The 56,747-nt window shown below is 71.5% G+C and carries 51 protein-coding genes (1 of these 51 running past the window's edge); 26 read left to right on the forward strand and 25 right to left on the reverse strand.

All coding sequences use genetic code 11. From position 1 onward, the window contains the following. The 5 genes from AB0I18_RS32175 to AB0I18_RS32195 form a co-directional block, all read right to left on the reverse strand. The coding region (locus tag AB0I18_RS32175) for a hypothetical protein (RefSeq protein WP_363109154.1) at positions 1–1,231 on the reverse strand (1,231 nt) is incomplete at its 3' end. A 228-nt stretch (positions 1,232–1,459) separates the two neighbouring features. Continuing rightward, positions 1,460–1,618 (reverse strand): DUF6760 family protein, encoded by a 159-nt coding sequence (locus AB0I18_RS32180; RefSeq protein WP_363109155.1) that lies wholly within the window; start codon positions 1,616–1,618, stop codon positions 1,460–1,462. Beyond that, entirely contained in the window at positions 1,615–2,142 is a 528-nt protein-coding gene (locus tag AB0I18_RS32185) for a hypothetical protein (RefSeq protein WP_363109156.1), read from the reverse strand. Before AB0I18_RS32185 ends, AB0I18_RS32180 begins: the two co-directional genes overlap by 4 nt. Beyond that, a complete protein-coding gene (locus tag AB0I18_RS32190; protein ID WP_363109157.1) occupies positions 2,142–2,585 on the reverse strand; it encodes a phage tail protein in 444 nt (147 codons plus the stop codon). The genes AB0I18_RS32185 and AB0I18_RS32190 overlap by 1 nt, the downstream gene beginning before the upstream one ends. A gap of 90 nt (positions 2,586–2,675) precedes the next feature. After that, positions 2,676–4,253: a phage tail sheath subtilisin-like domain-containing protein gene (locus AB0I18_RS32195; protein ID WP_363109158.1), complete on the reverse strand. Its 1,578-nt coding sequence runs from the start codon at positions 4,251–4,253 to the stop codon at positions 2,676–2,678. A 234-nt stretch (positions 4,254–4,487) separates the two neighbouring features. Between AB0I18_RS32195 and AB0I18_RS32200 the strand changes: the two genes are divergently transcribed. The 3 genes from AB0I18_RS32200 to AB0I18_RS32210 are packed head-to-tail and all read left to right on the forward strand — an operon-like array spanning position 4,488 to position 8,487. After that, positions 4,488–5,630, forward strand: a complete 1,143-nt coding sequence (locus AB0I18_RS32200) for a DUF4157 domain-containing protein (protein ID WP_363109159.1) — start codon at positions 4,488–4,490, stop codon at positions 5,628–5,630. Positions 5,631–5,638: 8 nt separating this feature from the next. Continuing rightward, entirely contained in the window at positions 5,639–7,048 is a 1,410-nt protein-coding gene (locus AB0I18_RS32205; protein ID WP_363109160.1) for an RICIN domain-containing protein, read from the forward strand. A 2-nt stretch (positions 7,049–7,050) separates the two neighbouring features. Beyond that, positions 7,051–8,487 carry a hydrolase gene (locus AB0I18_RS32210; RefSeq protein ID WP_363109161.1) on the forward strand — a complete coding sequence of 479 codons (1,437 nt, stop codon included), beginning with the start codon at positions 7,051–7,053 and terminating at the stop codon, positions 8,485–8,487. 161 nt (positions 8,488–8,648) lie between these two features. Here the strand turns inward: AB0I18_RS32210 and AB0I18_RS32215 are convergent, their stop codons facing one another. The 3 genes from AB0I18_RS32215 to AB0I18_RS32225 all read right to left on the reverse strand — a co-directional run bounded on the left by AB0I18_RS32215 (position 8,649) and on the right by AB0I18_RS32225 (position 12,231). Beyond that, positions 8,649–10,682 carry an ATP-binding protein gene (locus AB0I18_RS32215; RefSeq protein WP_363109162.1) on the reverse strand — a complete coding sequence of 678 codons (2,034 nt, stop codon included), beginning with the start codon at positions 10,680–10,682 and terminating at the stop codon, positions 8,649–8,651. Then, a complete protein-coding gene (locus AB0I18_RS32220; RefSeq protein ID WP_363109163.1) occupies positions 10,679–11,344 on the reverse strand; it encodes a DUF4255 domain-containing protein in 666 nt (221 codons plus the stop codon). Before AB0I18_RS32220 ends, AB0I18_RS32215 begins: the two co-directional genes overlap by 4 nt. Positions 11,345–11,562: 218 nt before the next feature. Then, the gene (locus AB0I18_RS32225; RefSeq protein WP_363109164.1) at positions 11,563–12,231 is read right to left on the reverse strand and encodes a response regulator transcription factor; all 669 of its coding nucleotides are present in this window, start codon (positions 12,229–12,231) and stop codon (positions 11,563–11,565) included. A gap of 227 nt (positions 12,232–12,458) precedes the next feature. On the opposite strand from AB0I18_RS32225, the gene AB0I18_RS32230 reads away from it, so the two are divergent. Then, entirely contained in the window at positions 12,459–15,479 is a 3,021-nt protein-coding gene (locus AB0I18_RS32230; protein ID WP_363109165.1) for an AAA family ATPase, read from the forward strand. 71 nt (positions 15,480–15,550) lie between these two features. Next, on the forward strand, positions 15,551–16,171 hold the full coding sequence (locus AB0I18_RS32235) for a DsbA family protein (RefSeq protein ID WP_363109166.1): 621 nt from the start codon (positions 15,551–15,553) through the stop codon (positions 16,169–16,171). Between the two features lie 177 nt (positions 16,172–16,348). Here the strand turns inward: AB0I18_RS32235 and AB0I18_RS32240 are convergent, their stop codons facing one another. Then, complete coding sequence (locus AB0I18_RS32240; protein ID WP_363109167.1) at positions 16,349–16,999, reverse strand: hypothetical protein; 651 nt, start codon at positions 16,997–16,999, stop codon at positions 16,349–16,351. Positions 17,000–17,244: 245 nt separating this feature from the next. Between AB0I18_RS32240 and AB0I18_RS32245 the strand changes: the two genes are divergently transcribed. Continuing rightward, complete coding sequence (locus AB0I18_RS32245) at positions 17,245–18,396, forward strand: sensor histidine kinase (protein WP_363109168.1); 1,152 nt, start codon at positions 17,245–17,247, stop codon at positions 18,394–18,396. A 2-nt stretch (positions 18,397–18,398) separates the two neighbouring features. Continuing rightward, positions 18,399–19,061 carry a response regulator transcription factor gene (locus AB0I18_RS32250; protein WP_363109169.1) on the forward strand — a complete coding sequence of 221 codons (663 nt, stop codon included), beginning with the start codon at positions 18,399–18,401 and terminating at the stop codon, positions 19,059–19,061. A gap of 34 nt (positions 19,062–19,095) precedes the next feature. Here AB0I18_RS32250 and AB0I18_RS32255 read toward each other — a convergent pair whose 3' ends face one another. Continuing rightward, the gene (locus AB0I18_RS32255; protein ID WP_363109204.1) at positions 19,096–19,539 is read right to left on the reverse strand and encodes a hypothetical protein; all 444 of its coding nucleotides are present in this window, start codon (positions 19,537–19,539) and stop codon (positions 19,096–19,098) included. 299 nt (positions 19,540–19,838) lie between these two features. On the opposite strand from AB0I18_RS32255, the gene AB0I18_RS32260 reads away from it, so the two are divergent. Next, entirely contained in the window at positions 19,839–20,759 is a 921-nt protein-coding gene (locus AB0I18_RS32260; RefSeq protein ID WP_363109170.1) for a hypothetical protein, read from the forward strand. A 6-nt stretch (positions 20,760–20,765) separates the two neighbouring features. Here the strand turns inward: AB0I18_RS32260 and AB0I18_RS32265 are convergent, their stop codons facing one another. Continuing rightward, on the reverse strand, positions 20,766–24,644 hold the full coding sequence (locus tag AB0I18_RS32265) for a WD40 repeat domain-containing protein (protein WP_363109171.1): 3,879 nt from the start codon (positions 24,642–24,644) through the stop codon (positions 20,766–20,768). A 368-nt stretch (positions 24,645–25,012) separates the two neighbouring features. Here AB0I18_RS32265 and AB0I18_RS32270 point away from each other — a divergent pair, with 368 nt between their 5' ends. The 6 genes from AB0I18_RS32270 to AB0I18_RS32295 all read left to right on the forward strand — a co-directional run bounded on the left by AB0I18_RS32270 (position 25,013) and on the right by AB0I18_RS32295 (position 31,194). After that, entirely contained in the window at positions 25,013–25,879 is an 867-nt protein-coding gene (locus tag AB0I18_RS32270) for a glycoside hydrolase family 16 protein (RefSeq protein ID WP_363109172.1), read from the forward strand. Positions 25,880–25,966: 87 nt separating this feature from the next. Then, on the forward strand, positions 25,967–26,395 hold the full coding sequence (locus AB0I18_RS32275) for a hypothetical protein (protein WP_363109173.1): 429 nt from the start codon (positions 25,967–25,969) through the stop codon (positions 26,393–26,395). A gap of 6 nt (positions 26,396–26,401) precedes the next feature. Continuing rightward, positions 26,402–27,835: a hypothetical protein gene (locus AB0I18_RS32280; protein WP_363109174.1), complete on the forward strand. Its 1,434-nt coding sequence runs from the start codon at positions 26,402–26,404 to the stop codon at positions 27,833–27,835. Positions 27,836–27,993: 158 nt separating this feature from the next. Next, positions 27,994–29,025, forward strand: a complete 1,032-nt coding sequence (locus AB0I18_RS32285) for an LLM class flavin-dependent oxidoreductase (RefSeq protein WP_363109175.1) — start codon at positions 27,994–27,996, stop codon at positions 29,023–29,025. Positions 29,026–29,050: 25 nt separating this feature from the next. Continuing rightward, the gene (locus AB0I18_RS32290) at positions 29,051–29,785 is read left to right on the forward strand and encodes an NAD(P)-binding domain-containing protein (protein WP_363109176.1); all 735 of its coding nucleotides are present in this window, start codon (positions 29,051–29,053) and stop codon (positions 29,783–29,785) included. 221 nt (positions 29,786–30,006) lie between these two features. Next, positions 30,007–31,194: an MFS transporter gene (locus AB0I18_RS32295; RefSeq protein WP_363109177.1), complete on the forward strand. Its 1,188-nt coding sequence runs from the start codon at positions 30,007–30,009 to the stop codon at positions 31,192–31,194. 75 nt (positions 31,195–31,269) lie between these two features. On the opposite strand, the gene AB0I18_RS32300 is transcribed toward AB0I18_RS32295, so the two are convergent. Beyond that, a complete protein-coding gene (locus AB0I18_RS32300) occupies positions 31,270–32,334 on the reverse strand; it encodes an aldo/keto reductase (protein WP_363109178.1) in 1,065 nt (354 codons plus the stop codon). 119 nt (positions 32,335–32,453) lie between these two features. On the opposite strand from AB0I18_RS32300, the gene AB0I18_RS32305 reads away from it, so the two are divergent. Continuing rightward, positions 32,454–33,287, forward strand: a complete 834-nt coding sequence (locus AB0I18_RS32305; RefSeq protein ID WP_363109179.1) for a helix-turn-helix transcriptional regulator — start codon at positions 32,454–32,456, stop codon at positions 33,285–33,287. Between the two features lie 161 nt (positions 33,288–33,448). Further along, positions 33,449–34,222: an SDR family oxidoreductase gene (locus AB0I18_RS32310; protein ID WP_363109180.1), complete on the forward strand. Its 774-nt coding sequence runs from the start codon at positions 33,449–33,451 to the stop codon at positions 34,220–34,222. A gap of 342 nt (positions 34,223–34,564) precedes the next feature. Here the strand turns inward: AB0I18_RS32310 and AB0I18_RS32315 are convergent, their stop codons facing one another. From AB0I18_RS32315 to AB0I18_RS32325, 3 genes are all read right to left on the reverse strand, one after another. After that, a complete protein-coding gene (locus tag AB0I18_RS32315; RefSeq protein WP_363109181.1) occupies positions 34,565–34,738 on the reverse strand; it encodes a hypothetical protein in 174 nt (57 codons plus the stop codon). Positions 34,739–35,079: 341 nt separating this feature from the next. Further along, entirely contained in the window at positions 35,080–35,466 is a 387-nt protein-coding gene (locus AB0I18_RS32320) for a hypothetical protein (RefSeq protein ID WP_363109182.1), read from the reverse strand. Positions 35,467–35,604: 138 nt separating this feature from the next. Beyond that, positions 35,605–35,838 carry a chaplin gene (locus tag AB0I18_RS32325; RefSeq protein WP_363109183.1) on the reverse strand — a complete coding sequence of 78 codons (234 nt, stop codon included), beginning with the start codon at positions 35,836–35,838 and terminating at the stop codon, positions 35,605–35,607. 201 nt (positions 35,839–36,039) lie between these two features. On the opposite strand from AB0I18_RS32325, the gene AB0I18_RS32330 reads away from it, so the two are divergent. Continuing rightward, complete coding sequence (locus AB0I18_RS32330; protein WP_363109184.1) at positions 36,040–36,366, forward strand: plasmid stabilization protein; 327 nt, start codon at positions 36,040–36,042, stop codon at positions 36,364–36,366. A 97-nt stretch (positions 36,367–36,463) separates the two neighbouring features. On the opposite strand, the gene AB0I18_RS32335 is transcribed toward AB0I18_RS32330, so the two are convergent. After that, positions 36,464–37,108 (reverse strand): response regulator transcription factor, encoded by a 645-nt coding sequence (locus AB0I18_RS32335; protein ID WP_363109185.1) that lies wholly within the window; start codon positions 37,106–37,108, stop codon positions 36,464–36,466. After that, complete coding sequence (locus tag AB0I18_RS32340) at positions 37,099–38,832, reverse strand: histidine kinase (RefSeq protein ID WP_363109186.1); 1,734 nt, start codon at positions 38,830–38,832, stop codon at positions 37,099–37,101. Before AB0I18_RS32340 ends, AB0I18_RS32335 begins: the two co-directional genes overlap by 10 nt. 482 nt (positions 38,833–39,314) lie before the next feature. Here AB0I18_RS32340 and AB0I18_RS32345 point away from each other — a divergent pair, with 482 nt between their 5' ends. Together AB0I18_RS32345 and AB0I18_RS32350 are read left to right on the forward strand one after the other, a co-directional pair. Continuing rightward, on the forward strand, positions 39,315–41,522 hold the full coding sequence (locus tag AB0I18_RS32345; protein ID WP_363109187.1) for an MMPL family transporter: 2,208 nt from the start codon (positions 39,315–39,317) through the stop codon (positions 41,520–41,522). 142 nt (positions 41,523–41,664) lie between these two features. After that, complete coding sequence (locus AB0I18_RS32350) at positions 41,665–42,402, forward strand: maleylpyruvate isomerase family mycothiol-dependent enzyme (protein ID WP_363109188.1); 738 nt, start codon at positions 41,665–41,667, stop codon at positions 42,400–42,402. Between the two features lie 16 nt (positions 42,403–42,418). On the opposite strand, the gene AB0I18_RS32355 is transcribed toward AB0I18_RS32350, so the two are convergent. After that, a complete protein-coding gene (locus AB0I18_RS32355; protein WP_363109189.1) occupies positions 42,419–42,817 on the reverse strand; it encodes a MarR family transcriptional regulator in 399 nt (132 codons plus the stop codon). Between the two features lie 70 nt (positions 42,818–42,887). Between AB0I18_RS32355 and AB0I18_RS32360 the strand changes: the two genes are divergently transcribed. Next, complete coding sequence (locus AB0I18_RS32360; protein WP_363109190.1) at positions 42,888–44,402, forward strand: MFS transporter; 1,515 nt, start codon at positions 42,888–42,890, stop codon at positions 44,400–44,402. A 119-nt stretch (positions 44,403–44,521) separates the two neighbouring features. Beyond that, on the forward strand, positions 44,522–44,806 hold the full coding sequence (locus tag AB0I18_RS32365; protein WP_363109191.1) for a DUF6332 family protein: 285 nt from the start codon (positions 44,522–44,524) through the stop codon (positions 44,804–44,806). On the opposite strand, the gene AB0I18_RS32370 is transcribed toward AB0I18_RS32365, so the two are convergent. The 3 genes from AB0I18_RS32370 to AB0I18_RS32380 are packed head-to-tail and all read right to left on the reverse strand — an operon-like array spanning position 44,767 to position 48,967. Next, positions 44,767–45,432, reverse strand: coding sequence for a response regulator transcription factor (locus tag AB0I18_RS32370; protein WP_363109192.1), 666 nt, complete (start codon positions 45,430–45,432; stop codon positions 44,767–44,769). The two genes, AB0I18_RS32365 and AB0I18_RS32370, sit on opposite strands and share 40 nt — an antisense overlap. Beyond that, positions 45,429–46,727: a sensor histidine kinase gene (locus AB0I18_RS32375; protein ID WP_363109193.1), complete on the reverse strand. Its 1,299-nt coding sequence runs from the start codon at positions 46,725–46,727 to the stop codon at positions 45,429–45,431. Before AB0I18_RS32375 ends, AB0I18_RS32370 begins: the two co-directional genes overlap by 4 nt. A 53-nt stretch (positions 46,728–46,780) precedes the next feature. After that, on the reverse strand, positions 46,781–48,967 hold the full coding sequence (locus tag AB0I18_RS32380) for an MMPL family transporter (RefSeq protein ID WP_363109194.1): 2,187 nt from the start codon (positions 48,965–48,967) through the stop codon (positions 46,781–46,783). A 117-nt stretch (positions 48,968–49,084) separates the two neighbouring features. Between AB0I18_RS32380 and AB0I18_RS32385 the strand changes: the two genes are divergently transcribed. Continuing rightward, on the forward strand, positions 49,085–49,897 hold the full coding sequence (locus tag AB0I18_RS32385) for an AfsR/SARP family transcriptional regulator (RefSeq protein WP_363109195.1): 813 nt from the start codon (positions 49,085–49,087) through the stop codon (positions 49,895–49,897). On the opposite strand, the gene AB0I18_RS32390 is transcribed toward AB0I18_RS32385, so the two are convergent. After that, positions 49,852–50,586, reverse strand: a complete 735-nt coding sequence (locus AB0I18_RS32390) for a TetR/AcrR family transcriptional regulator (RefSeq protein ID WP_363109196.1) — start codon at positions 50,584–50,586, stop codon at positions 49,852–49,854. The genes AB0I18_RS32385 and AB0I18_RS32390 overlap by 46 nt on opposite strands. Before the next feature lie 174 nt (positions 50,587–50,760). Between AB0I18_RS32390 and AB0I18_RS32395 the strand changes: the two genes are divergently transcribed. Then, positions 50,761–51,216 (forward strand): nitroreductase family deazaflavin-dependent oxidoreductase, encoded by a 456-nt coding sequence (locus tag AB0I18_RS32395; RefSeq protein ID WP_363109197.1) that lies wholly within the window; start codon positions 50,761–50,763, stop codon positions 51,214–51,216. Positions 51,217–51,295: 79 nt separating this feature from the next. Here AB0I18_RS32395 and AB0I18_RS32400 read toward each other — a convergent pair whose 3' ends face one another. Next, positions 51,296–52,498, reverse strand: a complete 1,203-nt coding sequence (locus AB0I18_RS32400) for a geranylgeranyl reductase family protein (protein ID WP_363109198.1) — start codon at positions 52,496–52,498, stop codon at positions 51,296–51,298. A gap of 175 nt (positions 52,499–52,673) precedes the next feature. On the opposite strand from AB0I18_RS32400, the gene AB0I18_RS32405 reads away from it, so the two are divergent. Together AB0I18_RS32405 and AB0I18_RS32410 are read left to right on the forward strand one after the other, a co-directional pair. Then, positions 52,674–54,032: a dipeptidase gene (locus AB0I18_RS32405; RefSeq protein WP_363109199.1), complete on the forward strand. Its 1,359-nt coding sequence runs from the start codon at positions 52,674–52,676 to the stop codon at positions 54,030–54,032. Between the two features lie 56 nt (positions 54,033–54,088). After that, entirely contained in the window at positions 54,089–54,331 is a 243-nt protein-coding gene (locus AB0I18_RS32410; protein ID WP_363109200.1) for a hypothetical protein, read from the forward strand. 216 nt (positions 54,332–54,547) lie between these two features. Here the strand turns inward: AB0I18_RS32410 and AB0I18_RS32415 are convergent, their stop codons facing one another. Beyond that, the gene (locus tag AB0I18_RS32415; RefSeq protein ID WP_363109201.1) at positions 54,548–55,594 is read right to left on the reverse strand and encodes an NUDIX domain-containing protein; all 1,047 of its coding nucleotides are present in this window, start codon (positions 55,592–55,594) and stop codon (positions 54,548–54,550) included. 171 nt (positions 55,595–55,765) lie between these two features. Next, a complete protein-coding gene (locus AB0I18_RS32420; RefSeq protein ID WP_363109202.1) occupies positions 55,766–55,960 on the reverse strand; it encodes a hypothetical protein in 195 nt (64 codons plus the stop codon). Positions 55,961–56,116: 156 nt separating this feature from the next. Here AB0I18_RS32420 and AB0I18_RS32425 point away from each other — a divergent pair, with 156 nt between their 5' ends. Further along, positions 56,117–56,747 carry the beginning of an NPCBM/NEW2 domain-containing protein gene (locus tag AB0I18_RS32425; protein WP_363109203.1) on the forward strand. The gene runs 1,421 nt beyond the window's last position, so 631 of the gene's 2,052 nt are visible here — the first part of the coding sequence; the start codon lies at positions 56,117–56,119; its stop codon lies beyond the right edge, outside the window.

Here is a 56,747-nt window from a genome sequence, read left to right on the forward strand (position 1 = left end):
CCCGCTGGACATTGACCACTTCGCCCGTGGCACCGGTCACCGCGCCGCCGAGGCCCTCCGCGGTCCTGCCGGAACCGGTCGCCGTCCCGGCGGGGTCGGCCGGCGCGCTGTTGGGGGTGGCCGCCGCGTGCTGGGCGCGGACCACCGCGCCGTCGGTACCGCCGCCCGTGGCGTCAGGTCCGGTGGTCGTGCTGGCGTGTCCGTGCGTGGCGCCGCTGGGGCCGGTCGTCGCCCGTTGGACGTTGGCCGTCGCGCCGCCGGAGTGGGGCGGTGTGGCGGCAGGGCCGGTGGCGGTCGTTCCGGAGCCGCCTGTCACCACCCTGGTGACGGTCGCCGCGTCGCCGGGAACGGACGGCGTGCCGACGGGGGCATCGCTCGCCGTACTGGCGGCGGGAGTTGCCGCCCCGGGACCGACGCCGGTGCCCGTCGTTCGGTTGCCGGTGTGGGATGTCGTGCTGGTGGGACCAGTTGTCCTGTCGGCAGGGTCGGCCGCCGATCCTCCTGGGCGAGTTGTCCGGCTGCTGCTGTCGGTCGCCGGCGGGACGGAGCCGGGTGCCGGGCTGCCGGGACCGGTCGCGGTATCAGCGGATCCGGTTGAGGTTGCGTCAGGCGTAGCAACCGCCTTGCCGCCGGAACTGCTCGTCGCCCGTTGGACGTTGACCACCGCGCCACTGGAGCCGGTTGCCGCACCGCCACCGGACACCGGACTGCCGGGACCGGTCAGAGCCGGGGTGCCGGAGGGAGCCGGTGCGTCGGCCGCACCCCGAGGGGTTCGCTCGACGGCGCCGATCGCGCCCGGCGTCCCGGCGGCACCCGGAGCTTCGCGTCGTGCCACCGGCAGCGCCCGCCGCCGCATGGCAGACGTGGCAGGCGCCTCGGTCAACGGGCTCGGGGGGTGATGGGGCCGCGGCTGTACGGGAGTCACCCGGGGGCCCGCCGGGCGGGATGCCGTGACCGGATCGTACGCACGCTGCACCGGTGGCGCGTCGCCGCGCGTGTTGCCCGGGGCGTCGGCCATCACCGGCAGCGTGCGCGAAGGGGGTTCGAGTCCGGAGACGGGCCTCACCGACGTGGTGAGCGCGTTCCTGACCAGCCCGCCCGGTGCCCCGTCGAGGACGGCGTGGGACAGGCTCCCGGTGAGGGAGGGGTTCTGCCAGGTGCTCAGCCGCCTGCCGAACCCGGAGTCCGCGACACCGGTCCGCCCGTCAGCAGCCCTCTGTATCGGCGGCAACCCCGACCAGCCTGCCACCACAGCCGGCCCGGTCCCCGAAGCCGTACCCGCGCCCGTACCCATATGGCCCGTATGAGAAGAACTGCCGCTTCCGGACGACGAGTTCACCTCATGGGCCAGGGCCGCCCCAGGGGCCGGGTTCGTCCCGGCAACCGAGTCAGCCTCCGGCCCGCGACGCCCGGCGGACGGCGCCGAACCGCCCCTCAGCCGGTCGAAGAATCCCACCCCTCAGTCCTCCGCCCCGCCCCGGGTCACCAGGGACGCGATCTGTTCCGTGTAACGGCGGCGATCCCGGTGTTCGAGGTCCAGGATCTCCTCCAGGCTCCAGTGGAAGTGGTAGGCGACGTACGCGATCTCCTCGTGCAGCCGGTCGGTCGCGTACGTCACGATTCCCCCAGGCGGCTCCCGCCGAGTTCGACCTCGAAGGGCTCCGAGCAGTGGGGGCACTCCACGGCGGCGCGGGTGTGGCCCTCGGCGTTGACCTGACGGTAGAAGTCCTGCAGGAACGCGAGGTCGGAGGCGAACATGTTCTCCACCACCCCGTCGTGCACCATCGCCAGCGTGCCGAGCCGGGTGATGACCCGGCCCAGCAGCACCACGGACAGATACGCGGGGTTCTCCTGGACGCGGACGTCCCGCAGCGGGATCAGCTCGTCCCGGGCCGTGGCGAGGCGCATCACGCCGTCGCGGTGGACGGTTCCCGCGTCGTCGACGTATCCGCGCGGCAGCTCGAAGGGGAACTCCGTCCGCAGCTGATGCGCCACCGGCGCGGGGGCCGGGGCAGGAGGGGGTGCGGGCGCCGGAGCCGGAGCAGCCGTCTGCTCCGCTCCCGCTCCCGGTCCGGTCCCCGCTCCCGGCGCCGGTACGTCCACGACCGAGCCGGCGCCCGCCCTGGCAGCAGTACGCCGCATTACTCGATGACCAGTTCTTCGAAGACGATGGTCACGGTCTCGGTGAGCGCGGTGGCCTCGCCGGCCTTCAGGGCGCTGGCGTCGATCTTGCTGCACCAGGCGTTGCGCATGTTGTACCGCTTCACCGGATTGTTCTGGTAGTCCATCATGATGATCGAGGCGTTCTTGCGGGCCGTGCTCATCTGGCCGGTGATCGAGTCGTTGATCCACGTCGTGAACGCCGGGGACTGGGTCATTCCGCGCACCACGGTGCACTGCCCGTCCTTCTGCACGCCCGGCATGAGACTGACCTCGGGCCTGCCCTGCGCGGAGTTCGACAGGTGCTTGATGACGTCCTGTTCGATGCTGAGGCCGTTGACCTCGGCAAGGTACTCGACCATCACGCCGTCGATCTGGAGACCGAAATTATGTGAAGTGAGGGCGTCACCCGGGTTGAGACTCATCTGTTCTCTGTCCTTCTGAGGGTTCTTGTCGATGACCTACGTCGATGGCCTGCGAGGAGGCGTGCGACGGCTGGGGCGCAAGCGCGCGGCCTACTCCTCCAGCTCTCCGCTGCCGCTGGAGAACTGGGCCAGCCGGAAGATCACGAACTCGGCGGGCTTGACAGGGGCGATGCCGATCTCACTGATCACCCGCCCGATGTCGACCGACTCCGGGGTGTTGGTCTCCTCGTCGCACTTGACGTAGAACGCCTCCTCCGGCCGCTGGCCGAAGAGGGCGCCGCTGCGCCACTCGTTGACGAGGAACGCCGAGACGTTGCGCCGGATCCGGGCCCACAGGTTGTGGTCGTTCGGCTCGAACACCACCCACTGGGTGCCGAGCAGGATCGACTCCTCCAGGTAGTTGAAGTACCGGCGGACGTTGAGGTAGCGCCAGGCCGGGTCGGAGGACATGGTGCGGGCGCCCCAGACGCGGATGCCGCGGCCCGGGAAGGCGCGGATGCAGTTGACGCCGATGGGGTTGAGCAGGTCCTGCTCACCGCGGGTGATCTGGAGCTCCAGGTCCACCGCGCCGCGTACGACCTCGTTGGCCGGCGCCTTGTGCACACCGCGCTCGAAGTCGTTGCGGGCCCAGATGCCGGCGACGTGGCCGCTCGGCGGGATCACGCGGGACTGGCCGGTCGCCGGATCGAAGACCTTGATCCAGGGGTAGTACAGGGCCGCGTACTTGGAGTCGTAGCCCGCGGTCTCCTGGCGCCAGACCCGGACCTGACGGGCGTTCAGGCCGGGCGGTGGGTCGATGACGGCGACCCGGTCGCCCATCAGCTCGCAGTGCGCGATCAGACCGAGCTGGACCGCCTTCACGGCCTCCAGGTCGATCGCGCCGCGCTGGTAGGCGGCCATCAGGTCGGGGACGGCGACCATGGAGATCTCGTCCACGGCCTCCAGGCCGCCGAAGCCGGTGCGGTCGGCGGAGTCGCCGAGGTACTGGGCCGGGCCGGGGTGGGAGTCGCCCGCCCCGGAGGGGACGGCGGGGGCGGCGGCCGCGGGGGCCGCCAGCGCCACGGTCTGGTTCTCGGGCCGCGCCAGCTGCGCGGCGGGCGCCGACTCCTGCACGGTGATGAGCTTGGAGCGCTCCTTCACCTGTGTGACGACGTAGTTGCGGCCGCCCTTCTTGGCGGTCACGTCGAAGGTCTCGACAGGCTTGTTCCCGTCCTTGACGATCAGCTTGAAGCGCTCGGGGGGACCCTCACCCTCGGCGTCGGCCACCTCGACGCTGAGCGAGCCGCTCGCGACGGCGGTCACGCTGAAGGTGCCGAGCTGCTTCGGCTCGCCCGCCGGGAGCGCGGCCTGGCCCGCGGAGCCGCTGACGGCGGCCGGGGCACCGTTCCCCGACGCGCCTTCGGCCGTGCCGCCGACCCGTACGACGTACGCGGCACTGCCGCCGTTGTTGAAGAACCCGTACACGGAGTGCGCGAGGTAGTAACCGTCGGTGAAGTCACCAAAGGCCGCGACGTACTGGGACCAGTTGGTCACCAGGGTCGGCTCGTTCAGCGGGCCGGTCGGCGCGAGCCCGACGAAGGCCGCCACCGACGTACCCACTCCCTCGATGGGACGCGAGCCGCTGGCCACCTCCTCGACGTATACGCCGGGTGACAGGTAGGACGGCATGCTCTGCTCTCCTCGGGGTGCGAGATAGGTCTTCTCTCACTCTCACGCGCGAAGCGCGGCCGCTGAAACGGCCTTCGGGACCTGTTCGGGGGCAGAGCTGTTGCCCGGACGGGCAGGCCGTCGCCGGGACCTGCCCGCGGAGCCGTGCGCGCTGCCCGGGAGTCTGCCCCCCAGGTCCTCCACGCGCACGACACGTGCACGCAAGGCTGGTGGACCAGCTGTGAGGGGAGTGCCGTGCGCGCAAAGGAAGAACGCACCGACAAGGTCGGCGGTCGGGACAATGCCCGTTCGACCGCGCCTCCGCGCACACTCGCCGGCCGGCTCCTGTCGCTGCAGCGCGCCGCGGGCAACGCGGCCGTGGCACGGGCCGTCGAAGAGCAGCGCCATGAGCACGGCCCGGACTGCGGCCACGGCCCGGCGGTCCAGCGTTCCGCGGTGCACCAGGTGCTGCGTTCCGCCGGTCGGCCGCTGGACACGCCGCTGAGGACCGAGATGGAGAGCCGGTTCGGCGGCGTCGACTTCAGCGGCGTACGCGTCCACACGGACACGGTCGCCCAGCGGTCCGCCGCGGAGATCGGCGCGAGGGCGTACACCTCCGGCAGCCATGTGGTGCTCGGCTCGGGCGGTACGGACAAGCACACCCTCGCCCACGAACTGACGCACGTCCTCCAGCAGAGCCGAGGGCCCGTCCCGGGCACCGACAACGGCAGCGGTCTACGGGTCAGCGACCCCGGCGACCACGCGGAACGGGAGGCGGAGTCCAACGCCCGGAGGGTCATGTCGGCCCCTGTGCAGCGCATGGCGGCGGACGAGCCGTCGGCCGGCGCCTCGGAACCGTTCGTCGGTGACCACGTGCAGCGGGCCTACGTCGGCTATCCGTACGTGCAGTACGGCAGCCTGTACCAGGGCGCGGGAACCTACATGAGGGCGGAACTGCACCCCGGACAGATCCCCAGGGGATCGTCCCCGCGCGTGAAGCCGTCGTGGTGGCCGACGGGCAACGGCGCCACCGCGCGGTGGTTCTCGAGCTACATGGTTCAGGGACACCTGCTCAACGACAACGTCGGCGGTCCCGGAACCATCATGGACAACCTCACCCCGCTGACCAAGACCGGCAACGGCCGCCACCACAACATGGCCGAGTACAACGTCAAGAAGGAAATCGCCAACGGCAACATCGTCGAGTACGAGGTGCGTGCGGTCTACGGCCAGGTGTCCGGAGCGGCGCTCGGCGCGACCGGTTCCGTCGCGGCGGACATCGACGCCTACTACTCGACGAGGATCCCGGAGCGACTGGAAGCGGAAACCACCGTGTACGACACACAAGGCAGGTACCTCTACGGCGAGTCGTGGATCATCCACAACGAGAAGCACTGATCACGGACATGAGTCTCTGGACTTCCCTGGAGCCCGCCTCCGCGACGGTGGACCCAGGTGGCAGTACAACCGTGCGGCTGCGGCTGCGCAACACCGGTGACGTCGTCGACGAGTACCGCTTCGAACCGGTCGGCGACATCGCACCCTGGACGACGGTCGAACCGCAGACACTGCGGCTCTATCCCGGCACCACGGGCACGGTGGACCTCACCTTCGCACCGCCGCGCACTCCCGACGCGACCGCCGGACCGAACCCGTACGCAATCCGCATCACCCCGACCGAACACCCCGAGGCGGTCACCGTCCCCGAGGGCAACCTGACCATCACCCCCTTCACGGAAGTACGCGCGGAACTCGTCCCACCCACCGTCAAAGGCCGGTTCCGGGGACGGCCCAAACTCGCCGTCGACAACCTCGGCAACACAAAAGTCACCGCCTCCGTCGGTGGCAGCGACAACGGCGACCAACTCTCGTACGACATCCACCCGAGCAACATCCAGATCGAGCCCGGCCGCGCCGCCTTCGTGAAGACGACGCTGAAGCCGCGCCAGATCATCTGGTTCGGCTCCAAGGAGGAGCGGCCGTACACGCTCGCCGTCCAGCGCTCGGGCGTCACACCGCTCGATGTCGAGGGGACGTATGTGCAGCGCGGGTTCCTACCCCGCTGGCTCGCCACCTTCCTCGGCATCCTCATGGCCCTCGCCATCACCTTCGTCATGCTCTGGATCGCCTACAAACCCAAAGTCAACAGCGCCGCCACCGAGAAGCTCCAAGAAGCCGGCGTCAGCACACTGCCGCCCTCGGCCTCGCCGGAACCGGTGGCCCCCTCGGCACCACCATCGGCCTCGGAACCGGTCCCTTCCGCCCCGGCGGACAACGGCGGGGGCGGCGGAGCGCCCGCACCCGCGCCGACCAAGGAGAAGCCCAAGAGCGTGCTGCCCGCGAAGGGCATCGTCCTCCAGAACCTGTCCACCAAGCTCTGTGCCGACCTCCCCGGCGAGGGCAAGGGCAAGAAGGACGGCCGGGTCCAGCAGTTCCCCTGCAAGCAGACCGCCGACGACAACCAGCTCTGGAACCTGGAGGTGCAGGTCGAGAAGGGCGGGCCCGGCGGTACCCATCTCTTCCAGATCCGCAACGCCAAGGACCAGCTGTGCATGGACCTGCCGAACTACGGGGCGAATCCCATCAGGACGGAAGTCACGGAGTTCACCTGTGACGGCACGGTCGAGGACAACCAGCTGTGGTGGCTCACCAAGCAGGAGAGTGGCGGCTACTGGATCCGCAACTTCGCGAGCAACGGCAAGTGTCTCGAAGTCGCGGGCAGCAACGACGTCCGTGCGGAAGTAACCCTGATGATCTTCGACTGCACCAACGTCGAAGACCAGGAGTGGCGGATCATTCAACCCTCGAAGGACTGAACGTGAGTCTCTGGACTTCCCTGGAGCCCGCCTCCGCGACGGTGGACCCAGGTGGCAGTACAACCGTGCGGCTGCGGCTGCGCAACACCGGTGACGTCGTCGACGAGTACCGCTTCGAACCGGTCGGCGACATCGCACCGTGGACGACGGTCGAACCGCAGACGCTGCGGCTCTATCCCGGCACCACGGGCACGGTGGACCTGACGTTCGCCCCGCCGCGCACGCCGGACGCGACCGCCGGACCGAACCCGTACGCGATCCGGATCACCCCGACCGAGCACCCGGAGGCGGTCACCGTCCCCGAGGGCAACCTGACCATCACGCCTTTCACGGAAGTACGGGCGGAGCTGGTTCCGCCGACGGTGAAGGGCCGGTTCCGGGGGCGACCCAAACTCGCCGTCGACAACCTCGGCAACACCAAGGTCACCGCCTCGGTCGGCGGCAGCGACAACGGCGACCAGCTCTCGTACGACATCCACCCGAGCAACATCCAGATCGAGCCCGGCCGCGCCGCCTTCGTCAAGACGACGCTGAAGCCGCGCCAGATCATCTGGTTCGGGTCCAAGGAAGAGCGGCCCTACACCCTCGCCGTCCAGCGCTCGGGCGTCACACCGCTCGACGTCGAAGGGACGTACGTGCAGCGCGGGTTCCTGCCCCGCTGGCTCGCCACCTTCCTCGGCATCCTCATGGCCCTCGCCATCACCTTCGTCATGCTCTGGATCGCCTACAAACCCAAAGTCAACAGCGCCGCCACCGAGAAACTCCAGGAAGCCGGCGTCAGCACAGTGCCGCCGAGCCCTTCGGCGTCGCCTCCGCCGCCGCCTTCCGCCGCCGTCACGACACCCCCGCCTCCGGTGCAGACGCCGGCTGCCGGGGGCGGGGGCGGCGGCGGGGGCGACGCGGGAGGCGGTTCCGAGGAGAAGGAGCCGAAGCCTCAGGTGAAGACCGCGGCGACCGCCGTCCAGCGGCTGGCCGCGCAGGACCCGGGCGGGCGCCACATCTGCTACCGGGCCTTTGTGACGGGCACGGGCTGGACGGACGCGGTGTGCGACGGCGAGACGGCCGGCACGGTGGGCAAGAACAAACCGATCAGGGCCCTCAACGTCGCGGTGTCCGGCACCAAGGGCACGGGCAGCGCCGCCTTCGTCCACTTCCCCGGGTCGACCGACGGCAAGGGCCACTACAACGGTGAGCCGTGGTCGTTCGCGCCCGACGGCATCGACAACTACTTCGGCGATTCCAAGAAGGGCTCCCCCAACCTGCTGGGCTTCACCATCAACGTCGACGACGGCGGCGGCCCGGTCTGCCAGACGACCCATGTCCGCAACGAAGGCTGGCACGGCATGGGCTGCGACAAGCCCGGCGAAGGCGAGGGCTTCATCTTCGGCGGCACCCTGAACAACGACCTCTGGCTGGAAGCGGTCAAGTTCACTGTGTGACCCACCCGCCGCCGTTCTCCCGCTCCCTTCAGGCACCTTTCGGGGGCGGGAGAACGGCGCAGCCGTCAGGGGCGCGGGGAACTGCGCGACCAGCCACGGACAACCCGCAGCCAATGAACCCACCGCACCCCCCTCACAACAAAGAAGAGGCGGGCCGGCGCCTACCAGCCGGCCTCCCCCGGCACCAGCCGCCCCGCCTTGCGGTACTCCCGTCGAGCCCCCTCCAGCAGATCGCCGGTCGTGACCGGTCCCCCACGCCCGGCAGCGGCATACGCGGCGGTGACGACGGCACTGCGGATCGAGCCCCCGGCCAGCTCGAAGTCCCTTGCGGCCGCGGCCGGTTCGATGTCCTCGGCACACGGAACGTGGGCAAGACTGTGCCGCCACAGCGCCCGCCGCTGCTCGGCGTCCGGGAACGGGAAGTCCACCACCAGGTCGAGGCGCCGGGTGAACGCCTCGTCGATGTTGGCCCGCAGGTTGGTGGTGAGCAGGGCGATGCCGTCGAAGGACTCCAGGCGCTGGAGCAGATAGGCGCTCTCCATGTTGGCGTGCTTGTCGTGGGAGTCCTTGACCTCCGAGCGCCTGCCGAACACCGCGTCGGCCTCGTCGAAGAGCAGCACGGCGTCGGTGCGGTCGGCCTCGGTGAAGATCCGTTCCAGGTTCTTCTCGGTCTCGCCCACGTACTTGTCGGCGATCGAGGAGAGCTGGACGACGTAGAGGTCCAGACCGAGTTCGGCGGCGACGACCTCGGCGGACAGTGTCTTGCCGGTGCCGGACTCGCCCGCGAAGAGGCCGAGGACGCCGCGGCCCCGGCCGCCTCCGGCGCTGAGCCGCCAGTCGCCGAGCACCCGGTCGCGATGGCGGGCCCGCAGGGCGAGTTCGTGCAGCTGGGCCAGGGGTTTGTCCGGCAGCACGAGGTCGTTCCAGCCGACGTCGGGCCGGATCCGGCGGGCGTGCCGCTCCAGACCCGAGGCGGACTGCTGCCGGGCGGCCAGCCGCAGATGGGCGGCGGTCACCGGGGTGCCGTCGAAGGCGGCGAGGTCCTGGGCGGCGTGCGCGGCCCGCAGGATGCGGTCGCCACCGAGCCGGTAGGGGGCGACCGTGGCCGCGAGATCGAAGCCGGGCTCCTCCCGCAGCGCCGCCGACCAGACGTCCACCGCCCCCGCGCGCTGCCGGGGTGCGTCGAGGACCAGCGGGTCGCGCTCGCACCACTGGGGGTCGTACGGACGCGGCCCGGTGAGCAGCACGGGTACGCCGGAGTCCGCCAACGCCCTTACCAGCGCGGCCGGTCGGTCCGGCAGGGCGGACACGACGATCGCGGCGCCGCGCAGCCGGGCCTCCCGCAGGAGCTCGGGTACGCGGTCCTCGGGGCCCGAGTAGTGCAGGGCCTCGAAGCCGGCGGCCCGGAGGGCGGCGGCGGCACCGGCGAGCCCGTCGCCCGCACGGTGTTCGCGCAGATAGACGGTGACGGGAGCGGCGGCCAGCCGGGCGGCCAGCTTGGCGGTGAACTCGTCGTCGTGCGCCGGCGGGACCTTCGCCGGCGGGTGGACATGGCCGGTGAGGACGGTGTCCAGGGTGTCGTCGCCGAGCAGATGGGCGACGACCCGGTCGGGTACGCGCAACGAGCGGCTGAGGAAGGGGCGTTCGGGTTCCTCGACGGTCAGCAGGCCGAGTGCGGTCAGCGGTGCCGATGGGTGGAACCGGGCGCGTGCTCCGGCGAGCTGCACGGGCAGCCCGCACAGGTCGAGCGCGAGCCCCGTGGTGGCCCGGCGCCTGCTGACGTCGTCGTTGAGGTAGCCGTAGAGCGGCTCGAAGGAGCGGTCCAGATCCGGGGCGAGGGCGACGAGCAGGATCCGGGTGTCCAGCTCGGTGAGCCCGAGACGCACCGCGAGCCGCGCCAACCGGTCGAGCGGAGCGGCATCCCCGTCCTCGCCGACACCCGCGCCGACGCCTTCGGCGGCGCCCCCGAGCGTGCTCTCGTCCCCTGTCGCGTCCTCGAACACGGGGGCGTACGACATCGCCGTGGGTCCCAGCAGATGCCGTACGGCCTCGTCGGAGAGATAAAGCCCGCGCAGTGGATCGCCCGCCGTGGGATCGGCGGCACTGCGGTCGGAGACCAACTCGGCGACCCGCTCGCGCAGTCGGGCGAGACGGACCAAGAGGGCGTCGGACGTGGTGGAGGCGTACGTGGTCACTGCTGCCGTTCTCCGGCGTCCGGTGCGGGTACAGGTGCGGGGGCCAGATGCTGTGGGCGGTGGCTGCGCTCCTGCGAGCCCCCCAGTGTGCCGTCCATGCCGCGTACGCGGACCACACCCTCGGTGACCGGGGGGCCGACGTCGTATTCGGGAAAGGACGGGAAGGGGGCGGTGGCCACGAGGTCGAGGGACGGCTTGAGTTCGCCGCCCAGGGCGGACCAGATCTCGGCGAAGGAACGGGACTCGGTGTGCAGCCCCGCCACCGTGAGCGGGACGGACAGGCCCAACTCGCCCAGCGCGCCCGGGAGTTCGTCGGCGGCCAGCACCTCGTGGGGCAGCAGGGTGGCCAGCACCGCGGAGAGCAGCCGGTGTTCGTCCTGTGGCTGTTTGGTCCAGGCGGTGACCAGGTACGACAGCCGGAACCACCGGGGCGGCCGGCGGCGGCGTACGACGATGTCGCGCTCGTCGCGTACGGAGACCTGGCCGCGCTGGCGCCGGGCGACGTCCTCGCGGATGTCGTACAGGTAGACGTTGACGGCGGGCGCGTTGCGCCGGGCCGCCCAGTCGCGGGTCGGGGCCTCGAAGGAGATGTCGATGCCGGAGCCTGCCAGGGCACCACCCCCGATCAGCTCCTTGAGGACCTCGTCCACCTCGTGGATCACCGTCGTGCTCCCGCCCTGCCGTGCCTTCGTACGCCGTGGTGCGCCATGTCGTGCCCCGCCGTACCGCCGCCGGACCGCCGGCGCGGCTGCCCCGGGTGACGCCGGTACCGCTGTCGTGAACGATCGTGCCTTCCGGAGCCCCGCCTCCGCAGGCACGTCGGGGACGACCGTGGGGCAGACCGCGCTGCCCCCGCGTCCGCCGTCGGTTGCCCGTTCGGTCAGATGTAGCCTTCCCGCAGAGCATGGGCCACGGCATGCGCCCGGTTGCGCAGATGCAGTCGGGTGGTGAGCCCATGCACCACGTTCTTGACGGTCCGTTCGGAGTAGGACAGCTTGCTGGCGATCTCTCCGGTGTCGAGCCCTTCGGCGACCAGCCTCAGTACGTCCACCTCACGCGGTGACAGTCCCGAGGACGGGGCACCGGGATGGCTGCCGGCGGTGCGCTGCAGCGACCCCACCTGGGTGATCAGCCGGCCGAGGAGGTCGGCGGGCAGGTCGCCGTCTCCGCGGGAGGCCGCGACGACGGCCTGCACCAGCCGGTGCGCGGTGGCCTCATGGCGCCACACGATGGCCCCGACGCCGCACTCGATGACGGCGAGGAGTTCGGTCTCGCGAATCACGCTCACCACGAGGACGGCACGTGCGCCCTCGCTGCGTACGAGTCTGCGCAGCCGGGAGAGGGCTGCCTCGTCCAGCGTCTCGCTGATCAGCAGGGCGACGGTGTCCGGCCCGCTCGCGGTCTCCTCGCGGAGGTCGATCACCGGCTGCTGCCGCAGCTGGCTGAGCGCGCCTTCCCGGGAGATCGGGTCCGACGCGTGTACCACCACCGGTATGCGGGACCCGGGTTCCGCCGGGCCGGAAGCCGTGGTCCCGAATGAGCTGTGCAACCGTCTCCCCCATGTCCACGTGCCCGTCACCTCTGTGCGGTCCGTGACAGGCGTGTGTCCACCACACTCCTGGGGCTCCTGTGGCCGGTGCAATCGTGGAGCACCACGAGACGCACCACGAGATCGGCCGCACCACATACGTGACGGTGAGTCATGTCACATGACGACAGGCCTCTGTCACCCCGTCGGACACGGTGGGTCGTACGACGTTCACAAGGGAGGCAGAGATGTTCGTACCGCTGCGTGAGCACCGGGAGGCTCTGGAACTGGTCGCCGCCGAGGCCGACCGCGCCCGGGCCGGAACCGGACGGCTGGTTCTGCTGCGCGGCGCCACCGGCACCGGCCGCACCGCGCTCCTGGAGGCCGCCGTCGAGCAGGCGGAGGCGGTCGGCATGCGGGTACTGCGGGCCCACTGCTCGCCCGACCACACCTCGGTACCGTTCCACACCGTCTTCCAACTCCTCGGACACACACCGGAGTTCGACTCCGTGGCGGGAGAGGCGCCGGACCCGCCCGGTACCCCGTCGCACCGGGGCAGGCCCGCGCGGCTGTGGCGTCTGCTGCGCTCGTACGCCGCCGAGGCCCCGCTGCTGGTGGCCGTGGACGACGTGCAGTTCGCCGACGGACCCTCACACCGCTGGCTGGTCGAGGCCGTGCGGCGGATCGACCGATTACCCGTCCTGCTGGTGGTCACCGAGCGCAGCCAGTACGACATCGACCCGCCGGCGGACGGCCTGGCGCACACGCTGTCCTCCGCCCTCGTCCGCACCCGCACGCTGGCCCCGCTGAGCGCGGACTCCGCGGCGGAGCTGGTCCGTTCGGTCGTCGGCGAGACCCCTCCCGCGGAGTGGGTGGACGACTGCGTACGGGCGGGCGCGGGCAGCCCGCTGCTGCTGCACGCCCTGCTGGACGACCTCCAGGTCACTGCCGGGCAGACCTTCCCTGCGGCCCTTCCGGACACCTGCGCCGCGCTCTATCCCGGCGCCTACGCGGCCGCCGTGTCCTGGTGGCTGGACAGCGCCGGGCCCACGACCACCGAGGTCGCCCGCGCACTTGCCGCCCTGGAGACCGAGGACGGTCAGGAGGGCGAGAACGGCCGGGACGGCGGGGTGGCGGCCGACGCCGAACTGCTCGCCGGGATGGCCGGCGCCGACCCCGTCCGCGTACCCGGCTGGCTCACCGCGATGACCCGCCTGGGGCTGCTGCGCGCCGGCTCCGACGGGTGGCCCCGCTATGCCCATCCGCTGCTGCGGGACGCGGTGCTGAGCGGCTGGGCGGGCACCCGGCGGCAGGCGGCGCACCACCGGGCGGCCGAGACGATGCTGCGCCGCGGTGACCGTGCCGAGGCGGTGGCCGGGCAGCTGCTGCGGGCCGGCCCGGTCGGCGAGGCGTGGGCGACGGGCGTACTGCTGGACGCCGCGGCCCTGGCCGTCCGGGACGACCGCAGCCACGACGCCCTGGCCTTCCTGCGTCGCGCCCTCGACGAGCCGATGTCGGCCGCCCGCCGGACCGTGGTCCTCACCGAGCTGGGCTCGCTGGAGTACGCCACCGTACGGTCGACGGCCGGGATACCGCGGCTCGCCGAGGCGGTGCGGCTGCCGGGTCCGCCACGCGAACGGGTGCGGGCGGCGGTGGCGCTGGGCACGGCGCTGGCCCGGCGGGGTGAGGCGCGCGCCGCGGTCGATGTGCTGCGCGGTCTTGAGGACGAGCATCTGACGGGCCACCCGGACCTGGTCCGCACGGTGCAGACCGCCTCGGCGCTGCTGTCCGACCACGACCCGGGAGTACGGCAGGAGGTGTACCGCTGGCTGCGGGAGACCGCCGAGGAGTCACCGGAGCGGGTCGGCACGGCCGGGCAGGCACTGCTCGTGCGGTACGAGTCGACGGCGGGCCTCACCTCGGCGGCCTCGGCGATGCGGCGGATCCGGGCCCTGCTGGCGCAACAGGCCGATCCGCTCGCGGAATCCTTCCTCCTGGGGACGGCCGCCGCGGTCGCCCAGTGGGCCGACCAACTCGACGAGGCCGAACGGCTCGTCCTGCGCGGTCTGGCCGGGCAGCGCCCGTCCCTGCTGCACCCGATGCACCTGGCGCTGCTGAACGTACGGATCGACATCGCGGCCGCGCGCGGCGCGTACGCGGAACTGCTCTCGGATCTGGCAAGGTGGCGGGCCGCCGGGGGCCCGCCGGAGCCTGCCAACGCGCAGGCCCACGTGCTTGTCGCGCTGGTCGAGACGGACCGCATGGAGGAGGCCGCCCGTCTCGCGGACGGCTTCGACCTCCAGAACCCGCACGAGTCCTGGGAGTTGAACCGCTTCCTGTACGCGCGCGGCGTGCTGCGCGCCGCCACCGGCGATCCGGCGGGCGCGCTCGACGACTTCCTGGAGTGCGGGCGCCACCAGTCGGCGCGGGACGTACTGAGCCCGGTCGTCACCCCCTGGCGGACCGCCTCGGCGGAATGCCACCTGGCACTCGGCCGCCCGCGCCAGGCCCTGGCCCTGGCCGCGGAGGAACTCCGCCTCGCCACGGTGTGGAACACGCCCCGTCTCCTGGGCCGGGCCCTGCGCGTCCTCGGCACGGCGACCGGCGGCCGCCGCGGTTCGGAGCTGGCGGACCGGGCGGTACGGGTCCTGCGGCAGGGTGTCGACGGGACATCGGAGGCAACCTCGGCGACGGCCACGGGTGCCGGGGAGGCGGAAGAGGCGTCGGACGGGAGCGGGACCGTGTCCGGGGGCGGGGAGCCGGTCGAAACGGAGCTGATCCCGGCGCTGATCGCGCAGGGGCGCAGCCTCACCGCCGCCGGGGAGCGGACGCGGGCCCGCGACGCCTTCCGGGAGGCGGCCGAACGCGCCGAACGGCTGGGGGCGGTCCGGATGCGGGCGGCGGCGGAAGCGGCCCTGCGCGAGGGCGGGGCCCGCCGCGCGGCGACAGCGCTGACCGGGCCCGTTTCGCTCACCGCGAGCGAGCGCCGGATCGCGGAACTGGCCGCGCAGAGCCGTACGAACGCCGAGATAGCGGAGCTGCTGCACCTGGCCCGCCGTACCGTCGAGACTCATCTGACCAGCGCCTACCGCAAACTGGGCATCCGCCGCAGGGCGGAGATCGGCGCCGCGCTGGCGGGCTCCGGCACCCGCTCCGACTCACCCGATCCCACCCGTGACCCGGACCCCTTCGTCCGTGCCGACGACGTGTCCCCGGCCGCGGTCACCGACCGGGCGGACCGCATGCGGTGCCCCACAGGGAATACCTGACACGTCAGGTATTGTTCCGTCCTGCGAACGGCCCGCGGAAGGCGGGCCGCACGGCCGGGAGGCACCCGCTCATGAAGCTTGTCCACGTCTTCGATGCCTACTGCGGCTGGTCGTACGGATTCGTGCCGACGCTGACCGAGCTCGTCCGACGGCGTCCGGATCTGGAGGTGGAGGTGGTGTCCGGTGGGCTGTTCACCGGCTCGCGCCGGGTGCCGGTGCGGGAGTTCGGGTACGTCCAGGGCGCCAACGCCAAGATCAGTGAGCTGACCGGGGTCGAGTTCGGGGCGGGGTACGCGCGGTTGATCGCGGACGGCTCGTTCGTGATGGACTCCGCGGCGGCCGCCCGCGGGGTGACCGCACTGCGACAGACCGCGCCCGACCGCGTCGTGGAGCTGACCGCCGCGCTGCAGCAGGCGTTCTACGTAGCCGGTCTGAGCCTGTCCGACCCGGCCACGTACCAGACGGTCGCCGCGGCGGCGGGCCTGGACGCGGACGCCGTGGCCGGCGCGTTCACCGCACCGGATTCGGCCGCCGCCGCCAAGGCCGACTTCGCGAGGGCGGCGACTCTGGGCGTGGACGGCTTCCCCACCCTGCTGGCCGTCGAAGGCGACCGCACCGTGGCCGTGGCCGTCGGCCATGCCACCGCCGGCCAGATCGACGGGCGTCTCAAAGCCCTCGCCGCCACGTCCTGACCACCCTTCCCCGTTGCCTTCTTCGCCGTCCCCGGCCACCGGCCGCCCAACTCGGCGCCAAGGGTCGCCAATTGCGAAATGGCCTGGGGCTGACCACCCCCTTCCACGGTCCGGTGCCGGACGTCCCCGGTATCCCCCCGGCACCGGACCACCCGTACGCCCAGAAGGCACGACAGCTCAGACGGATGCCGGGCTCGGGCCCGACGCGTGCTCGATGCCTCCGGCAGTGCGCAACAGCGCGGCCGAGAGCCACATCAGGATGACCCCGACCATGATGTGCCCCGCGATGGTGAGCAGGGACTCGGGCAGTGAGGTCAGGAACGCGAACAGCGGCAGGACGACGGCGTACCCCCACGACGGGACCCTCGGCAGGATCCGGGCGCGGACCATCGCCGCTCCGAACAGGGCGCAGCCCACGGCGAAGACGGCCGCGGAGCCGATGAGTACGGGGATCGTGGGCCCGGTCAGGGTCTCGTCGATGACGGCGTCGTCGAAGTAGAACAGCACCAGGTTCGCGGCGAACGCGGCGCTGCCGAACAGGCCGAGACCGACGAGGTTCACGGTGTGGCCGACCTCTCCGAGGCGCCCGCCGGCCGGGCCCTGCCGCCGGTGCAGTGCGGTGAGCAGCGGCAGAGCGAACGGGGAGGAGAGGGCGAGCAGGACGCTGGTCGCGGAGGTCTCCCCCGTGAATGCCTCGACCAGCGAGGGCAGGGCGATCAGCAGGCCGGACAGCAGCCCGCACAGGGCGCCGACGCGAAACGGCGATGCCGATGTCACCGCCTGTGCCGGTGTCAGTGTCGGTGTCGGTGAGGTGATGTGCGAGGACATGAGGGGCTCCCGGTGCTCGGTCTGGCTCGGACAGTGCGTTCGGAGCCGTCACCGTAGGGAGCGGTGGGCGGGCGGCGGGAGGTGCAGGACGTCGGCCGTCGACAGCCGGAAGTCACCGTCTTCCTGGCGGTGGGGTGCCGTCCGGCAGGTGCCGATCGGCCTGGACCGGCGGGAGTTTCCCCGCCGGTGTCCCCCGGCGGTCGTGTTCGGCCTAGCCTGGCCCCAGCGGGTGAGGGGGGTTGCGCATGGCGGCGTATCAACCCGTGCGGTGGGTGGCGCCACTGCTGTACGGCACGGTGCTCGCCGGCGGTCTGTACTACACGGTGGCCGGCCTGGGCAACGGCCCCGGGCCGACGGTCTGGCGGACGGTCGGCTTCGTCGCCGCGGTCGGGGCCCTGTTCGCCCTGGAAGCGGTCGGCCGCCGCCGGCTCGCGGCCCGGCTTCCGCTGCTGCTGGCGCGGTGCGGGCTGATCGGCGCGGTGGTCCTCCTCGATGCCTCGGGACTGTCCCAAGTGCTGTTCGTCCTGCTGCCGTTCACCGCCTACTTCGCCTTCGGCCGCACGACCGCACTCGCGTTGGGCGCGCTGTGCCTGGCCGGGCTGCTCTTCGGCTACGTACTGACCGCGCCCGGCTGGTATCGCGACCTGGAGCGCGTGTCCGACCTGCTGATGCTCTCGGTCGGCCTGGTGCTGGCGATCTCGATGGCCGCGGTGGCCGTCGGTGAACAGCGCGCCCGGCGCGAACTGGAGGAGTACGCCTCGCGAGTCGCCGGGCTGTCCGCCGCCGCCGAGCGCAATCGGCTGGCGCGGGACATCCACGACAGTCTCGGGCACCATCTCACGGCGATGTCCGTGCAGTTGGAGATGGCCTCGGAGTTCCGGGCGCTGGACCCCGACGCGGCCCAGCGGGCGCTGACCGAGGCGAGGCAGTCGGTGAAGCTCGCGCTGGGTGACGTACGGCAGTCGGTTCGCGCGCTGCGGGACGAGGCGGCGCATCCCACGCTGTCGACGGCGCTCGCCGGCCTGGCACAGGGCGGTGAGGCACGGCCGCGGGTCACCGTCGAGGTGAGCGGTGACCAGGACGGTTACGGCGCGGCCGAGTTGACCGCCCTGTACCGGGCCGCGCAGGAGGGCGTGACCAACGCGCGTCGCCATGCGCGGGCCACCCGGGTCACGGTGGTGGTCCGCCTGACCGATGACACCGCGCGGCTGGTGGTGACCGACGACGGCCGGGGCTTCGCGCCGGACGCGGCCGCCGCCGGGTTCGGGCTGCTCGGGATGAGGGAGCGGGTGCAACTCGTGGCGGGGAGTGTGGACATCGACAGCTGTCCGGAGTCCGGCACCCGGCTCACGGTGACCGTTCCACGCGGAACGGCGGGGAAGGCGGGGGAAGGGTGACCATGGACGACCAGGAGCCGGCGCCGCCGGTACGGGTGCTGGTGGTGGACGACCAGCGGCTCATCCGGGACGGCATCGCCTCCCTGCTCTCCATCCGGCCGGGCATCGCGGTCGTCGGCACGGCCGTGGACGGCCGGGACGCCGTGGCGAAGACGCTGGAACTGGGCCCGGACGTCGTCCTCATGGATGTCCGGATGCCGGAGATGGACGGGGTCGAGGCGGTCGCGGTCCTGCGCGGCCGGGCGCCGGAGTGCCGGGTGGTGATGCTGACGACGTTCGACGACGAGGAGTACGTCGTGCAGGCGCTGCGGGCCGGTGCCCACGGATACCTGCTCAAGGACCTGCCGGCCGAGGAACTCGCTCACGCGGTCCGCCTGGCGCACGCGGGGGTCACCCAGCTCGACTCGTCCGTCGCCCACCACCTCACCGCCTCCCTGCCGTCCCCCGGTTCCGTCCCGGCTCCGGCTCCCGCCGTCCCCCTGAGCCCGCGCGAGACGGACATCCTGCGGCTTGTGGCGCAGGGGCACACCAACCGGGAGATCGCCGCGCGGCTGTACCTCAGCGAGGGCACGGTCAAGAACCACGTGTCCCGCATCCTCACCCGCCTCGCCCTGCGCGACCGCACGCAGGCGGCCCTCCGCGCCCGGGACCTCGGCCTGCTGTGAGGCGCGGCTTGCGCAGCCGTCCGGCCCGCGGCCGCTACGACGAGCTCGGCTCTGGATTCGGTCCTATGCCCTGCAGTTGCCGGACGGTCCCGCCGAGCTTGGTACGGAACTGCTCCAGCATCTCCGGCTCTTTGGCACTGACGATCCAACGCGAGCCGACCAGATATTTGCCCCCGTAGACGGCGGCGGAGTCCAGCCAGGTCTCCTTGTACTTCTCCTCGGGGAAGGTGGTGATGAGGTAGTCGACCTTCTTGGTGTGACAGAGACCCTGGCGCAGTTCGTCCGCCTCGATGCGGATCTTCGGCTTGCAGCCCGTCAGGCCGGCGATCACTTCGACCTTGGCCGGCGCCACCACCGCCGCCGCGGGGGCGTCGGAGATCTCCGACGGCCCGCCCTTGGCCGTGCTGTCCCCGCCGCCGCTGCAGGCCGCGGCCAGGTGGACGAGGGCCAGGCTCCCGACAACAGCGGCCACCCGCACCAGGTGAGCGGTGGGCCGGTTGCGGCCGATGTGTCCTTGCGCTTGCTGGTGTGGCACGTCGCCTCTCCATGTCAGGGCTGTTCCCGCCCCCGCGCGGGAGGCGAACTCAACTGGACTCGAGAGGACTACGGATGACGGCCCGGAGCCGTTCACCGCGGTGTCCGGGTCCGGAGCCGGGAGGCCGGGTGTTGTTCACGGCTTCGGACCGGGTGACTGAACAATCCGTGCCGCGCTGAACTGGAGGTACGTAAGCGCGCAGAGTCGCGGAGAGAGGTCGTGGGATGTTCATCAGGTGCGGGATGTTCACCAGGAGAGGGAGTGTCGCCGTGGTGGCCGCCGGGCTCGTACTGGCCGTCGGCGGCTGCGGGGGCGGAGACGGGACGGACGCGAAGGCCGATCCCTCCGACAGGGGGGCCAAGGGGTCGGCCGAGCCGACACCGGCACGGCCGCCGTCCAAGGCACTGGTGGAGTTGGTCGGCGGCATGTGCGAGTCGACGACCGCGCTCAAGAAGCTGCGGACGGACAGCGCCGCGGACCTGAAGGAGATCCGGAACTCGGACGAGGGCGACTGGCCCGCCCAAGCCCTCGCCGTCGACTACCTCTCCTGGACACCGACGACGGTGAAGGACGTGGAAGGTGACCTGGCGGGCCTCGACCAGTCCGGCGTTCCCGCGGCCGACCGGCTGCTCGACGCCTGGCTGAAGAAGGTGAAGGGCGTGGTGACCGAACTCGCGGGGGTGTCCCCGAACGACGCCTTCGACGACGCCGAGGGCAGTGCCGCGGGCGTCGACAAGCTCGTCCAGTCCCTCACCCCGCCCCGGCCGGACCTGCCCGCGCTGACGAAGAAGGACCCACAGCTCGCGGCGGCGTACAAACAGGCCGACCAGTGCGCCCCGGGCTGGAAGCCCTCCGAGGAGACGGCCTCGCCCACGCCCACGCCCGACCCGACCGGCCCGCTGCCCAAGGCGGCGGACGGCAGGAACACCGGCGCGTGCTCGGACGGCGAGTGCGAGGTCCTGGTGACCTCGCCGGGGTGGATCACGGCGAACGGGATGGACCTGCACGTCAACCCGGGGGACGACTCCGTCGTCTTCGAGACGCCCAGCTCCGTGATGCAGCTCGGTGGCCAGGGCGGTGAGGCCAGGTGGGGCGACGATCTGAAGGTCACCGTCGTCGCGCAGAACAAGGACGGCGCCGTGCTGAAGTTCACCACTCCCTGAGCGTCCCTAACGCCCCTCGCACGCCTCCCGGTAGCCGAGTTGCGGCAGGTGCTCCTCCCACTCGGCGCGGGTGAGGACGCCGGCGGTGCGGTCGCAGACGTGGTCCGCCGCGCGGTCCGCGTCCAGGGTCCACACCCGGGCCGTCAGGTCGTAACCGGCGGAGGCGAGGGTGTCGCCGTCCGGGCTGAACGCGACGGAGGTGACGGTGTCGAGATGGCCGGTGAGTTCCTGGCCGACGGGCTCGGCGCGGGCCGGGTCGGCCACGTCCCACAGGCGGACCGTATGGTCGCCGCTGCCGGTGGCAAGGGTCTTCCCGTCCGGGGCGAACGCCACGGACCTGACCGCCCCGCGGTGCTCGGCCAGCTCCTCCCTCAACGGACGTACACGGTCCGCCTGTGCCACGTCCCACAGCCGTACCGTGCGGTCGTCGCTGCCGGTGGCGAGGGTCTTCCCGTCCGGGGCGAACGCCACCGCGTTGATCTGGTCGTCGTGGCCGGTCAGGGCGGCGCCCGCGGGGCGTGCCCGCGTCCCGTCGCCCACGTGCCACAGCCGGGCGGTGTTGTCCCCGCTGCCGCTGGCCAGGATGCGGCCGCCGCGGGCGAAGGCCACGGAGGTGACGGCGTCCGTGTGGCCGCGCAGCGGTTCGCCGAGCGGCGCGGCCACGGGGACGCCGTCCGCTCGCCGTACGTCCCAGAGCCGCACCGTGTCGTCCTCGCCGCCGGTGGCCAGCGTGCGGCCGTCGGGGGCGAACGCGACGGTGAGGACGCCGCCTTCGTGCGCGTCCAGTGGTTCGCCGAGCAGGGTGGGGCGTTCGGGCTCGGAGACGTCCCACAGCCGCAGGGCGCCGTCCTTCGAGCCGCTGGCCAGCGTGCGGCCGTCCGGGGCGAACGCGACGGCCGGCACCGCGTCCTCGTGGTCGAGCGTCCGCGGGATCCGGCGCGGGCGGTCCGGACGGCGTACGTCCCACAGGCGGATCAGCCCGTCGTCGGTACTGGCGACGGCGAGCAGACGGCCGTCGGGGCTGTAGGAGACGGCGGTCAGCGGGTTGGTGAAGTCGGTGAGGACGGTCGCCGGCCGGTGCCAGAGCAGGACGCCGCCGTCGGCGCCGGTGCTGGCGAGGGTACGGCCGTCGGGGCTGAAGGCCACCTCCCACACGGCCTCCGTGTGGCCGGTCAGCGGCTCCCCGAGCTGCTGCGGGTAGGCGGGGTTGGCGACGTTCCACAGGATGGGCAGGTCGTCCTCGCCCGCGGTGGCCAGGGTCTCGCCGTCGGAGCTGAACGCCACCGACATCACGGGCGCGGTGTGCTCGGTGAGCGGTTCGCCCAGCGGCTGGAGGCGGCTCGGGTCGGACGCGTCCCACAGCCGTACGGTCTCGTCGAAGCCGGCCGTGGCCAGCGTCCGGCCGTCCGGGGAGAAGGCCAGCGTCCAGACGGCGGCGGTGTGTCCGCGCGCCGGCTTGCCCAGCGGCGCGATCCCGTCGCCCGCGCCCGCGGCTCCGTCGAACCGCCACATCCGTACGGTCCCGTCGAACCCGGCCGTGGCCAGCGTCCGGCCGTCCGGGGCGAACGCGACGGCGCGGACGCTGCCTTGATCGGACTCGTCGGCCTCGGCGGGCTCGCCGAGGGGAGCGGGGCGGGCCGGGTCGCTCAGGTCCCACAGCCGTACGGTCCCGTCGTCACCGGCGGTGGCCAGCGTGCGGCCGTCGGGGGCGAACGCGACGGAGACGACGTTCTCCTCGTCGTGGCTCACCAGCGGCCGGCCGACGGCACGGGGCCGCAACCGGTCCCGTATGTCCCACAGTTGGATGCCGCCGCCTTTCCCGGTGGCCACCAGCAGGTCGCCGTCCGTCGGTCTGAAGGCGACCGCGCCGACCGGTCCCGTACGCATGCGCAGCGGCTCGCCCAGTGGTCTCCCGATGTCCTCCGGCCGGTCCGCCGACCCCGGCCGGGCGGCGGTGTCCCACAGCCGGACCGTGCCGTCATGGCCGCCGCTGGCGAGCGTGCGGCCGTCGGGCGCGTACGCCACGGAGCTGGCGATACCGTCGTGGCCTGTCAGCCTGGTGGCCGTCGTCCGGCCCGCGTCCGCGGTCAACCGGGTCCGCAGGTCCGGCGTGGAGCGCATGCGGTACGCGGCGACGTCCAGCCGGGCGGCGAGACCGGCGTCGGTGTCACGGACCCGGTCGGCCTCCGCGGTGAGCTGGCCGAAGACGGCGTCGTCCCGTTCGGCCTGCGCGGTGGCGCGCGCCTGGAGGGCGACGACGGCGGTGCCGCCGGCGAGCAGCACGAGCGCCGCGAGGACGGCCACGACCGTACGGCGCAGCTGAGCGGTGCGGTGCCGGCGCCGGAGCGAGGCGGTGAGGAACTGCCTTTCCACCGGGGTCAGTTCATCGACGCGGCGGTCCTCCGGTGCGATGTCGCGCGCAAAGGCGTCGCGGGCGGCGGAGAGCCGGGAGCCGGCGTAGAGCGCGGCGTTCTCCCGTCCGAGTAGCTGCCAGGTGTGGGCCGCCTCGGAGAGCGAGCGGTGGACGCGCAGCCGGTCGCGTTCGGCGTCTATCCATGCGCGCAGGCGGGGCCAGGCGGTGATGAGGGCTTCGTGGGCGAGGTCGACGGTGCCGTCGTCGAAGGTGATGAGGCGGGCACGGACCAGGCGTTCCAGGACCACCCGGGTGTCGGCGGGGCCGCCGAAGTCGAGCTCCGCGTGTTGGGTGGGGCGGCGTGTGTCGGGTGTGCCGTCACCGGGGGCGACGAGGCGGAGCAGGATACGGCGGGCCAACTCGGCCTGTGGCGCGGTGAGTTCGTCGTACACCTGCTCGGCCGTGCGGACGACGGCGCCGCGCAGCCCGCCCGCCGTCTCGTACGCGGTCTCGGTCAGGGCGCGGCCGCTGCGGTGGCGCCAGGTCTCCAGCAGGGCGTGCGACATCATCGGCAGTCCGCCCGGGGCGCCCTCGACCTCGTCCAGGAGGCGGTCGGTCAGGGAGCGTTCGACGATCAGGCCGTCCGCGGCGGCCGGGCGGACGATGGCCTCCCGCAGTTCCGCGCGGCTCATCGGCCCGGCGAGCAGCGTGGCGTCCTGCAACACGGCGGTGAGGCCGGAGTGTTCGGCGCAGCGGCCGAGGAAGTCGGCCCGCACCGCGATGACTACGCGCAGCCGGCTGTCGGCGTCGGTTGCGGCGACGAGGCGGTCGATGAAGGTGTCCCGGTCGGCCGGGTCGGCGCCGAGGGTGTACAGCTCCTCGAACTGGTCGACGATCAGCCAGGTGTCGGCGTCGGTGCCGGGTACGGGTATGAGCCGGTCGGCGTGCGTGTGCAGCGGGTCCGCGCCGGGTGTGAGGATCCGTACGGCCGCCGGAGCGGTGTCACGGTCACCGCCGCCCTCGCCGTCGCGCGGGGTGCGCAACCGGGGGATCAGACCGGCGCGCAGCAGCGAGGACTTGCCGCTGCCGGAAGGGCCGAACACGGCGGTGAAGCGGTGCTTGCGGTTCAGCTCGACCAGCCGCTCCACGAGCTGGTCGCGGCCGAAGAACAGCTCGGCGTCGCCCGGTTCGAACCGGGTCAGGCCACGGTACGGCGGCCGGGCGGTCCCGTCGTCGGCGGTCTCGGCGGCCAACTCTGCCGACGCCTCGCGCCAGCGCCGTTCCCACTCGATCACGTCGCCGCCGCACGCCTTGACGTAGGCGAGCGCCACCGCGCGGGAGGGCAGCTGCTTCCCGGCCGCCGCCTGCGAAAGGGCGGTCACCCCGTACCGCGCCCGCTGAGCCATCGCCCGGTACGTGGGCTTCCCCGCGGAGTCGCGCAGCGCGCGCAACTCGGCCGCGAACCGCGGCACCGGTCCGGCGTCCGGATCCAGCTCGCCCTCGGTGCGCCCCGGCCCTGGTTGTCCCGACACGTGCCCGCCCTACCCTCGTTCGCCCCAGCTGTCGCCGGGCCATCACCCAGCGCATCCGCACGGGCGCCCACGGTAGGTAGTCGCAGGGGCGGCCGCAACCGGACTCCCGGCCTATCCGCAGGCGGGGCACGGGAGTTCACCCGATCCTCACCATTCCTCCCGACCGGCCGGTTCGTCCGGCTGGCGCCTCCGGGTTGTTCAGCGCAGGGAGAGGGCCTGCTGAACAACGGCGTACGGCGGTCGAATGCCGGAGGGACGTGGCCAGGACGGGCCACAACGTGGTCCGAGCCCACCTAGGGGGGAGGGCTCGGGCCGCTCCCCTCTCATCCGCTCTCATCCGCACACGCGCGACACACTGAAGGAGAGTCATGTACGGACGACCTCGCGCCCGGCACCTCGCCGTGGGGTTCGGCGCGGCGGCACTCGCGGTGACGCTCACGGCGACCCCGGTGAACGCCTCCCCCGCCTCCCCCGCCGCCTTCGCCGATCCGACGACCGCCGCCGAACGGTACGGCTGGGGCGATCCGTTGCCCGAGTGGTCGGACGAGTTCGACTACGGCTCCGAGGCCGAACCAGCCGTACCGGACCGCGACAAGTGGCGCCTGGCGGGCGGCGGCCCCGGCAGGTGCTGGCCCGGCCACAGCGACAACGGCCGCCGCTGCGACGTCAACACCCGGGTCGTCGGCGACGTGCTGCGCATGACCGGCGAGGCGAACGGCGACACCGGCTGGCTCGCCTCGCCGTACGGGCAGCGGTACGGCCGGTGGGAGGCCCGCGTACGCTCCCGGGCCACCGCCCCCGACAACGGGCGGCAGTACCACCCGCTGCTGATCCTGTGGCCGGACTCGGGCGAGCACCCTCAGGACGGCGAGTACGACTACCTGGAGAACGGTGCTCCGGGCGAGCGGTGCGCCGAGGCGTTCCTGCACTATCCGCACCCCGAGGGCGTGCCCGTGCAGCAGGAGTTCGCGCGCAAGTGCGGCGTGGACCTGTCGCGGTGGCACAGCGTCGCCGTCGAGTGGACGCCGGACCATGTGCGCGGCTTCATCGACGGCGAGGAGTGGTTCCGCCTCTCCGGCGGCGCGAACGCGGACCGCGACTGCATTCAGTGCGCCCCCTCCATGCACCAGACCATCCAGCTCGACAACTTCCACGGCGACGACCTGCAGAGCGCCGTCTACGAAGTCGACTGGGCCCGGGTCTACGACCTGCCGGACGACGAAAGTGTGAGGTGACCCGTGATCCCGAACTCTCCGAACCCGCCTGGCCTGCATGGACTTCCCGGTCCGCCCGGGGTGCCCGGTCCGCCCGGGACGGCGCGTATGCCCTGGGCCATCGTCTTCGTTCTCGTGATCGTCACCTTGAACGCGCTGAGCATGGCGTTCGGCAGCTGGGCGCTCCTGCAGGAGAACTACAGCAAGCAGGAACACAATCAGGACCTGCTCATGCCGATGGACACGGCCTGGTTCGTGGCGCTGTTCTGCTCCGGGATGGCGGCACTCCAGATCGTCTGCGTCCTGCTGGCTCGTAAGCGCCGCCTCTGGGTCAACGCGGTGCTCGCCGTCTGTCTGATCTTCGTGGCGCTCGCGACGGTCGTCGGTTTCCTCGCCTCGCTGCTCGCCGGGGCACCCAGCCTCGCGATGCTCGTGCTCTTCGGCATCGACGTGGTGGCCGTGTGGATGTTGCTGGGGGACAGCGCCGGCCACTGGTTCTCCGTACGCGGCTCGGCGCCTACCTCCCTTCAGGGGTGATCGCACATGGACTCTCCGACGTACGAACCCGGCCCGTACCAGCCGCCTGCCGAGCCGCCCAGGCCCCCGGCCCCGTCCGACCCGCCGGCGGCGGCACTCGGCAACGCCTCGCTGCTCGGCATCGGCTACCTGCTGCTCGGCCACCGGCGGCTCGCCGCGATCGCCGTGCTCGGCACCGGCGTGCTCCTCAAGCTCACCGCCTCGACCGCCGAGACCTGGTGCGAGATCCTGCTGCTCCTGTGGTGGGCGGCCGGCATCGCCCACGGCTGGTTCCTGGCCCGTCGGCGCACCGAGCACGTCGTACGGCGCGGGCAGCGCGCGGGCACGCTCGCCGTCACGGTGGCGGTGCTGCTGACCGCCGTGCTGCTGCGCGTCGACGCGTACGGGATCGAGGACCGGGTGAACGAGGCCCGCGAGAGCGGCGACTGCGAGACGGCCGTGGCCGCGCAGGACGAGGTGTGGTCCGGCCACCGTCTGGCGGGCGCACCGGTGGTCGAACCCGGCGACGCGGTGGTGGAGGCATGCCACCGCCTTGAGCGGGCCGCGGCCACGCTGGCCGCCGGACGGAGCGGGAGCATCGAGGACCTGGAGCGGGGCTTCGGCATCCTCGCCGGCGTCCTGCGGGAGCCCGGCAACGAGAAGACCGTCGAGACGGTCCTGGACACCTTCCTCGACGGCCTGCCCACCGAGGACTCCTGCGACACCGCCGACATCACCGACTGGCTCCGCGACCGCGAGCCCACCCACGACGTACTGGACCGGTCCGCCGACACCGCGACGCGTACGGAACCCGCCGCGCTGGTGGGATGCGGCGACGAGCTGATGGACGAGGAGGCCTGGCAGCAGGCACGGACGCGCTACCAGCATCTGCTCGACGAGCACCCGGACGACACACTCACCGACGAGGCACGCAGCGGTGTGGAGAAGGCCACCCTGGCCATCGAGCTGGACAATGTACGCGGTCTGGTCGAGGACACGACCAGCGCGTCGACCGGCTACTGCGACGCGCCCGCCAAGTACAGCGGTGCCCCGCGGTACCGCAAGGGGGTCAACCGCGCGCTGTTCCTCGGCGACTCCGAGTACACCGACCGGCTCCCCGGTGGCTGGCGGACCGGCGACCCGGCCAAGGCCGCGCTCGTGGTCTGCGCGGACACGGCGGAGAACGGAGCCGCCGTCGAGTCCTGCTACTACGAGAACGACAAGTCCAGGTACCTCCCTCACTCGGTGACCTTCTACAAGGTCAAGATCCCGCTGAAGGTCTACGAGCTGCGCACCGGAAAGCGCGTCGACCCGCGCCAGGTGCAGATCAGCGGCGGCAGCTGCCCGAGCGTCCTGCACTACGAGTACTACGGCACGTACGACTACGGCCCGGGCGACGAGTTCGTCTCCACCGCCAAGTCCGACGTACGGGCCGCCTTCCGACCGGTCGTCGAACGGTGACCCCGGTCTGAGCCTCGGTGCCCCCTGGCTCTGCCCTCGGCCGTGACGCCTGCACACCGTCACGGCCGGGGGCGGCTCCTTCCTAGTTGACGCGTCACTCACATTGACTAATAATTGACACGTCAACCAGTCGGCGGCCGCCACGAAGGAGCCCAACCATGTCTGATCTCGTCTTCGGCCTGGACACGTTCGGCGATGTACCGCAGGACGATTCCGGCGCCCTCGTGTCCGACGCGACGGCCATCCGCCAGGTCGTCGAGGAGGCCGTTCTGGCGGATGAGATCGGCGTCGATGTCATCGCCCTCGGTGAGCACCACCGTCCGGAGTTCGCGATCTCGACTCCGGAGACGGTGTTGGCCGGCATCGCCACCCGTACCAGCCGCATCCGTCTGGCGTCCGGCGTGACCGTGCTGAGTTCCGACGATCCGGTCCGCGTGTTCCAGCGGTTCGCGACGGTGGACGCGCTCTCGAACGGCCGGGCCGAGGTCATCCTGGGGCGCGGCTCCTTCACCGAGTCGTTCCCTCTCTTCGGATACGACCTGAGCGACTACGACGTGCTGTTCGAGGAGAAGATCGAGCTCTTCGCGAAGCTGCTGGAGGAGAAGCCCGTCACCTGGAGCGGCACCACGCGGGCAGCCCTCGACAACGCCGACGTCTTCCCGAAGACCGAGTCCGGACACCTGACCACCTGGGTCGGCGTCGGAGGTTCACCGCAGTCGGTCATCCGCACCGCGCGCTACGGCCTGCCACTCATGATCGCCATCATCGGCGGCAGCCCGGAACGTTTCGCGCCCTACGTCGACCTCTACCGACGCGCCACCGCACAGTTCGGCACGACCGCTCATCCGGTCGGGATGCACTCGCCGGGCTTCATCGCCGACACGGACGAGGAGGCCCGGGAGCTGCACTGGCCGCACTACCGGGTCATCCGCGACCGCATCGGCGCGCTGCGCGGCTGGCCGCCGGTCCGCCGGGAGGAGTACGAGAGCGAGATCGCCCACGGCTCCCTCTACATCGGCTCGCCCGAAACGGTCGCCCGCAAGATCGCCGGCGCCGTCCAGGCACTCGACGTCGGCCGGTTCGACCTCATCTACACCGCGGGATCAGTGCCGATCGGCCCGCGCCTGCGTGCCGTCGAGCTGTACGGCACGAAGGTGATCCCGATGGTCCGCGACATCCTCGCCGGCTGACGCCGTGAACGGAGAAGACCAATACATGGACTACACGGACTACACGGACTCCACAGCCGTGGGCACCGTCGGCATCCTGGGTGCGGGCAAGGTCGGCACCGTGCTCGCACGACTGGCCCGGGCAGCGGGCTACCGCGTGCTCATCGCGGGTTCCGGCGACCCCGCCAAGATCGCCCTCACCGTCGAAGTCCTCACTCCGGGCGCGGTACCGGTCACCGCGGCGCAGGCCGCCGCGCGGGCGGACATCGCCGTCCTGGCCCTCCCCGTCGGCAAGTACCGCACCATTCCCGCCGAAGCGCTACGGGGCAAACTCGTCATCGACGCGATGAACTACTGGTGGGAGGTCGACGGTGTCCGCGAGGACCTCACCGACCCGCGCACCTCGTCGAGCGAGACCGTGCAGGCGTACCTGTCCGGAGCTCGCGTGGTCAAAGCCTTCAACCACATGGGCTACCACGACCTGGAGGACGGGGCGCGCCCCTCGGGAACACCGGGACGCAAAGCGATCGCGATCGCCGGTGACGACGAGCACGACCTCGCCACCGTCACACGCCTCGTCGACGCCCTCGGCTTCGACCCCGTCATCGCCGGACCACTCGCCGAAGGGGTACGGCTCGAACCGGGCACCGATCCCTTCGGCGCCAACGTCAACGCCGAGGAGCTGCGCACGATGCTCGACCGCTTCCCGGAATCGGAGCGCGGACGGATCGTCATCAGCGCGCGGACGGCGGCTTCACCGTCGGTCATCACTGCGGACTAAGCGGCCTTGGTGAAGTCCGGTGCGGAACCGCGCCCCGTAAGGGGCGCGGGGAACTGCGCGACCAGCCCCCACCGGCCTGCGGGTTCATCACCGTGCTTCCAGCGGAGCGCTTAGCACTACGCCCTCGAAGGCCGGCGCCCATCAACTCCCTTGCCCCAGCCATCCACCCCACCTAGCCTGAATTTGTGCCGCTAATAAACAAAGCCCGAACGCACAACGACGTGCCGGGCAACCGAAGCGACCTGACCCGCCTCCGCATCGCCCTCACCGTCTTCTTCGCCCTGGACGGCTTCATCTTCGCCGGCTGGGTCGTCCGCATCCCCGCCATCAAGCAACAGACCGGCGCCTCGGCCAGCGGCCTGGGACTCGCCCTCCTCGGCGTCTCCGCCGGCGCGGTGATCACCATGGTGCTCACCGGCCGCCTCTGCCGCCGCTACGGCAACCACCAGGTCACCGTCGTCTGCGCCGTCCTGCTCTCCCTCAGCGTCGCCCTGCCACCGCTCACCCACTCGACGCTCGCGCTGGGCGCCGTACTGCTGGTCTTCGGCAGCGCGTACGGAGGGATCAACGTCGCGTTCAACAGCGCCGCTGTCGACTTGGTGCGGGCCCTGCAACGCCCCATCATGCCCAGCTTCCACGCCGCTTTCAGCCTCGGAGGCATGATCGGCGCCGGACTCGGTGCGCTGGTCGCCGGGTCGCTGTCCCCCACCCAACACCTGCTCGGCCTCACCGCGATCGGCCTGCTCGTCACCGTCCTCGCGGGCCGCACCCTGCTGCGCATCCAGCCCCCGACACCACCGGAGAACGCACTGCGGGCGGAGAACACACCGCGGTCGGAGTCCGCGCCGCGCCGCCCGGGAACCCGCACCCGCCCTCTCGTCATCACCTTCGGCCTCATCGCCCTGTGCACGGCCTACGGCGAGGGAGCCATGGCCGACTGGAGCGCCCTGCACCTGGAGCAGGACCTGGACGCCACACCGGGCGTCGCGGCAGTCGGCTACACCTGCTTCGCGCTCGCCATGACCATCGGCCGACTGACCGGCACCCAGCTGCTCGAACGCCTGGGCCAGACCCGCACCTTGGTATACGGCGGGACTACGGCCGCGCTCGGCATGCTGCTCGGCGCACTCGCTCCCTCCCTGTGGGCAGCGCTGCTCGGCTTCGTGATCACCGGACTCGGCCTCGCCAACCTCTTCCCCGTCGCCATCGAACGCGCCGGCACGCTGGCCGGCCCCGACGGAGTCGCGATCGCGTCCACACTCGGCTACGGCGGCATGCTCCTTGGACCACCCGCCATCGGGTTCATGGCGGACTGGTTCTCCCTGCCCACCGCCCTCACCAGCATCGCGGTGCTCGCCGCGTCGGCCGCGGTCATCGGCTTCGCCACTCGACGTGCGGCAGCCCGCTGATCCCACAACCGACCCCAGGCCAGGCCGAGATCGCGCCGAGGGCGGAGTTGCGCTGCCTTCGGCGCTCGATCGGTATCAGCGGCGGGTTTCGATCTTCAGGTCGCCTTCGGTCACCTTGCGGATGTGGTCACTGGCGAGCATGTCGTGCGGGAAGCCGAGTCCGATCGCGCTGGCCTCGTCGAGGCGGGCCAGTTGGGAGGCGGTGAGGTCGACCTCCAGGGCGCCCAGATTGTCCTCCAGCTGCGCGGGGGTGCGGGCGCCGATGATCGGTGCCGTCACACCCGGGTTCCGCAGCGTCCAGGCCAGCCCGACCTGGGCGGGTGTGCGGCCCAGCTCCGTCGCTACCTCCTTCACGACATCAGCGATGGCGAGGTTGCGTTCGGTGAGCGCGCCCAAGGCGAAGTTGAAGCTCTTGCGGGTGCCGTCGCCGGATGCGACATCCGTCGCGGTCAGGTCGTCGCGGCTGTACTTGCCGGTGAGCACCCCACCGGCCAGCGGTGAGTACGGGACCACGCCCAACCCCATCTCACGCGCCATGGGGATCAGGTCACGTTCCCCCGTACGCTCGATCAGGTTGTATTCGATCTCCAGCGCGACCAGCGGTGACCAGCCGCGCAGGTCGGCGATCGCCTGCATGCGCGACACCTGCCAGGCCGGGGCGTTGGAGATCGCCACGTACAGGATCTTGCCCTGCCGGACCAGATCGTCCATGCCGCGCATGATCTCCTCGACCGGGGTCGTGAAGTCCCACACGTGCAGGTAGAGCAGATCGAGGTAGTCCGTGTTGAGCTGTCGCAGACTCGCTTCCACCGAAGCGAACAGGCTCTTGCGGTGACTGCCCCCGGAGTTCGGGTCGCCGGGCCGGCGCAGCGTCGTGTATTTCGTTGCCAGCACCAGGCTTTCGCGGTTGTCGCGGGTGAACTCGCCCAGCAGGCGCTCGGAGCTGCCATCGGTGTAGGTGTTGGCGGTGTCGATGAAGTTGCCGCCTCGCTCGACGTAGAGGTCGAACAGCTTGCGTGCCTCGTCCTGCCCGGCTCCCCAGCCCCACTCGGTGCCGAAGGTCGCCGCGCCCAGCGCCAACGGTGAGACCCGCAGCCCGGAGCGCCCCAGCAGCCGGTAGGTATCGAGGGTGAGCGACATCGTGTGTCCTCCTGTGCCGGTGATCCGTTGTCGAGAACAAGGCTGCGACCGCCATGAGCCGGCGGTAAGGGAGAGAGGTTCCTGGGAACGCCGGTCCTACCCTGGCTGTTGGAACGAACATGACGACCCACACCGTGGACCCCACACAGGAGTTGGCCGCGTTCCTACGGACCCGGCGCGAACGGCTGGACCCGCGCGATCTCGGTCTGCCGTCGCGTCGGCAGGCCCGGCGGACCCCGGGACTGCGCCGCGAAGAGGTCGCTGAACTGGCCGGGGTCAGCGTCGACTACATCGTGCGGCTGGAGCAGGGGCGCGGGCCGCGGCCCTCGGCGGACGTGGTGGAGGCGCTGGCCGGGGCGCTGCGCCTGGCCCCCGTCGAACGCGCCTATCTCTTCAACCTGGCCCGGCAGCGCCCCCGCAACGCCGACAAACCCGCCACCGCTGCGGCGCCGCCGCTGACCCGGCTGGTCACCGAACTGTCCCCGCTTCCGGCCATGTTGATGAACCACCGCTACGACATCCTGGCCTGGAACCGCGAAATGACGAGGCTGCTACTGGATTTCGACACCCTGCCTCCGTCGCGGCGCAATGCGATGTGGTTGTGCCTGAGACATCCGGAGACACGCGAGTTCTACGTCGACCGCGAACGCGTCGTGCGGGAGGGGATCGCGCACCTGCGCGCTGCGTGGGCCGCGCATCCGGAGGATCGGGCGTTGACCGACCTCATTGCCGAATGCATCGCTCATGACGAGGAATTCGCGCGATTGTGGGCCGAGCGGGACATCGAGGTCAACGGCCGCGGGCACAAGGTGCTGCGGCATCCTGACGTCGGTGTGATCGCGGTGGATTTCGAAGTGCTTGTGCCGCTTCAGGATCCGGATCAACGGTTGGTGGTCTTCCGCGCCGCGGACGATGAGAGCCAGTCGGCATTGGACCGGTTGTGCGCACGGTGAACGCCGAAATCGCCCCGTTGACGGCACCGAGATCCAGGTCCGGCGGCGGGCTGCCGGACTTAAGTACCGGGCCACGCCCGCCAGTTGGGGATCATCTCACTTGGTGAGTCCGCGGTAGCGGAGGGGTGCGCTCCAGGGACCTCAGGAGGTTTACTCGCCGCATGAGTGACACGAATGGAATGCTGGCCGGTAAGACCGTCATGATCACGGGTGCGTCAAGCGGTATCGGAGAGGCGGCCGCTCGTCTGTTCGCCGCCGAGGGAGCGGCGGTCCTCCTGATGGCCCGCCGCGAGGACGTACTGAAGCGATTAGCCCAGGAGATAAACGACTCGGGCGGCCGGGCGGCTGTCAGCGCGGGCGACGTCTCGGTCGCCCCGGACGTACAGCGCGCCGTGGACACGACCCGTGAGCACTTCGGCGCCTTGGACGCGGCCTTCAACAACGCGGGCTTCGCCGGCGACGACCTGTCCCCTCTGCATGAGCTCGACCAGGGCCTCTTCGACCGCACGATGGCCGTCAATGTCAGCGGCACCTGGAACTGTCTGCGCTCCCAGATCCCGGTGATGCTCGAAGCGGGGAAGGGCGTGATCGTCAACACGTCCAGCACCGCGGCCGTGGGGGCCACCGGAGCCCCCGTGCCCTACGTCGCCGCGAAGCACGCGGTGCTCGGCATGACCAGGGCCGCGGCGGCGGAGTACGCAGCACACGACATTCGCATCAACACGCTCGTCGTCGGCACCACCCGCACAGACATGATCAACCAAGCAGTCGAGGCCTACCCGGAGTTGGAGACGGCTTTCGTCGCCCGCCAGATGCAGAAGCGCATGGCCGATCCCGTCGAGATCGCCCAAGCGGCGCTGTGGCTGTGCAGCGACCGCGCCTCGTTCGCCACGGGGTCGGCACTGGCCGTGGACGGCGGGTGGACGGCCAGTTGACGGCTGCCCGCAGGTGGCCGAAAGGCGGGAGGCGGCGGGTGACAGGGCGCGGCCACCCCTTGAAGCCTTGAAGACGTCATCTCATTCGGCTGGGTAGCTGCCGGTCGAGGCGCGGACCGTTGAGCGGCTGGTGCCGGACGAGTTGTGGGAACTGTTCCGACGGGTCACGGGCACCTCGTGGATCAACGGGACAGTGCGTGTCGCGCGTGGCCGACAACCCAGCGGACCGGTGCGGGCGCCAAGGGCCGGAGAGACCTTCGGCTGTCTCTCCGGCCCACCCCTTCCCTTGGTTTCCCCTCGCGGGTCCGGGTCCGGGTCCGGGTCCGGCGGCGGGGCGGCCGGTCAGTCCTCGCCCCTGACGATGTTCCACTCGGGGGTCGACTGAGCCTGCCGGGTGTCGCGATCGACGACGGCCGGAACGTACGTACGGATACAGCTCGCACGTCGGCGGCGCGCCTTCGCCCAGCCCGTCTCGGGCCGACGGATGGTGCTCTTCTTGCTGACGTCCGCAGTCACGGCGGTTCATCTTCCTTCCGCGTCCGGTCTCGCTCGGGACCGGCTGATTCTGCCGCTGGTTGACAGTTCACGGAGCCGAGTCCCCCGGGCGGGCGGCCGGAAACATGGCCTCGGTTCCCGCGTGATCGACGCCTTCGGCGCGGAGGCGCACGGCAGTCCGGTGAGTCGGCCGGCCCAGCACGCGGCCGGTGTCCTGCCGCGCGGCTTGTCGGCCCGGTTCGCCGAGAAGGCCGGTACCGATCGGCTGCCGCTGGACGACGCTCCCCACGCGCACGAGGTCTTCCAGCAACCTGACACCGGTGCGGGCCGGGCTTCCCGAGCCCGGCACCACGCCGCCCGGACTAGCGTGCCCGGTTTCCCTTGGGCTTGCCGAACTGGTCCGGAGTTCCGTGCGGCGGCGGGTTCATCGGTTCCGGTGACGTCTCGGGCGAGACCGGTGAGCCGCCCGACGGCGGTGCCGGTCGCGGAGGAGAGGCTGCCGACCCGCTGCCGGTGGGCTCGGCGCCCGTCGAGAGCTGGTGCAGGCGCGCGGTGAGGATCTCCAGGACGGGCGTCCGGTGAGCATGACCGCGCTCGTGTTCCAGCAGATCCCTGAGTTCGGACTCGTCCAGCGCTCGGATGCGGTGCTCGATCTCGCCCAGAGGAAGCCCGTCGAAGTCGGCGACGGGCAGATCCGTGCTCTCGTCCGTGCTCTCGCCGGTGCTCTGTGCGTGGCGGGACGAAGTCATGATCGTCCTCCTGATTGCTGAGCTTTCTGTCTGTCGTCCGTACGGGTGCCCAGGTAGCCGGAACTCATCGCCGCCCGGCCCGCGCGCGACGCGCGGGCCGGGGTTCGCGTACTTCGGTGCCTCAGTGACGACCGCCGCTCAGTCGTTGCGGCACTCGTTGCCGGCCGCGGGGTTCAACAGGCCCACGATGTTGATGGAATTGCCGCACACGTTGATCGGCACATGCACAGGAATCTGGATGACGTTGCCGGACAGCACGCCCGGGCTGTCCACCGCCACACCGACCGGATCGGAGTCTGCGACGGCTGCTCCGGCGGTTGTCAGCAAGGCCACGCTCGCCAGGGCCGCCGCGGTCATAAGACGGATACGCATGGGGATCTCCCTTCAGACGCAGAGTTGCGAGTACTCCCACCATCACCGCGGGCCACGCCACGCGACATCGCTGCGCGTCCGAACGGGCGCACGTCGGCAACCGCACCCCTGCGGTGCGGTGTCCGATCTCGCGTTATGCGGTCCGAGGTGCGGGAACTCGTGGCGTGTCCACTCGGCCCGCCCCGGGAAAGGAGCACTGTGATGCCCGCAGGATCGAACAAGAAGCGTGAGCGGCAGTACGAGCACGTCAAGGAGAGCGCCGAGCGGCGGGGCGAGTCCACGGCCCGCGCGAAGGAGATCGCGTCCCGCACGGTGAACAAGGAGCGCGCCCGCTCCGGCGAGTCCAAGAGTTCGAGCAAGGTCTCCACCCGCGACCCGAAGTCCGCCTCGCAGCGCGGCGGGCAGCGCTCGCACAGCGGCTCCGAGGGGCCCACCAGGGATCAGCTGTACGAGGAGGCGAAGAAGCGCAACATCGACGGCCGGTCCGCCATGAACAAGCAACAGCTTCAGAAGGCGCTCGGCCGCTGATTCCCCCCTCTGCCGCTGATCACCCGCTTCGTGGCGACCACCCTTTTCGTGGTGATCAGCGCCCGCCGGGCGCGCGGTGACCAGCCGCGTCGCCCGGTCAGGTGCGCAGGAACAGGAGCACGGCCAGCACCCGGCGGGACTCGCTGCCCGTCGCCGGGAGGCCGAGCTTGCCGAAGATGCTGGAGACGTACTTCTCCACCGCGCGCAGTGTGATGACCAGCCGGTCGGCGATGCCCTGGTTGGAGTTGCCGGCGGCCATCAGCTCGAGCACCTCGCGCTCGCGTGGGGTCAGCCGTCCGAGCGGGTCGTCGCTGCGCCGCCGGGAGAGGAGGGTGGACACGATGGTCGGGTCGACGGCGGAGCCTCCGGTGGCGACCCTGCGTACGGCGCCCAGGAATTCGGGCACGTCGCTGATGCGGTCCTTGAGCAGGTAGCCGACGCCCTCCGCCGAGTCGGCCAACAGCTTCATGGCCAGGCCGAGTTCGACGTACTGGGAGAGCACCAGCACCCCGACCTCGGGGTGGGCCGCGCGGATCTCCACCGCCGCCCGGATGCCCTCGTCGCTGTGGGTGGGCGGCAGCCGGATGTCGACGATGACCACGTCGGGCAGCCGGGTGCGCAGCAGGCTGAGCAGTTCCTCGGCGTCCCGGCAGCGCCCCAGCACATCGAAGCCGGCGTCGCCGAGCAGCCGGGCGAGACCCTCCCGGAGCAGGACACTGTCCTCGGCGATGGCTACCCGCATGGCAGTTCCGCCTGTACGCGGGTGCCGTTGCCGCTCGACGTCCACACCCGGAGCCGCCCGTCGAGCGCCTCGACCCGGTCGGCCAGTCCCCGCAGACCGCTGCCGCCCTCGGTGTCGGCGCCGCCGCGGCCGTCGTCGAGGACCTCGACCACGAGCCGGCCGTCGGCCTGGGCGACGCTCACCGTCGCCGCGGTGGCCCGGGCGTGCTTCCCGATGTTGGCGAGGCTCTCGCAGACCACGTAGTACGCCGCGACCTCGACGGCTTCGGCGAGTCTGCCGTCGAGCCGTACCGTCAGCCGGACCGGCAAGGGCGCTCGTGCGGTCAGCGATTCGAGGGCGACGGCGAGGCCGTGCGCGCTGAGGACGGCCGGGTGCAGCCCGCGGGCGACATCGCGCAACTCCGCGAGGGAGGTGGCGATCTCGCCCCTGGCCTGGGACAGGCGGGTTCGGGCGGCCGGGTCGCCGTCGAGGCTCGACTCCAGCATGGCGAGGTCGAGGGAGAGCGCGATGAGCCGCTGCTGGGCGCCGTCGTGGAGGTTGCGCTCCAGCCGCTGCCGCTCCTGTTGGCCGGCTTCGATGACGCGGGCCCGGGAGCCGCGCAACTCGTCGACGTGGGCCCGTAGTTCGGCCTGCAGCCGGCCGGTTTCCAGGGCGATGGCCGCGGCGGCGCTGACCGCGTCGAGGAGTTCGCGTTCGTCGTTCAGCGCCACGTCGTGGATCAGGGCCGCCACCGGCGCGCCGTCGCGCTCGATGAGTGTGGTCGCCCGGGCCTGATCGGCGGGCAGTTCGAGCGGCTTGCCGTGCTGGTCGGTCCAACTGGCGAACTGCGGCAGCCAGTACAGCACCGCGAGCGACGGATCCCCGAGCGCCCGGGCCAGCGGGGCCCGCAGGTCGTCCGGTTCGGCCCGCAGCTCCACCACGAGGTCGCCGACGGCCGTCCGGGCCAGCCGGGCGCCCAGCAGGCCGGCGAGGAAGGCGACCGGGGCGAACCCGATCACCGCGATGCTCACCCGCTGGACCACCGGGAACGAGGGTCCGCCGAACACGCCCACCATCAGCATGACGGCGATCATCGCCAGGCCGAGCCCGAAGGAGTCGATCAGCAGCCCGAGGGACCTGCGCAGCGGCCGGCCGGCGGCCCGGCGGCGGGCCACGAGCTGTGCGACACCGGCGAGCGAGACCACGCTGATCACGATGAGCTCACCGTCGAACAACGCCGAGCCCACCTCCGGCGCGTCGACCAGCAGCAGGGGATGGTCCGGGCCGAGGCTGCCCAGCATGATCGCCACCGGCTGCACACCGACCGCGGCCACGTAGCCCAGGCCGACGAGCAGCCTCGCCGGCCGGCTCGTCAACCGGCCGGTCGGAAAGGCCAGGAACAGGTGCAGGATCAGCACCGTCGGCAGCAGGTCGCACAGCTGCCCGACGGTCCGTAGGGCGACGATGTCGGCCCACCACAGGGCCGTGGCGAAGGTGGCCACTCCCGTGAGGAGCATCAGCGGGCCGAAGCGGTTGGCGGGCCGGCGCCGCCACGCGATGAGGCCGGCCGCCGAGTAGGACACCGCCATCCAGACGATCAGCGTGGCGTGTACCGCCGGGATACCGGCCGCCGCGGCGAGAGTCAGGCAGCCGCCGGCAGCCGCGGCCACGAGCAGTCCCGCCAGGCCGCCGAGCACCACCGGACTCCGGGCGCGAACAGCCCGGCGTACCGCGGACGTTGGCATCGCTTCCCCCTTCCCGATCATTGCCGTCGGGCGTGACCGGGGCGCGACCGTCCACAACTGGCGTGCGTACGGCCGGAGATGAAGGGAGGCGTCGCTCGCACGCTACTCCCGGCACGGCACCGGCGCCAGCGCGGACACCGAACCCCCTCCCACCACCGGACCGTTCGGCCGCGGGGGTGTCCGCACCCCCGCGGCACACCAGAAACCCGCCCCCCACACCGGCCAGTGGCCCGCCTTACCCGCCGTACCGCGGACTGTCAGCGTGAGGAGCAGTCCCGAACCGCCCCCAAGGAGCCGTGATGAAGACCCGGGTCATCCAAGAGGAACCGGAAGAGCCCCGTCGGGGCGCCCTCGACGCACCCGAGCCCGAGAATCCCGGTCCGCCCCGATTCCCCGCCCCGAAGAGGACGTTCGTGTCCCGCCCCGCCGAGTGGGTGCGGACCCCACCCGGACACTCGTCGACAAAACCTGAGAGGTACCCCATGTCCCGACTGCTCTACCGGATCGGACACTTCTCCGGCCGGCACCCATGGCGCGTCATCATGACGTGGGTCGCGATCGCGGCAGCCGCCTTCCTGCTCAACCAGTCCTTCGGCGGCAGCACCGACGAAACCTTCAAGGTGCCCGGTGTCGAGTCGCAGAGGGCGGCGGAGGCGCTCCAGGACAAGTTCCCGCAGGAGACCACATCCATCGCCAACATCATCTTCCACTCCGACGAGGGACTGACCCGGCCCGAGGTCAAGGCGGCGATGGCCGAGGCACGCACCGGCCTTGCCGCGATACCGCACGTCGTCGCGGTGTCCGATCCGTACGACGCACGGGGCCCGACGCTGAGTCCCGACCGCCGGACCGGCTTCACGACCCTGGCCTTCGACACCGACGAAAAGGCCACCTCGGCGCAGTTCGACGCCGCGGAGCGAGCCACTGAGCCCGTCCGCGCCGCCGGAGTGCAGGTCGAGTACGACGGCGATCTCGGTTACGCGGGGACTGAAGAGGGGGGCGGCGTCTCCAGCGAGATGCTCGGCGTCGGGCTCGCGATCGTGATCCTGGCGGTGGCGTTCGGCTCCCTGGTCGCCATGAGCCTGCCGATCGTGGCCGCGCTGGTGGCCATCCTCATCGGCTCCAGCGCCATCGGCCTCATGTCCGGGGCCATGGCCGTCCCCCAGATCGCCCCGATCGTCGCCATGATGCTCGGCCTCGGGATCGGTATCGACTACGCGCTGTTCGTCCTGACCCGGCACCGGCAGAACCTGTCCAACGGCATGCCCGTGCCCGAGGCGGTGGGCCGCGCGAACGCCACCGCGGGCCTCTCGGTGCTGTTCGCCGGCGTCACCGTCATCGTGGCGATCACCGGCCTGCAGCTGTCGGGCGTCCGGATGCTCACCGTGATCGGCTGGGCCTCGGCGCTGATGGTCACGGTGACCATGCTCGCCGCCCTCACCCTGCTGCCCGCACTGCTCGGCCTCGCCGGCCGACGGGTCAACAACCTGCGGATTCCCCTCGTGAAGCCGAAGCCGGCGTACAACCCGAGGTCCAAGTCCAGCCGCTGGTCCGCCAAGGTGGTCGCACAGCCCGTTCGCTACGGCGCCGCCGCCCTCGTTCTGCTCGGCGTGCTCGCCGTGCCGGTCTTCTCCATGCACCTCGGCTTCTCCGACTCGGGCAACGACGCTTCGACCACCACCACACGCAAGTCGTACGACCTCCTCGCCGAGGGCTTCGGGCCAGGTGTCAACGGTCCGCTGCAAGTGGTGATCGAGATGAACGGAACCGACCCGTCCACGGTCGACGGCGTGGGCCGGGCGTTGCGGGACGATCCCGGCATCGCCTCCGTGGGCGCCGTGGCACTCAGTCCCAAGGGCGACCTGGCGTCGTTCGACGTCACTCCGACCACCGCACCGCAGGACGCGAAGACCGGGGAGCTCGTCGATCACCTGCGCCAGGACCTGCTGCCCGACGCGTTGCGCGGAACCGACGCGAAGCCGATGGTCACCGGTGCGACCGCCATGAGTACGGACCTCTCCGGGCAGCTCCAGCAGCGCATGCTGTGGTTCCTGGGTGCCGTGATCGGACTGTCCTTCGTGATCCTGCTGATCGTGTTCCGGTCGGTCCTGGTGCCGCTGAAGGCCGCGATCCTCAACGTCCTCAGCATCGGTGCCGCGTACGGAGTGGTCGTCGCGGTCATCCAGTGGGGCTGGGGAGCCAACCTCATCGGCCTCGAAGACGGCGTCCCGATCTTCCCGCTGGCGCCCATGCTCATGTTCGCGGTTCTCTTCGGACTGTCCATGGACTACGAGGTGTTCCTGCTCAGCCGGGTGCGCGAGCAGTTCCAGCGCCACGGTGACGCCAAGGCGGCGGTCGTCGAGGGCGTCGGCTCCACGGCCCGGGTGATCACGAGCGCCGCACTGATCATGATCGGTGTGTTCGGTGCGTTCATCCTGATGGACGAGGCCACGACCAAGCTGTTCGGCATCGGCCTCTCCGTGGCCGTCATCCTCGACGTGACGCTGGTCCGGATGGTCCTCGTGCCCGCCGCGATGAGCCTGCTCGGCAAGCACGCCTGGTGGCTGCCGGGCTGGCTGGACCGGATCCTGCCGGACATCCACCCCGAAGGCGACGCCGCGGACGACCTCCTGGCCGTCCCCGCGACGCCGCCGGCGGACCTGGCGGCGACGGCGCCGGGCGCCCGGTAGTCATCCGTCGGGGGCGGCGGACAGTCCGCCTCCCCCGGCCGCAGCTCCAGTCCGACGCCCAGGCGCGCCACAGCGCCTGGGCGTCGAAGGCACGGTGGCGGCGTCCTCCCGTAGAGCCCACTCCATCCGGCAGACTCCGCACATGGAGATTGCCGAGCTCGTTCGAACCCTGGACAGGGAAGGCCGGTTGCTGGCGGGGGCCGCGGCGGAGGCCGGGGTCGACGCCAAGGTGCCGACGTGCCCGGGCTGGCAGGTGCGGGACCTGCTGCGGCACACCGGCATGGTGCATCGCTGGGCCACGGCGTTCGTCGCCGAGGGGCACACCTCGTACCACCCCGACGGGGGTCTGCCGGAGCTGGACGGGGCGGAACTGCTCGCCTGGTTCCGGGAAGGGCACCGACGGCTCGTCGACACGCTCGCCTCCGCCCCGCCCGACGTGCGGTGCTGGGCCTTCCTGCCCGCCCCATCACCGCTCGCCTTCTGGGCCCGGCGACAGGCCCACGAGACGACCGTGCACCGGATCGACGCGGAGTCCGCGCTCGGTGGCGCCCCGAGCGAGATCTCCGTGGACTTCGCGGTCGACGGCATCGACGAGCTGCTGCGCGGCTTCCACGTACGCCGCAAGAGCAGGGTGCGGACGGACGAGCCACGTGTACTGAGGGTGCGCGCCTCGGACACGGACGCCGTGTGGACCGTACGGCTGTCGACCGAGCCACCCGTGAGCGAGCGGGGCGAAGTGACGGACGCCGACTGCGAGTTGGCGGGACCGGCCGCTCAGCTCTATCAGGCGTTGTGGAACCGTCGGCCCTTCCCGGTCGTGACGGGAGACTCGTCGATCGCGACGCTGTGGCGCGAGAAGTCAGGGGTCACCTGGAACTGAGCGACACGGGAAGTCGTCACCCGCCCGCCAGCATCCGCGTCAGCACCGCGCGCTGTACCGGCAGCACCTCGCCGTGCAGGGTGCGCCCCTTCGGGGTGAGGGAGACGCGTACGCCCCGCCGGTCCTCGGGGCACATGCAGCGCTCCACCAGGCCGTCCTTCTCCAGCCGGCCGATCAGCCGGGACAGGGCGCTCTGGCTCAGGTGCACGCGCTCGGCGATCTCCTGGACGCGGTACGAGCTGCCGCCGTCGGCCGGTGTGCTCGCGGCCAGCACGTCGAGTACCTCGAAGTCACTGGCGCCCAGGCCGTGTTGATGCAGCTCACGGTCGAGTTCGCACAGCGTGCGCGCATGTACCGCGAGGATGTCGCGCCACTGGTCCACGAGCCCCTGCTCGGCCTTCTCGACAGCCGCCATGGCCGCACCTTAGCAAAAAAACAACTTTGTTGCATCGGCATTAAATGCATGCGCATGTACCGTGAGGCGCATGACCTCTCCGCTCACCACCTCCGCGGCTCCGTCCTCGGGGGTCCACTGGACACCTCGCCTGTGGGGCACCCTCCTGGTGCTCTGCGCCGCGATGTTCCTGGACGCGCTGGACGTGTCGATGGTCGGCGTCGCCCTGCCGTCCATCGGTTCCGAACTCGACCTCTCCACCTCGGCCCTGCAATGGGTCGTCAGCGGCTACATCCTCGGTTACGGCGGCCTGCTGCTCCTCGGCGGACGCACCGCCGACCTGCTCGGCCGCCGTCAGGTCTTCCTGGTGGCCCTCGGCGTCTTCGCGCTCGCCTCGCTGCTCGGCGGGCTCGTCGACTCCGGCCCGCTGCTGATAGCCAGCCGGTTCATCAAGGGCCTGAGCGCCGCGTTCACCGCGCCCGCCGGCCTGTCGATCATCACCACGACGTTCCCCGAGGGCCCGCTGCGCAACCGCGCCCTCTCCCTCTACACCACCTGCGCCGCCACCGGCTTCTCCATGGGTCTTGTCCTGTCCGGACTGCTCACCGAGGCCAGCTGGCGGCTGACCATGCTGCTGCCCGCGCCCATCGCGATCGCCGCCCTGATCGCCGGCCTGAAGCTCATCCCGCGCAGCGAGCGCGAGCAGACGCACCGCGGCTACGACATCCCCGGCGCGATCATCGGCACCGCCTCGATGCTGCTGCTCGTCTTCACCGTGGTCCAGGCCCCCGAGGTCGGCTGGGGCACGGCCCGCACGCTGCTGTCGTTCCTCGCCGTCGCCGTCCTGCTCACCGTGTTCGTACGCGTCGAACGGCGCAGCCCGAGCCCGCTGATCCGGCTCGGTGTGCTGCGCTCCGGCAGCCAGATCCGGGCCCAGCTGGGCGCCATGGCGTTCTTCGGCTCGTACGTCAGCTTCCAGTTCCTCGTCACGCTCTACATGCAGTCGCTGCTCGGCTGGTCGGCCCTGCAGACCGCGCTCGCCTTCCTGCCCGCAGGGGCGCTGGTCGCGCTGTCCTCGACGAAGGTGGGGTCCGTCGTCGACCGGTTCGGGACACCGCGGCTGATCGTGTTGGGCTTCGCCCTGATGGTCGTCGGCTACGCGCTGTTCCTGCAGGTCAGTCTCGACCCGGTGTACGCGGCGGTGATCCTGCCGTCGATGCTGCTGATCGGCGCGGCCTGCGCGCTGGTCTTCCCGTCCCTCAACATCCAGGCCACCAACGGCGTGGAGGACCACGAGCAGGGCATGGTCTCCGGTCTGCTCAACACCTCGGTACAGGTGGGCGGCGCGATCTTCCTGGCCGTCGTGACGGCCGTCGTGGCCGCGAACGCCTCCGAGAGCTCCGCACCGCAGGCCGTCCTCGACAGCTACCGCTCCGGTCTGGTCATGGTGACCGTGATCGCCCTGGCCGGCCTGCTCGTCACGGCGACGGGACTGCGCACCCGGCGTACCACGCGGCAGGCGACGGTCCTGGTCGCCAAGTCCGAGCCCACACAGGCGGAGGCGAGGGCCGAGGCGGCGGAGGAGCGGGTGACGGTCCGCGACTGATCCCGCGATCCACGACCGCTTCGCAGCCCGCGGCCCGCGACCCGCGGCCGGTCTTCCGACGATGTGCGCCCGGCGGGCTTCCTTGCCCCGCCGGGCGCACGCCTGTGACACTTCGGGACATGGAACACACCGGGGGACGGCGGACTCAGTCCGAGCGGGACGCGATGACCGTCGAGATCGGATACGCGTTGTTCAGCGCGGCGTTCGCGGCGGCGGTGCTGTTCGGGGCCGTGGCCGGTCCCGCGCTGCTCTTCGACCTGCCGGGTGTCGTCGAGCAGGCGGAGTTCGCCCTCGGGTCCGCACTCGCGGCCGTCCTCTTCCTGGTACGCGTGATCAGCGTGCTCTTCCGTTTCCGGCAGGGGCCTCAGCCCAGCCAGCCCGGCCGCACCAACCCCGACTCATAGGCCAGCACGACCAGTTGGGCCCGGTCACGGGCCCCCAGCTTCACCATGGTCCGGCTGACATGGGTCTTGGCCGTCAGCGGGCTGACGACGAGACGGCGGGCGATCTCGTCGTTGGACAGCCCGATGCCGACCAGCGCCATCACCTCGCGCTCCCGCTCGGTGAGTTCGGCGAGCGCGTCCGCGACAGCGGGCTCCTTGGAGCGGGCCGCGAACTCGGCGATCAGCCGACGGGTCACCCCCGGCGACAGCAACGCGTCGCCCTCCACCACCGCCCTGACAGCGCGCAGGAGTTCCTCCGGCTCGGTGTCCTTGACGAGAAAGCCGGAGGCTCCGGAGCGGATGGCCTCGAAGACGTACTCGTCCAGTTCGAAGGTGGTGAGCATGACCACCTTGACATCCTTCAGGTCCGTGTCGTCGGTGATGTGGCGGGTCGCGGCGAGGCCGTCGAGGACGGGCATGCGGATGTCCATCAGGACGACGTCCGGCCGCAGTTCGCGCACCTTGCGCAGCGCCTCCTCGCCGTCGGCGGCCTCCCCGCCCACCTCGATGTCGGGCTGCGCGTCGAGGAGTGCCTTGAAGCCTGCGCGGACCAGTGACTGGTCGTCGGCGAGCAGTACGCGGATCACCGGTCCTCCTTGAGCTTGAGGGGCTTCCCGGCGGACGCCCCGAGCGACTTCTTCTTGAGCGGCAGTACGGCCAGCACCCGGAAACCGCCGTCCTCGCGCGGCCCGGCCTCGATCGTGCCATCCAGGGCCGCGGCCCGCTCCCGCATTCCGGCCAGCCCGTTGCCGCTGCCGCCCGCCTCCTCGCCGGTCGCCGGGCCGTCGTCGTCGATCCGGAGCCGCAGGGTGTCGCCCGCGTGGTCGACCAGCACGCGGGCGCGGCGCGATCCGGAGTGCCGTACGACGTTGGTCAGCGCCTCCTGGACGATTCGGAAGGCGGCCAGGTCGGCGCCGGGCGGGAGGCTCCTGCGCGCGCCCCGGGTCTCGACGCCGACGGTGAGGCCCGCGCCCGCCGCCTGCTCGACGAGTTCGGGCAGCCGGTCGAGGCCGGGGGCCGGCGCACGCGGCGCGTCACCGGGCGCACGGAGGGTGTCGAGCACCTGGCGGACCTCCCCCAGCGCCTCCTTGCTCGCCGCCTTGATGGTGGTGAGCGCGGTGCGGGCCTGTTCCGGGTCGGAGTCGAGGAGCGCGAGGCCGACACCGGCCTGGACGTTGATGACCGAGATGCTGTGCGCCAGGACGTCGTGCAGTTCGCGGGCGATCCGCAGCCGCTCCTCGTCGGCGCGCCGCTTGGCCGCCTGCCGGCGTTCCGCCCGGTCGCGGTCCCACTGCTCACGGCGTAGCCGGGCGAGTTCGGAGACCGCGAGGATGGCCACCATCCAGGCGGCGATGGCGACCTCCTCGCCCCACGGGGAAACCGTGTCGTCCTTCGGCGGCAGCCACTGATAGAGCCAGTGGCCCACCAGGAGATGGACCGTCCCCAGGGTGCCGAGCGCGGTCCAGGCCGCCCAGCGGTGCCCGGCGACGATCGCGCTGAAGCAGGAGAGCGCGACCGTGAGGAAGATCGGCCCGTACGGGTATCCGGCGAGGAAGTAGACGAGGGCCGAGGCCGCGGTGCCGAAGACCACGGGCACCGGATACCGCTGCCGCCACAGGAGCAGCAGGGCGCCCGCGAGGAGCAGTGCCCGGGCGAAAGAGTCGAGGGCTTCACGCTCGGGCTGCTGGGCGGCGGCGAAGTTGCTGCCGACCAGCACGAACACGGTGAGCAGCAGGGTCGACCGCCACGGCAGACCAGGACGGCCGCCCTCTTCCCCCTCGTCCCGGTGGTTCCACCACGAGGGCCCGTTCCACCGGCGCCGCGGCGGACCGCCCCTGGCCCAGGGGGGTCCACCGCACCGGGCTGAGCGCTGCTCTTCCATGCCCGCAACGCTAGACGCCACCGGCCGTCACCGGCGTCAGCCGAGCGAGGTGATCACACGTACTCCCGGTGGAGTACCCGCTCCGGCTCGGGGTCCTGGGCCTCCCTGATCCGGAAGCGGCGCAGCGCCTTCGGTGCCCACCAGTTCGCGCGACCGGCGAGCCGCATCGTCACGGGCAGCAGGACCACCCGGATGAGGGTCGCGTCGACGAGGATCGTCAGGGCCGTGCCGATACCGAGCTCCTTCAGGAAGACGACGCCGCCGGTGGCGTACGACAGGAAGGACAGCGCGAGGATGCCTGCCGCGGCGGTGATCAGCGGGGCGCTGCGCCGGATGCCCTCGCCGACCGCGCGCTCGGTGTCGCCGGTCCTGTCGTGCTCCTCCTTGATGCGTGACAGCAGGAAGACCTCGTAGTCCATCGACAGGCCGTACGCCACGCAGAACATCAGCACCGGAATGCTCGGCTCGATCGAACCGGTCGCCGTGAAGCCGAGCACTCCGGAGAGGTTCCCGTCCTGGAAGACCCACACCAGGCAGCCGAACATCACCGACAGGCTGAGCAGGTTCAGCACGGTCGCCTTGGCGGGCAGCAGCACGCTGCCGGTCAACAGGAAGAGGATCAGATACGTCGCCACGAGGACGATCCCGGCCGCGAGCGGCAACCGTTCGAGGAGCGTGGAGCGGAAGTCGGTGGTCTCGCCCGGGTAGCCGCCGACCAGTACGCCGGCGGGGGCGGGCGTGTCGCGGACCCGGTCGACGAGCGCCGGCACGTCGCCGTACATCGCCTCCTGGGTGGGCACGAGGGCCAGCCGTACGCGGCCGCCGGGTGCCGTCAGCCGGTTCTGGCCCGGTTCTCCCGTCCGCTGCCCGTCTCGGTAGGCGCCGGAGGGCGCATCGACCTGGAACACGCCCGGGATACGGGAGAGTTGGGCGGCGTACGCGCCTGTGCCGGCCTTTGCCGCCGACGTGTTCGTGAGCGGTTCGGTGAGGACGACCTGGATGGTGTCGGTGGGTTCGGCGGCGAACTCCTTGTGCACGATTTCGGAGGTGGTGCGCGAGGAGGTCCCTTCGGGGAGTGCGCGCTCGTCGGGGAGGCCGAAGCGCAGGCCCAGGAGGGGTGAGGCGGCGAGAAGCAGGACGGCGAGCACCCCGGTACCGGCGAGCAGCGGGCGGCGCATCGCCGCGAGGGCCGTGCGGTGCCAGAAGCCGGCGGCAGGGGCGGTGCCGGTCCGTTCGACGCGGTGGCCCCAGCGGGCCAGGGCCGCGGGCAGGAAGAGCACGGCTCCGGTCACCGCGGTCGCCACGACGAGCACGCCCGCGTACGCGAACGAGCTGAGGAAGAAGAACGGGAACACCAGCAGGGCGCACAGCGACACCGCCACCGTCACGCCGCTGAACACCACCGTGCGCCCCGCGACCGCGGTCGCCCGCACCACGGCATCGGGCTGGGCGTGCCCGGCCGCGCGCTCCTCCCGGTAGCGGCTGATCACGAACAGGCTGTAGTCGACGCCGAGTCCGAGGCCCAGGACGAGCGCGAGGTTCGCCGCGAACGTCGACACCTCCGTGAACTGCGCGATCGCCCGCAGTCCTGCGAGTGTCCCGAGGACCGAGAGGAGGCCGACCGCGACGGTCAGCAGGGCGGCCGTGGTGCGCCGGTAGACCAGGATGAGCAGGAGCACGACGGCGGGCAGCGCGAAGAGCTCCGCGCGCAGGAAGTCGGTACGGGCCTGTTCACCGACCTGTCGTGAGATCTCCTCCTGTCCGCCCACCTGCACGGTGAGTTCGGGGGTCGTGCGCGTCAACCGGGGCGAGAGTGTGGCGAGTTGCTCGCGCGCTTCCGTGGCGCTGCCTTCGAGGCGGGCCAGCAGGAGCGCGCGACGGCCGTCGGTGCCGCGCAGGGCCGGGCTCTCGGCGTCCCAGTACGAAGTGACGTCCGTGACCAGGGGCAGCTCCGCCACCTCTCGGGCGAGCGCGCGGGCCGCCCGCTCTGTGCGGGTGCTGTCCACATCACCGTCGCGTGCGGTGACGAGCAGCGCGAGGTTGGGGTTGCCGGTGCCGAACTCCTCGCGCAGTACGTCGCCGGCGCGCACCGACTCCGTGCCGGGTGCGCTCCAGCGCGAGAGGTCCAGGTCGCCCTGGGCGCCTGCGCCGTACGCGCCGAGGCCGAGGAAGGCGAGGAGTACGCCGATCAGGACGGCGCGGCTGCGCCGCACCGCCAGGCGGCCGAGCCGGGTGAGCATCGTGGTGGGCCTTTCTCCAGGTACCGGGTGGGTGGTCCGTGCCGCCACGGTCGGGGCCGCCGCTGACCGTCCGCTGGAAGATCCACTGGAACTCGGGGGCCGGGATACTCTCGACGCATGGGTGAGGGGACACGGAAAGGCCCGCGCGCGGACGATTCGGGTGACCGCCTGCGCTTCGAACTGCTCGGCCCGCTCAGGGCGTTGCGCGACGGGGCCGAGGTGCCGTTGGGGCCGCCGAAGCAGCGCGCCGTACTCGCCGTACTGCTCCTCCAGGAGGGGCGTTCGATCTCGTACGACGGACTGGTCGACGCGGTGTGGGGCGGCGCCCCGCCCCTGCACGTACGCAATCTCGTGCAGAAGTACGTCTCCGGGCTGCGCCGGGCCCTGGGCGAGGCCGCGGAGTTGTCGTGGACCGGCAGCGGCTATCTGCTCACCGGAGTGTCCGTCGACGACCTGCGGGAGCGGCGGCGGCTGGTGGACGAGGCGATCGCCGCGCGCGACGCGGGTGAGCTGCGGCGGGCGAGTGAACTGATCGAACGTGCCGAGGAGTTGTGGCGCGGTGACTTCGCGGAGGGCCTGCGGGCGCCCTACTTGGCGGCGGAGCGGCTGCGCTGGACCGAGAAACGGCTCACGGTCCTGGAGGCGCGGCTGGCCGGCGAGATCGAACTCGGCAGGTCCTTCGAGTACGTCCACGAGCTCGTCCGGCTCGTCGCCGCGCACCCGCTGCGGGAACGGCTCGTCGAACTGCTGATGCTCGCCCTGTACCGGACGGGCCGCTCCTCGGACGCGCTGACCGCCTACGAGGCGGCGCGGCAGCGGCTCGCCGAGGCGCTCGGCGCCGACCCGGGGCCACCGCTGCGGTCACTGCACGCGCGGATACTGCGTCAGGACCGCGACCTGCTGCCACTGCCTCCGGTGCCGGTGTCCTGAGGGAACACGAGGCCCACTCCGTGGCCGAGTCGGGCGGCCGCGTGCCGGAAGAACGTCTCCCGGTCCTCCACGACACGGTTGAACTGTCCGAACAGCTCGAAGCCGACGAGCCCGTACAGCTGCGCCCACGCCGCGACGATCGCCGCGACCACCTCGGGCGGCAGGTCGGGGGCGAGGTCGTCGGCCATCCGCCGGGCCTCGGGCCTGAGTTCGGCGGGCAGCGGGGAGACGGCCACACCGACGCCCTGGTGCGCGTCACGGACGATGCCGAAGAGGAGCAATCCGACCCGTGAGGCCGCCGGCACGGTCGTGTCGGGCGCGGTGTATCCGGGCACGGGCGAACCGTAGATCAGCGCGTACTCGTGCGGATGCGCCAGCGCCCACTCGCGTACGGCCTCGCACACCGCGGCCCAGCGCCGGACCGGACCGGCGTCCGCCACTTTGCCGTGGGCCGCCTCGACGCTCTCGCCAAGCGAGTCGTAGGCGTCGATGATGAGCGCGGTCAGCAGGTCGTCACGGCTGGGGAAGTAGCGGTACAGCGCGGAGGAGACCATGCCGAGCTCGCGGGCCACGGCGCGCAGTGAGAGCTTGGCGGCGCCTTCCTCGGCGAGCTGTCTGCGTGCCTCGTCCTTGATGGCCGCGGTGACCTCGATCCGGGCTCGGGCACGGGCTCCTCGTGCGGTACTCATGCCGGCCAGTGTCCCATGAATTCGGAGCACCGCACACAAACGAGATCGATGCACCACAACAAGAGTGGTGCTCTAAAACGAGAGCACTGCTCTTGCTTTGGATCGCCGATCTCGTGCACACTGCTCTCAAGCGAGAGCAGTGCTCACACTTTCCGCTCCCAGGAGGAAGTCACCATGTCCGCGTCCGCACATGTACAGAAGCCCGGCTGGTTCACCGTGAACGTCTTCAACCGCGCCGTGGCATGGATGACCCGCCGCGGCCTCAGCGTCTGGGGCTCCCGGGTCCTGGCCGTCCGCGGCCGCAAGAGCGGCGAGTGGCGCACCACCCCCGTCAACCTGCTGACCGTGGACGGCGAGCAGTACCTCGTCGCACCGCGCGGCCACGTCCAGTGGACGCACAACATGCGGGCCGCGGGAGGCGGCGAACTGCGTCTCGGCAAGAAGGTGGACGTGTTCACCGCCGCCGAGGTCTCGGACGACGACAAGGTCCCGCTGCTGCGCGCCTACCTCAAGCGCTGGAAGGCCGAGGTCGGCGTCTTCTTCAACGGCGTCGGCCCCGACTCGTCCGACGAGGAGCTGCGGCGCATCGCCCCCGACCACCCGGTCTTCCGGATCACCGCCAAGAGCTGAGCCCGGGCCCGAGCAGCTCGGGCTCCCGCGGCTCCGCCCGGTTCTCCCGGCTCCATCAGTTCTCCCGGCTCCCCGCAGGTCACCGGTCGAGCGCGGTCAGGGCGCGGCCGATCATCGGGTGCGTCCGCACGAGCTCGCCCAGAGTGGTGGAGCCGCGGGTGATGCCCGCGAACGCGTTCCAGGCCGGCCGGAATCCGGTGAGCGCGGTGTGGAACATTCCCGGGCGGCGCTCGAACGCGGCGAGCATCCGCTTGCCGACGCTCATCTCGACGCCGAGCCCCGCCTTGATGGCGAAGGCGAAGTTCAACGCCTGCCGCCGCGCGTCCACGGCGTCGTGGGCCTCCGCGATCCGCACCGCCCACTCCCCCGCGAGCCGCCCGGAACGCAGCGCGAAGGAGATCCCCTCGCGGGTCCACGGTTCCAGGAGCCCCGCCGCGTCGCCGCACACCAGCACCCGCCCGCGCGACAGCGGCGAGTCGTCGGCGCGGCAGCGCGTCAGGTGCCCCGACGAGATGCTCGGCTCGAAGCCGGCGAGGCCGAGCCGGGCGATGAAGTCCTCCAAGTACCGCTTGGTGGCGGCCCCTTCACCGCGTGCCGAGATCACGCCGACGGTGAGCGTGTCGCCCTTGGGGAACACCCACCCGTAACTGCCCGGGATGGGGCCCCAGTCGATGAGGACCCGCCCCTTCCAGTCCTCGGCGACGGTCTCCGGGACCGGGATCTCCGCCTCCAGGCCGAGGTCGACCTGGCCGAGCTTCACCCCGACGTGCGCTCCTATCCGGCTCGCGCTGCCGTCCGCGCCGACCACGGCCCGCGCCAGCACCGTCTCGCCGTCCTGTAGGACGACGGCCACGGTGCGCCGGTCCGGGACGGCCGAGCCGTGCTGCTCCACTCGGGAGACCGTGACGCCTGTACGCAGGTCGGCGCCCGCCTTCTGCGCGTGCTCGACGAGCTGCTGGTCGAACTCGGGCCGGTTGATCAGCCCGAAGAGCATCTGCTTGGAGCGGCGGGTGCGGGTGAACTTGCCGTCGAGCGAGAACGTCACCGCGTGCACCCGGTCCTGGAGCGGCAGCTCGAAGCCGGGCGGCAGCGCGTCCCGGGTCGGTCCGATGATGCCGCCGCCGCACGTTTTGTAACGGGGCAGCTCCGCTTTCTCCTGCATCAGGACGCGGCGCCCCGCGACCGCTGCCGCATAGGCGGCCGAGGCGCCCGCGGGCCCCGCGCCGACCACGACGACGTCCCACACCCGCTGTGCGTCGTCTGAAGAGTTCTCGCTGCTCACGATGGTCTGCCGCTCCGATCCAGCCGCCTGCCGCACCTGCTCCACGCATCCTACGGCGGCGATCGCCGAGGACTGCTGTGGGAGGATCGGCAGCGTATGCGCCGTGCACACTCAAACGCACGTGCATCGCACACGTACCCACCCGTACAACGTCGCACCCACGAGGAGCGTGCCCATGTCGTCGAATCCGGTCGCCGAGACCGTCGCCTCGCTGATGCCCAGGGCGAAGGCGGAGCTCACCGAGCTGGTGGCCTTCAAATCGGTGGCGGACTTCGGCCAGTTCCCCAGAAGCGAGAGCGAGGGCGCCGCGAAGTGGGTGGCCGACGCGCTGCGCGCCGAAGGTTTCCAGGACGTCGCGCTGCTCGACACCCCGGACGGCACGCAGTCGGTGTACGGCTTCCTGCCCGGGCCCGAGGGCGCGAAGACGGTGCTCCTGTACGCGCACTACGACGTGCAGCCGCCGCTCGACGAGGCCGGCTGGCTGACGCCGCCGTTCGAGCTGACGGAGCGGGAGGACGGCCGCTGGTACGGGCGCGGGTCCGCCGACTGCAAGGGCGGCCTGGTCATGCACCTCCTCGCCCTGCGCGCGCTCAAGGCGAACGGCGGTGTCCCGGTCGGCGTGAAGGTGATCGTGGAGGGGTCGGAGGAGCAGGGCACGGGCGGCCTGGAGCGGTACGCCGAGGAGCACCCGGAGCTGTTGGCCGCCGACACGATCGTCATCGGCGACGCGGGCAACTTCCGGGTCGGTGTGCCGACGGTCACGACCGCACTGCGCGGTATGACCCTCATGCGCGTCCGGATCGACACCCTCGAAGGCAACCTGCACTCCGGGCAGTTCGGCGGCGCGGCGCCCGACGCGCTCGGTGCGCTGATCCGGGTACTGGACTCGCTGCGCGCCGAGGACGGTTCGACGACGGTCGACGGGCTCACCGGCGAGGACGGGTGGGACGGTCTGCAGTACGACGAGGACAGGTTCCGCACGGACGCCAAGGTCCTCGACGGTGTGCGGCTGATCGGCTCGGGCACGGTCGCCGACCGCATCTGGGCCCGGCCGGCCGTGACCGTGCTCGGCATCGACTGCCCGCCCGTGGTCGGCGCCACCCCGTCCGTGCAGGCGGCGGCCCGTGCGCTGATCAGTCTGCGGGTGCCGCCGGGCGTGGACGCGGCCGAGGCGACCAAGCTGCTCCAGGCCCACCTGGAGACGCACACGCCGTGGGGCGCGCGCGTGCAGACGGAACAGATCGGCCAGGGCCAGGCGTTCCGCGCCGACACCACCAGTCCCGCGTACGCGGCGATGGCGGAGGCGATGAGCGTCGCCTACGACGGTGCCGAGATGCGGTACGCCGGTCAGGGCGGCTCCATTCCGCTGTGCAACACCCTCGCGTCCCTCTACCCGCGGGCGGAGATCCTCCTGATCGGGCTGAGCGAGCCGGAGGCGCAGATCCACGCCGTGAACGAGAGCGTGTCTCCGGAGGAACTGGAGCGGCTGTCGGTCGCGGAGGCCTTGTTCCTGCGCAACTACGCTGCGAGCTGAGCGAGTTCACCTCGGACCGAACCCGGCCGCCCGGGCAGGGCCCGCGGGTCCCGGCGGTGCCCGCCACACAGACGGCAGCATCGCGCTACAACTCCCCGCGCACGGCGTGCTGTTCGCGGGGGGACACAATCGCCGCCGCACCGGCGGCCGGCACAACCGCGCCCGGCGTCTTCGACCTTGGCCTCGCCCTCGACCGGCAGCGGACTCTCCGCTCCTTCCGTGAACCGGCCCTGCTCGACACGGAGATGGCGCGCTTCGGACACGGCGATCCGGTGACCCGCATAAGGCGGCCTTGGTGAAGTCCGGTGCGGCACAGCGCCCCAAAAGGAGCGCGGGCTGTGTCGACGTGCGGCTCCGCCGCGATGGGGGTCCCCCTGGTCATGGGGGTCCCCCCGCTCGAGCGAAGCCGAGAGTGGGGGAGAAGCCGAGAGCGGGGGAGCGACCAGCCCCCACCGGGCCGCGCCCGCGGCGGAGCCGCACGTAGATACAGCAGCACCGTCCTTCCAGCGGAGCGCTCAGCTCTGGCCGACGGGCACCCCGGCCTCCAGATACAGCGCGGCCCCCCGCTCGCGTGCGCGCAACGCCCAGCGCAGGCGCTCGTAACGGACGGGCGGCAGCAGACCGGCGGCCTCCTCCTCGGTGACGAAGCGCCAGCCGCGCAGTTCGGGGCCCGGCAGCAGCATCCGCCGGGCCTCGGCGCCGTCGAGCCGGCCGCCGTCGAAGAGGAGGCGCAGTCCGCCGTAACCGGGGGGCGCGGGCGGTTCCCAGTCGACGACCAACAGGCCTGGTACGTCGTCGAGTTGGATGCCGGTCTCCTCGGCGACCTCGCGCACGCCCGCGCGCGCGGGGGCCTCACCGGATTCGACGACACCGCCGGGGAACTCCCAGCCGGCCTTGTACGTCGGGTCGACCAGCAGCACCCGGTCCTGCTCGTCGAAGAGGAGCACCCCGGCGGCGACGGTCTCCGAGGTGGGCTCCGGGGTCTGCACGATGTCTGAGACGGCGGCCGCTCCGCTGCGCACGGCTTCGGCGATGCGCACGGCGGTCTCGTACGGGGTGAGCGCGCCGGTGTCGAGGAGGTGGGCGTCCGCGGTGAGCCAGCCGGCGAGAGCGGTGCGGTACGGCTCGATGTGGTCGTACGCCCACTGGTGCACCCGTATCTCACCGTCCGGGAGGTCCGGTGGGACCTCCCGGCCGGCTATTCGCTCGCGCAGGATCGTTTCCGCCGGGGCGAGAAGCACATGGCGTACCGGAATCCTGCGGGAGGCGAGTCCGCCGAAGATCTCGTCGCGGTAGTCCTGGCGCAGCAGTGTCATGGGGACCACGAGGACGCCGCCGAGTTCGGCGAGCATCGCGGCCGCGGTGTCGACCACGAGCCGCCGCCAGATCGGCAGGTCCTGGACGTCGCCGACCTCGGCGAGACGTTTGGCGGGCAGCAGGTGCGTCAGCCCCGCGCCGATGAGCTCGGGGTCGAAGAGTGTGCTGTTCGGGATCAGGTCGATCAGTTCCCGTGCGGTGGTGGTCTTCCCCGCACCGAACGCACCGTTGATCCAGACGATCACGGTTCCCCCCTCTGCTGTTGACCCCCGTAGGCTTGCCCGCTCCACCCTGCCACGGAAACCAGGCCCTGATGAGGTCGCCTTCCGCGAGGCCCGGCACAAGCGGAAGCCCGGCCCTGAGGTGGGCCGGGCCTGGTGTGACGGGAGGTGGCCCCGGAGAGCCGACGGAGTCGGTCAGCCGTTCTGCTCCAGGGGGTTCTCGTCCATGGACAGGCTGCCGTCGTTGACCGTCCGGTCGAGGGCGCTGAGGGTGTCCTGTACGTCGAGACCGCCGAGGGCATCGCCGTCGACGGAGTGCGACGGAGTGACCGCCGCCACTACGAATCCGGCGGCGAGGGACGCGATGGCGAGCATGCTGCGCTTCTTCATGCCCGGTTCAACTGCGGACGCGCCCATGGGTCACGGTCCCGCCGTGACATCCGATGTCCTGTTCCACCACAGCACGACAGGTCCTACCGTAAAACGCGCACGGATGACACGTACATGAAGACATCCAACCTTTCGCGAGTACGGAGGAACGTAACGATGCGTCACCTTCTCACCCGCACAACGCGCCGAAGAGCACTCGGAGCACTCGCCGCAGGGCTTCTCGGCATCACGGGACTCACCGCGCCGGCTCCGGCCGCGCAGGCCGCGACACCGGCCGCACCAACCGCTCCCGCCGCACCCGCCCTGGACGACGGCCTGGCCCTCACCCCGCCCATGGGCTTCAACAACTGGAACTCCACGCACTGCCGGGCCGAGTTCAACGAGGAGATGGTCAAAGGGATCGCGGACATCTTCGTCGACAAGGGGCTCAAGGACGCCGGGTACCAGTACGTCAACCTCGACGACTGCTGGGCGCGGCCGGAACGGGACGCGAACGGCAAGCTGGTGCCGGACCCGGTCCGGTTCCCCAACGGGATCAAGGCTGTCGCGGACTACGTCCACGCCAAGGGCCTCAAGTTCGGCATCTACACCAGCGCGGGCACGAAGACGTGCAACAGCGCGGGTTTCCCGGGCGCGCTGGGCCACGAGTACAGCGACGCCCAGCAGTTCGCGGACTGGGGCGTCGACTACCTCAAGTACGACAACTGCAACAACCAGGGTGTGGACGCCAAGCTGCGCTACACGACGATGCGCGACGCGCTCAGGGCCGCGTCGCAGTCGACCGGCC

It is taken from the genome of Streptomyces sp. NPDC050704 (assembly GCF_040654355.1).
Lineage (GTDB): Bacteria > Actinomycetota > Actinomycetes > Streptomycetales > Streptomycetaceae > Streptomyces.

Bases quoted from the DNA above. Each gene is read 5' to 3' on its own strand.
- AB0I18_RS32185 (WP_363109156.1), bottom strand. From the start codon at position 2,142: ATGCGGCGTACTGCTGCCAGGGCGGGCGCCGGCTCGGTCGTGGACGTA.
- AB0I18_RS32190 (WP_363109157.1), bottom strand. From the start codon at position 2,585: ATGAGTCTCAACCCGGGTGACGCCCTCACTTCACATAATTTCGGTCTC.
- AB0I18_RS32195 (WP_363109158.1), bottom strand. From the start codon at position 4,253: ATGCCGTCCTACCTGTCACCCGGCGTATACGTCGAGGAGGTGGCCAGC.
- AB0I18_RS32205 (WP_363109160.1), top strand. From the start codon at position 5,639: ATGAGTCTCTGGACTTCCCTGGAGCCCGCCTCCGCGACGGTGGACCCA.
- AB0I18_RS32230 (WP_363109165.1), top strand. From the start codon at position 12,459: ATGTTCGTACCGCTGCGTGAGCACCGGGAGGCTCTGGAACTGGTCGCC.
- AB0I18_RS32235 (WP_363109166.1), top strand. From the start codon at position 15,551: ATGAAGCTTGTCCACGTCTTCGATGCCTACTGCGGCTGGTCGTACGGA.
- AB0I18_RS32240 (WP_363109167.1), bottom strand. From the start codon at position 16,999: ATGTCCTCGCACATCACCTCACCGACACCGACACTGACACCGGCACAG.
- AB0I18_RS32245 (WP_363109168.1), top strand. From the start codon at position 17,245: ATGGCGGCGTATCAACCCGTGCGGTGGGTGGCGCCACTGCTGTACGGC.
- AB0I18_RS32250 (WP_363109169.1), top strand. From the start codon at position 18,399: ATGGACGACCAGGAGCCGGCGCCGCCGGTACGGGTGCTGGTGGTGGAC.
- AB0I18_RS32260 (WP_363109170.1), top strand. From the start codon at position 19,839: ATGTTCACCAGGAGAGGGAGTGTCGCCGTGGTGGCCGCCGGGCTCGTA.
- AB0I18_RS32270 (WP_363109172.1), top strand. From the start codon at position 25,013: ATGTACGGACGACCTCGCGCCCGGCACCTCGCCGTGGGGTTCGGCGCG.
- AB0I18_RS32275 (WP_363109173.1), top strand. From the start codon at position 25,967: ATGCCCTGGGCCATCGTCTTCGTTCTCGTGATCGTCACCTTGAACGCG.
- AB0I18_RS32280 (WP_363109174.1), top strand. From the start codon at position 26,402: ATGGACTCTCCGACGTACGAACCCGGCCCGTACCAGCCGCCTGCCGAG.
- AB0I18_RS32285 (WP_363109175.1), top strand. From the start codon at position 27,994: ATGTCTGATCTCGTCTTCGGCCTGGACACGTTCGGCGATGTACCGCAG.
- AB0I18_RS32290 (WP_363109176.1), top strand. From the start codon at position 29,051: ATGGACTACACGGACTACACGGACTCCACAGCCGTGGGCACCGTCGGC.
- AB0I18_RS32300 (WP_363109178.1), bottom strand. From the start codon at position 32,334: ATGTCGCTCACCCTCGATACCTACCGGCTGCTGGGGCGCTCCGGGCTG.
- AB0I18_RS32305 (WP_363109179.1), top strand. From the start codon at position 32,454: ATGACGACCCACACCGTGGACCCCACACAGGAGTTGGCCGCGTTCCTA.
- AB0I18_RS32310 (WP_363109180.1), top strand. From the start codon at position 33,449: ATGAGTGACACGAATGGAATGCTGGCCGGTAAGACCGTCATGATCACG.
- AB0I18_RS32320 (WP_363109182.1), bottom strand. From the start codon at position 35,466: ATGACTTCGTCCCGCCACGCACAGAGCACCGGCGAGAGCACGGACGAG.
- AB0I18_RS32325 (WP_363109183.1), bottom strand. From the start codon at position 35,838: ATGCGTATCCGTCTTATGACCGCGGCGGCCCTGGCGAGCGTGGCCTTG.
- AB0I18_RS32330 (WP_363109184.1), top strand. From the start codon at position 36,040: ATGCCCGCAGGATCGAACAAGAAGCGTGAGCGGCAGTACGAGCACGTC.
- AB0I18_RS32335 (WP_363109185.1), bottom strand. From the start codon at position 37,108: ATGCGGGTAGCCATCGCCGAGGACAGTGTCCTGCTCCGGGAGGGTCTC.
- AB0I18_RS32340 (WP_363109186.1), bottom strand. From the start codon at position 38,832: ATGCCAACGTCCGCGGTACGCCGGGCTGTTCGCGCCCGGAGTCCGGTG.
- AB0I18_RS32345 (WP_363109187.1), top strand. From the start codon at position 39,315: ATGTCCCGACTGCTCTACCGGATCGGACACTTCTCCGGCCGGCACCCA.
- AB0I18_RS32350 (WP_363109188.1), top strand. From the start codon at position 41,665: ATGGAGATTGCCGAGCTCGTTCGAACCCTGGACAGGGAAGGCCGGTTG.
- AB0I18_RS32355 (WP_363109189.1), bottom strand. From the start codon at position 42,817: ATGGCGGCTGTCGAGAAGGCCGAGCAGGGGCTCGTGGACCAGTGGCGC.
- AB0I18_RS32360 (WP_363109190.1), top strand. From the start codon at position 42,888: ATGACCTCTCCGCTCACCACCTCCGCGGCTCCGTCCTCGGGGGTCCAC.
- AB0I18_RS32365 (WP_363109191.1), top strand. From the start codon at position 44,522: ATGGAACACACCGGGGGACGGCGGACTCAGTCCGAGCGGGACGCGATG.
- AB0I18_RS32375 (WP_363109193.1), bottom strand. From the start codon at position 46,727: ATGGAAGAGCAGCGCTCAGCCCGGTGCGGTGGACCCCCCTGGGCCAGG.
- AB0I18_RS32380 (WP_363109194.1), bottom strand. From the start codon at position 48,967: ATGCTCACCCGGCTCGGCCGCCTGGCGGTGCGGCGCAGCCGCGCCGTC.
- AB0I18_RS32385 (WP_363109195.1), top strand. From the start codon at position 49,085: ATGGGTGAGGGGACACGGAAAGGCCCGCGCGCGGACGATTCGGGTGAC.
- AB0I18_RS32390 (WP_363109196.1), bottom strand. From the start codon at position 50,586: ATGAGTACCGCACGAGGAGCCCGTGCCCGAGCCCGGATCGAGGTCACC.
- AB0I18_RS32395 (WP_363109197.1), top strand. From the start codon at position 50,761: ATGTCCGCGTCCGCACATGTACAGAAGCCCGGCTGGTTCACCGTGAAC.
- AB0I18_RS32405 (WP_363109199.1), top strand. From the start codon at position 52,674: ATGTCGTCGAATCCGGTCGCCGAGACCGTCGCCTCGCTGATGCCCAGG.
- AB0I18_RS32420 (WP_363109202.1), bottom strand. From the start codon at position 55,960: ATGAAGAAGCGCAGCATGCTCGCCATCGCGTCCCTCGCCGCCGGATTC.